The 57,671-nt window shown below is 51.1% G+C and carries 56 protein-coding genes (2 of these 56 cut by a window edge); 23 read left to right on the top strand and 33 right to left on the bottom strand.

Features of this window, described 5'->3' with window-relative positions; all coding sequences use genetic code 11:
- The 5 genes from nudB to ruvB all read left to right on the top strand — a co-directional run.
- Nucleotides 1-279, top strand: partial view of a dihydroneopterin triphosphate diphosphatase gene (gene nudB / locus Q3A88_RS00595; protein WP_039273284.1) — the 3' portion only. 165 nt of this gene lie to the left of the window's left edge; 279 of the gene's 444 nt are visible here — the last part of the coding sequence; its start codon lies off the left edge, out of view; the stop codon is at nt 277-279.
- A gap of 23 nt (nt 280-302) precedes the next feature.
- Entirely contained in the window at nt 303-1,046 is a 744-nt protein-coding gene (locus tag Q3A88_RS00590; protein ID WP_010275900.1) for a YebC/PmpR family DNA-binding transcriptional regulator, read from the top strand.
- 222 nt (nt 1,047-1,268) lie between these two features.
- Nucleotides 1,269-1,790 (top strand): crossover junction endodeoxyribonuclease RuvC, encoded by a 522-nt coding sequence (ruvC, locus tag Q3A88_RS00585; RefSeq protein WP_014915152.1) that lies wholly within the window; start codon nt 1,269-1,271, stop codon nt 1,788-1,790.
- Nucleotides 1,791-1,881: 91 nt separating this feature from the next.
- The gene (ruvA, locus tag Q3A88_RS00580; RefSeq protein WP_110162993.1) at nt 1,882-2,499 is read left to right on the top strand and encodes a Holliday junction branch migration protein RuvA; all 618 of its coding nucleotides are present in this window, start codon (nt 1,882-1,884) and stop codon (nt 2,497-2,499) included.
- 7 nt (nt 2,500-2,506) lie between these two features.
- Nucleotides 2,507-3,517 carry a Holliday junction branch migration DNA helicase RuvB gene (gene ruvB / locus Q3A88_RS00575; protein WP_039315500.1) on the top strand — a complete coding sequence of 337 codons (1,011 nt, stop codon included), beginning with the start codon at nt 2,507-2,509 and terminating at the stop codon, nt 3,515-3,517.
- 76 nt (nt 3,518-3,593) lie between these two features.
- On the opposite strand, the gene Q3A88_RS00570 is transcribed toward ruvB, so the two are convergent.
- From Q3A88_RS00570 to Q3A88_RS00560, 3 genes are all read right to left on the bottom strand, one after another.
- Nucleotides 3,594-4,973, bottom strand: coding sequence for a carbohydrate porin (locus Q3A88_RS00570; protein ID WP_039273298.1), 1,380 nt, complete (start codon nt 4,971-4,973; stop codon nt 3,594-3,596).
- Nucleotides 4,974-5,138: 165 nt separating this feature from the next.
- The gene (locus Q3A88_RS00565) at nt 5,139-5,444 is read right to left on the bottom strand and encodes a PTS lactose/cellobiose transporter subunit IIA (protein WP_005967750.1); all 306 of its coding nucleotides are present in this window, start codon (nt 5,442-5,444) and stop codon (nt 5,139-5,141) included.
- 165 nt (nt 5,445-5,609) lie between these two features.
- Nucleotides 5,610-6,938: a PTS sugar transporter subunit IIC gene (locus Q3A88_RS00560; RefSeq protein ID WP_110163064.1), complete on the bottom strand. Its 1,329-nt coding sequence runs from the start codon at nt 6,936-6,938 to the stop codon at nt 5,610-5,612.
- 464 nt (nt 6,939-7,402) lie between these two features.
- Here Q3A88_RS00560 and Q3A88_RS00555 point away from each other — a divergent pair, with 464 nt between their 5' ends.
- Entirely contained in the window at nt 7,403-8,362 is a 960-nt protein-coding gene (locus Q3A88_RS00555; protein ID WP_317177278.1) for a LacI family DNA-binding transcriptional regulator, read from the top strand.
- 70 nt (nt 8,363-8,432) lie between these two features.
- Here Q3A88_RS00555 and znuB read toward each other — a convergent pair whose 3' ends face one another.
- Together znuB and znuC are read right to left on the bottom strand one after the other, a co-directional pair.
- Entirely contained in the window at nt 8,433-9,218 is a 786-nt protein-coding gene (gene znuB, locus Q3A88_RS00550) for a zinc ABC transporter permease subunit ZnuB (protein WP_233958094.1), read from the bottom strand.
- Entirely contained in the window at nt 9,215-9,973 is a 759-nt protein-coding gene (gene znuC, locus Q3A88_RS00545; RefSeq protein ID WP_039273309.1) for a zinc ABC transporter ATP-binding protein ZnuC, read from the bottom strand. Before znuC ends, znuB begins: the two co-directional genes overlap by 4 nt.
- A 75-nt stretch (nt 9,974-10,048) precedes the next feature.
- Between znuC and znuA the strand changes: the two genes are divergently transcribed.
- The 3 genes from znuA (at nt 10,049) to lpxM (ending at nt 13,544) form a co-directional block, all read left to right on the top strand.
- Nucleotides 10,049-11,050, top strand: a complete 1,002-nt coding sequence (gene znuA / locus Q3A88_RS00540) for a zinc ABC transporter substrate-binding protein ZnuA (protein WP_317177213.1) — start codon at nt 10,049-10,051, stop codon at nt 11,048-11,050.
- A 12-nt stretch (nt 11,051-11,062) separates the two neighbouring features.
- Nucleotides 11,063-12,385 (top strand): murein DD-endopeptidase MepM, encoded by a 1,323-nt coding sequence (mepM, locus tag Q3A88_RS00535; protein ID WP_014915162.1) that lies wholly within the window; start codon nt 11,063-11,065, stop codon nt 12,383-12,385.
- Between the two features lie 187 nt (nt 12,386-12,572).
- Complete coding sequence (lpxM, locus tag Q3A88_RS00530) at nt 12,573-13,544, top strand: lauroyl-Kdo(2)-lipid IV(A) myristoyltransferase (RefSeq protein ID WP_119870521.1); 972 nt, start codon at nt 12,573-12,575, stop codon at nt 13,542-13,544.
- A 139-nt stretch (nt 13,545-13,683) separates the two neighbouring features.
- Here the strand turns inward: lpxM and pyk are convergent, their stop codons facing one another.
- Both pyk and Q3A88_RS00520 read right to left on the bottom strand, forming a co-directional pair.
- Entirely contained in the window at nt 13,684-15,126 is a 1,443-nt protein-coding gene (pyk, locus tag Q3A88_RS00525; RefSeq protein WP_014915164.1) for a pyruvate kinase, read from the bottom strand.
- Between the two features lie 257 nt (nt 15,127-15,383).
- Nucleotides 15,384-16,253, bottom strand: a complete 870-nt coding sequence (locus tag Q3A88_RS00520) for a MurR/RpiR family transcriptional regulator (RefSeq protein WP_010275858.1) — start codon at nt 16,251-16,253, stop codon at nt 15,384-15,386.
- Between the two features lie 383 nt (nt 16,254-16,636).
- Between Q3A88_RS00520 and zwf the strand changes: the two genes are divergently transcribed.
- Together zwf and Q3A88_RS00510 are read left to right on the top strand one after the other, a co-directional pair.
- Nucleotides 16,637-18,112 (top strand): glucose-6-phosphate dehydrogenase, encoded by a 1,476-nt coding sequence (gene zwf / locus Q3A88_RS00515; RefSeq protein ID WP_014915165.1) that lies wholly within the window; start codon nt 16,637-16,639, stop codon nt 18,110-18,112.
- 170 nt (nt 18,113-18,282) lie between these two features.
- On the top strand, nt 18,283-18,924 hold the full coding sequence (locus Q3A88_RS00510; protein WP_010275853.1) for a bifunctional 4-hydroxy-2-oxoglutarate aldolase/2-dehydro-3-deoxy-phosphogluconate aldolase: 642 nt from the start codon (nt 18,283-18,285) through the stop codon (nt 18,922-18,924).
- 94 nt (nt 18,925-19,018) lie between these two features.
- On the opposite strand, the gene purT is transcribed toward Q3A88_RS00510, so the two are convergent.
- Nucleotides 19,019-20,197, bottom strand: a complete 1,179-nt coding sequence (gene purT / locus Q3A88_RS00505; protein ID WP_317177212.1) for a formate-dependent phosphoribosylglycinamide formyltransferase — start codon at nt 20,195-20,197, stop codon at nt 19,019-19,021.
- A gap of 200 nt (nt 20,198-20,397) precedes the next feature.
- On the opposite strand from purT, the gene Q3A88_RS00500 reads away from it, so the two are divergent.
- Nucleotides 20,398-22,449, top strand: a complete 2,052-nt coding sequence (locus Q3A88_RS00500; RefSeq protein WP_317177211.1) for a S9 family peptidase — start codon at nt 20,398-20,400, stop codon at nt 22,447-22,449.
- 347 nt (nt 22,450-22,796) lie between these two features.
- On the opposite strand, the gene Q3A88_RS00495 is transcribed toward Q3A88_RS00500, so the two are convergent.
- Nucleotides 22,797-23,027, bottom strand: coding sequence for a DNA polymerase III subunit theta (locus Q3A88_RS00495; protein ID WP_110162988.1), 231 nt, complete (start codon nt 23,025-23,027; stop codon nt 22,797-22,799).
- A 372-nt stretch (nt 23,028-23,399) separates the two neighbouring features.
- Between Q3A88_RS00495 and ftnA the strand changes: the two genes are divergently transcribed.
- The 4 genes from ftnA (at nt 23,400) to Q3A88_RS00475 (ending at nt 25,791) form a co-directional block, all read left to right on the top strand.
- Nucleotides 23,400-23,906 (top strand): non-heme ferritin, encoded by a 507-nt coding sequence (gene ftnA / locus Q3A88_RS00490; RefSeq protein ID WP_010275837.1) that lies wholly within the window; start codon nt 23,400-23,402, stop codon nt 23,904-23,906.
- Between the two features lie 284 nt (nt 23,907-24,190).
- Nucleotides 24,191-24,547 carry a YebY family protein gene (locus Q3A88_RS00485; protein WP_181393566.1) on the top strand — a complete coding sequence of 119 codons (357 nt, stop codon included), beginning with the start codon at nt 24,191-24,193 and terminating at the stop codon, nt 24,545-24,547.
- Between the two features lie 529 nt (nt 24,548-25,076).
- The gene (gene cspG / locus Q3A88_RS00480) at nt 25,077-25,289 is read left to right on the top strand and encodes a cold shock protein CspG (RefSeq protein WP_010275831.1); all 213 of its coding nucleotides are present in this window, start codon (nt 25,077-25,079) and stop codon (nt 25,287-25,289) included.
- A 355-nt stretch (nt 25,290-25,644) separates the two neighbouring features.
- Nucleotides 25,645-25,791 carry a hypothetical protein gene (locus tag Q3A88_RS00475; protein WP_181393565.1) on the top strand — a complete coding sequence of 49 codons (147 nt, stop codon included), beginning with the start codon at nt 25,645-25,647 and terminating at the stop codon, nt 25,789-25,791.
- A 42-nt stretch (nt 25,792-25,833) separates the two neighbouring features.
- On the opposite strand, the gene Q3A88_RS00470 is transcribed toward Q3A88_RS00475, so the two are convergent.
- Nucleotides 25,834-26,316, bottom strand: coding sequence for a hypothetical protein (locus Q3A88_RS00470; protein ID WP_110162986.1), 483 nt, complete (start codon nt 26,314-26,316; stop codon nt 25,834-25,836).
- A gap of 117 nt (nt 26,317-26,433) precedes the next feature.
- Between Q3A88_RS00470 and Q3A88_RS00465 the strand changes: the two genes are divergently transcribed.
- Nucleotides 26,434-26,700 (top strand): hypothetical protein, encoded by a 267-nt coding sequence (locus tag Q3A88_RS00465; protein WP_146207451.1) that lies wholly within the window; start codon nt 26,434-26,436, stop codon nt 26,698-26,700.
- Nucleotides 26,701-27,170: 470 nt separating this feature from the next.
- Entirely contained in the window at nt 27,171-28,049 is an 879-nt protein-coding gene (locus Q3A88_RS00460; RefSeq protein WP_110162984.1) for a cell envelope biogenesis protein OmpA, read from the top strand.
- A 255-nt stretch (nt 28,050-28,304) separates the two neighbouring features.
- Here the strand turns inward: Q3A88_RS00460 and Q3A88_RS00455 are convergent, their stop codons facing one another.
- The 4 genes from Q3A88_RS00455 to yebS all read right to left on the bottom strand — a co-directional run bounded on the left by Q3A88_RS00455 (nt 28,305) and on the right by yebS (nt 34,147).
- Entirely contained in the window at nt 28,305-28,496 is a 192-nt protein-coding gene (locus Q3A88_RS00455; protein ID WP_014915228.1) for a YebW family protein, read from the bottom strand.
- Nucleotides 28,497-28,623: 127 nt separating this feature from the next.
- The gene (gene rsmF, locus Q3A88_RS00450) at nt 28,624-30,078 is read right to left on the bottom strand and encodes a 16S rRNA (cytosine(1407)-C(5))-methyltransferase RsmF (protein WP_317177210.1); all 1,455 of its coding nucleotides are present in this window, start codon (nt 30,076-30,078) and stop codon (nt 28,624-28,626) included.
- A gap of 146 nt (nt 30,079-30,224) precedes the next feature.
- Nucleotides 30,225-32,864, bottom strand: coding sequence for a PqiB family protein (locus tag Q3A88_RS00445; protein ID WP_317177209.1), 2,640 nt, complete (start codon nt 32,862-32,864; stop codon nt 30,225-30,227).
- Between the two features lie 2 nt (nt 32,865-32,866).
- The gene (yebS, locus tag Q3A88_RS00440; RefSeq protein ID WP_317177208.1) at nt 32,867-34,147 is read right to left on the bottom strand and encodes a membrane integrity lipid transport subunit YebS; all 1,281 of its coding nucleotides are present in this window, start codon (nt 34,145-34,147) and stop codon (nt 32,867-32,869) included.
- A gap of 307 nt (nt 34,148-34,454) precedes the next feature.
- Here yebS and Q3A88_RS00435 point away from each other — a divergent pair, with 307 nt between their 5' ends.
- The 3 genes from Q3A88_RS00435 to prc all read left to right on the top strand — a co-directional run bounded on the left by Q3A88_RS00435 (nt 34,455) and on the right by prc (nt 37,839).
- Nucleotides 34,455-34,961, top strand: coding sequence for a GAF domain-containing protein (locus Q3A88_RS00435; RefSeq protein WP_010275800.1), 507 nt, complete (start codon nt 34,455-34,457; stop codon nt 34,959-34,961).
- Between the two features lie 84 nt (nt 34,962-35,045).
- Nucleotides 35,046-35,804, top strand: coding sequence for an RNA chaperone ProQ (proQ, locus tag Q3A88_RS00430; protein ID WP_039554916.1), 759 nt, complete (start codon nt 35,046-35,048; stop codon nt 35,802-35,804).
- Nucleotides 35,805-35,823: 19 nt separating this feature from the next.
- Entirely contained in the window at nt 35,824-37,839 is a 2,016-nt protein-coding gene (gene prc, locus Q3A88_RS00425) for a carboxy terminal-processing peptidase (RefSeq protein WP_010275794.1), read from the top strand.
- Between the two features lie 125 nt (nt 37,840-37,964).
- Here prc and Q3A88_RS00420 read toward each other — a convergent pair whose 3' ends face one another.
- From Q3A88_RS00420 to potA, 6 genes are all read right to left on the bottom strand, one after another.
- Entirely contained in the window at nt 37,965-38,831 is an 867-nt protein-coding gene (locus Q3A88_RS00420; protein WP_040031986.1) for a helix-turn-helix transcriptional regulator, read from the bottom strand.
- 60 nt (nt 38,832-38,891) lie between these two features.
- Entirely contained in the window at nt 38,892-39,524 is a 633-nt protein-coding gene (locus Q3A88_RS00415) for a YbhB/YbcL family Raf kinase inhibitor-like protein (protein ID WP_080752694.1), read from the bottom strand.
- Between the two features lie 313 nt (nt 39,525-39,837).
- Complete coding sequence (gene potD, locus Q3A88_RS00410) at nt 39,838-40,881, bottom strand: spermidine/putrescine ABC transporter substrate-binding protein PotD (RefSeq protein WP_110162980.1); 1,044 nt, start codon at nt 40,879-40,881, stop codon at nt 39,838-39,840.
- Between the two features lie 88 nt (nt 40,882-40,969).
- On the bottom strand, nt 40,970-41,746 hold the full coding sequence (potC, locus tag Q3A88_RS00405) for a spermidine/putrescine ABC transporter permease PotC (protein ID WP_039277487.1): 777 nt from the start codon (nt 41,744-41,746) through the stop codon (nt 40,970-40,972).
- Entirely contained in the window at nt 41,743-42,603 is an 861-nt protein-coding gene (gene potB / locus Q3A88_RS00400; RefSeq protein WP_317177207.1) for a spermidine/putrescine ABC transporter permease PotB, read from the bottom strand. Before potB ends, potC begins: the two co-directional genes overlap by 4 nt.
- Complete coding sequence (potA, locus tag Q3A88_RS00395; protein WP_233991070.1) at nt 42,587-43,702, bottom strand: spermidine/putrescine ABC transporter ATP-binding protein PotA; 1,116 nt, start codon at nt 43,700-43,702, stop codon at nt 42,587-42,589. The genes potB and potA overlap by 17 nt, the downstream gene beginning before the upstream one ends.
- A gap of 359 nt (nt 43,703-44,061) precedes the next feature.
- On the opposite strand from potA, the gene pepT reads away from it, so the two are divergent.
- Nucleotides 44,062-45,294, top strand: coding sequence for a peptidase T (gene pepT / locus Q3A88_RS00390; protein WP_040031989.1), 1,233 nt, complete (start codon nt 44,062-44,064; stop codon nt 45,292-45,294).
- A gap of 78 nt (nt 45,295-45,372) precedes the next feature.
- Here pepT and Q3A88_RS00385 read toward each other — a convergent pair whose 3' ends face one another.
- The 8 genes from Q3A88_RS00385 to rluE all read right to left on the bottom strand — a co-directional run bounded on the left by Q3A88_RS00385 (nt 45,373) and on the right by rluE (nt 53,617).
- A complete protein-coding gene (locus tag Q3A88_RS00385; protein WP_039549375.1) occupies nt 45,373-46,494 on the bottom strand; it encodes a cupin domain-containing protein in 1,122 nt (373 codons plus the stop codon).
- Between the two features lie 137 nt (nt 46,495-46,631).
- A complete protein-coding gene (gene phoQ / locus Q3A88_RS00380; RefSeq protein WP_010275763.1) occupies nt 46,632-48,086 on the bottom strand; it encodes a two-component system sensor histidine kinase PhoQ in 1,455 nt (484 codons plus the stop codon).
- The gene (gene phoP / locus Q3A88_RS00375; RefSeq protein WP_039469188.1) at nt 48,083-48,775 is read right to left on the bottom strand and encodes a two-component system response regulator PhoP; all 693 of its coding nucleotides are present in this window, start codon (nt 48,773-48,775) and stop codon (nt 48,083-48,085) included. The genes phoQ and phoP overlap by 4 nt, the downstream gene beginning before the upstream one ends.
- Before the next feature lie 366 nt (nt 48,776-49,141).
- Entirely contained in the window at nt 49,142-50,512 is a 1,371-nt protein-coding gene (gene purB, locus Q3A88_RS00370; protein WP_233991071.1) for an adenylosuccinate lyase, read from the bottom strand.
- Nucleotides 50,513-50,659: 147 nt separating this feature from the next.
- Nucleotides 50,660-51,298 (bottom strand): high frequency lysogenization protein HflD, encoded by a 639-nt coding sequence (gene hflD / locus Q3A88_RS00365; protein WP_233991072.1) that lies wholly within the window; start codon nt 51,296-51,298, stop codon nt 50,660-50,662.
- A 2-nt stretch (nt 51,299-51,300) separates the two neighbouring features.
- Complete coding sequence (gene mnmA, locus Q3A88_RS00360) at nt 51,301-52,407, bottom strand: tRNA 2-thiouridine(34) synthase MnmA (RefSeq protein WP_014915248.1); 1,107 nt, start codon at nt 52,405-52,407, stop codon at nt 51,301-51,303.
- A gap of 144 nt (nt 52,408-52,551) precedes the next feature.
- Nucleotides 52,552-52,998 (bottom strand): NUDIX hydrolase, encoded by a 447-nt coding sequence (locus tag Q3A88_RS00355; RefSeq protein ID WP_039496063.1) that lies wholly within the window; start codon nt 52,996-52,998, stop codon nt 52,552-52,554.
- Nucleotides 52,991-53,617 (bottom strand): 23S rRNA pseudouridine(2457) synthase RluE, encoded by a 627-nt coding sequence (gene rluE / locus Q3A88_RS00350; protein ID WP_233991073.1) that lies wholly within the window; start codon nt 53,615-53,617, stop codon nt 52,991-52,993. Before rluE ends, Q3A88_RS00355 begins: the two co-directional genes overlap by 8 nt.
- Nucleotides 53,618-53,747: 130 nt before the next feature.
- On the opposite strand from rluE, the gene icd reads away from it, so the two are divergent.
- Nucleotides 53,748-55,001 carry an NADP-dependent isocitrate dehydrogenase gene (icd, locus tag Q3A88_RS00345; protein ID WP_116155795.1) on the top strand — a complete coding sequence of 418 codons (1,254 nt, stop codon included), beginning with the start codon at nt 53,748-53,750 and terminating at the stop codon, nt 54,999-55,001.
- 136 nt (nt 55,002-55,137) lie between these two features.
- On the opposite strand, the gene Q3A88_RS00340 is transcribed toward icd, so the two are convergent.
- The 5 genes from Q3A88_RS00340 to Q3A88_RS00320 all read right to left on the bottom strand — a co-directional run.
- The gene (locus tag Q3A88_RS00340) at nt 55,138-56,277 is read right to left on the bottom strand and encodes a site-specific integrase (protein ID WP_116238207.1); all 1,140 of its coding nucleotides are present in this window, start codon (nt 56,275-56,277) and stop codon (nt 55,138-55,140) included.
- Entirely contained in the window at nt 56,267-56,503 is a 237-nt protein-coding gene (locus Q3A88_RS00335) for an excisionase (protein WP_116166573.1), read from the bottom strand. Before Q3A88_RS00335 ends, Q3A88_RS00340 begins: the two co-directional genes overlap by 11 nt.
- Nucleotides 56,504-56,581: 78 nt before the next feature.
- Nucleotides 56,582-57,058 (bottom strand): hypothetical protein, encoded by a 477-nt coding sequence (locus tag Q3A88_RS00330; protein WP_317177206.1) that lies wholly within the window; start codon nt 57,056-57,058, stop codon nt 56,582-56,584.
- Between the two features lie 39 nt (nt 57,059-57,097).
- Nucleotides 57,098-57,415, bottom strand: a complete 318-nt coding sequence (locus Q3A88_RS00325) for a Lar family restriction alleviation protein (protein ID WP_317177205.1) — start codon at nt 57,413-57,415, stop codon at nt 57,098-57,100.
- Nucleotides 57,415-57,671 carry the 3' portion of a hypothetical protein gene (locus tag Q3A88_RS00320; protein ID WP_317177204.1) on the bottom strand. Its footprint extends 202 nt past the window's final position, so 257 of the gene's 459 nt are visible here — the last part of the coding sequence; the start codon falls outside the window, past its right edge — the gene reads right to left on this strand; its stop codon occupies nt 57,415-57,417. Before Q3A88_RS00320 ends, Q3A88_RS00325 begins: the two co-directional genes overlap by 1 nt.

The following is a 57,671-nucleotide window of genomic DNA, read 5'->3' as shown; positions in this document are numbered from 1 at the left end:
GAAGAAGTTAACATCGATATATCCGCGGAAGCGTTATCACTCTTTGACTGTCAGCGCTGTATTGAGTTTGAGCTATTTGCTCATTTGAGACGTCGCTATGCGCCGGGGGTTACGCACAATACCGAACATTGGTTTTGTCTGGCGTTACCTGCTGAGCGCGAGGTGCAATTATCCGAGCATCTTGCTTACCAGTGGCTGGATGTGCCCCATGCGGCACAGTTGACCAAGTCCTGGAGCAACCGGCAGGCGATTGAGGAATTTGTTATTTATCCGGCCTGAACAGGCTTTTTTCGGAGATTTTTATGGCAGGTCATAGTAAGTGGGCTAACACAAAGCATCGTAAAGCAGCACAGGACGCCAAACGCGGTAAAATCTTTACCAAGATTATCCGCGAACTGGTTACCGCAGCCCGTCTGGGCGGTGGCGATCCGGGTTCTAACCCACGTCTGCGCGCCGCGATCGATAAAGCTCTGTCCAACAACATGACGCGCGATACGCTGAACCGCGCGATTGCCCGTGGCGTCGGCGGTGACGATGATGCCAACATGGAAACCATCATTTATGAAGGCTACGGCCCGGGCGGCACGGCCGTCATGGTGGAATGCCTGAGTGACAACCGTAACCGTACCGTTTCCGAAGTGCGTCACGCGTTTACGAAAACCGGCGGCAATCTGGGTACCGATGGCTCCGTTTCGTACCTCTTCACCAAAAAGGGCGTTATTTCTTACGCGCCGGGTCTGGATGAAGATGCGGTGATGGACGCGGCGCTGGAAGCCGGTGCCGATGATGTCGTGACGTATGACGACGGTGCGATTGACGTCTTCACGCCGTGGGAAACGTTCGGTGATGTGAAGGACGCGTTAGACGCAGCTGGCCTGAAAGCGGAGTCGGCTGAAGTGTCGATGATTCCGTCTACCAAGGCGGATATGGATGCAGAAACGGCACCGAAGCTGATGCGTCTGATCGACATGCTGGAAGACTGCGACGATGTGCAGGAGGTTTACCACAACGGTGAGATCTCCGATGAGGTGGCTGAACTGCTGTAATGGCAGGTCGGTAATGCAAAGTAAAAATATACTCTAAATAATTCGAGTTTCAGGCAGGCGGCAAGAGAGGGAGTCCCGATGAGCTTACTCAAGTAAGTGATTCGGGCGACTAAACGCAGCCAACGTACATGCAACTTGAAGTATGACGAGTACAGCTATCTACACGGGCGAATCGGCGGAGCGGCACGATGACAGTCGTAGCACCATGGCAATCATAGCACTATGACAATAATAGTCGGCATTGACCCCGGTTCGCGCGTGACGGGTTATGGCATTATCCGCCAGCAGGGTCGTCATCTGACGTATCTCGGTAGCGGCTGTATTCGTACCGTGGTGGATGACATGCCCACGCGATTGAAGCTGATTTACGCAGGTGTCAGTGAAATCATTACGCAATTTCGTCCAGACTGTATGGCGATTGAGCAGGTTTTCATGGCGAAAAACCCGGATTCAGCCTTGAAGCTGGGGCAGGCGCGCGGTGTGGCTATCGTCGCGGGCGTGAATCAGGATCTGCCCGTGTTTGAATACGCGGCGCGGTTGGTGAAACAAACCGTGGTCGGAACGGGTGCGGCGGATAAAAAGCAGGTGCAGCATATGGTTCGCTCGCTGCTGAAACTGTCTGCCAGTCCGCAGGCGGATGCCGCCGACGCGCTGGCGATTGCCATTACTCACTGCCACTTTAGCCAGAGCCTGCTGCGAACCGCGGCGGTGAAAGTGAACCCGCTGGCAGGAAGACTGCGCTGAAACAGGAGGCTGGATATTCATCCAGCCTTTTTTATGTTATATACTCGTCATACTTCAAGCCATTCTTTCCCTACGTAAAAGGAAGCGCAACGTGATAGGTCGTCTCAGAGGCATTATTCTGGAAAAACAGCCGCCGCAGGTGCTGATAGAAGCTAACGGCGTGGGTTACGAAGTCCATATGCCGATGACGTGCTTTTACGAACTCCCTGAACTCAATCAGGAAGCGATCATCTTTACCCATTTTGTTGTCCGCGAAGATGCACAGCTGCTGTTCGGTTTTAATGATAAGCAGGAGAGGGCGCTGTTCCGTGAACTGATCAAAGTGAATGGCGTCGGGCCGAAGCTGGCTCTGGCGATCCTCTCCGGGATGTCCGCGACGCAGTTTGTCAGCGCGGTTGAGCGCGAAGAAATCGGCGCGTTGATTAAACTGCCGGGTGTCGGTAAGAAAACGGCGGAAAGGCTGGTCGTTGAAATGAAAGATCGCTTCAAAGGCTTGAGCGGCGATCTGTTCAATCCTGTCAGCGATATTCCGCTGGCCTCACCCGTTGCCGCAGACAGCCGTGTGAGCGATCCAGAAACAGAAGCTGCAGCGGCACTGGTTGCGCTGGGCTATAAACCACAGGAAGCCAGCCGCATGATTTCCAAGATTGCGCGTCCCGATGCTGACTGTGAAACCCTGATCAGGGACGCACTGCGCGCGGCGCTGTGAGGTATTCATGATAGAAGCCGATCGTTTAATTTCCGCTGACGCCGTTCCCGAAGAAGAATTTATCGACCGTGCGATCCGCCCTAAATTGCTCAACGAGTATGTGGGGCAGCCGCAGGTACGTGAGCAGATGGAAATTTTCATTCAGGCGGCCCGCAAACGTGGGGATGCGCTGGATCATCTGCTCATTTTTGGTCCTCCCGGTCTGGGTAAAACGACGCTGGCGAATATTGTCGCTAATGAAATGGGCGTGAATATGCGCACGACGTCGGGCCCTGTGCTGGAAAAAGCCGGCGATCTCGCCGCACTGCTGACCAATCTCGAACCGCATGATGTGCTGTTCATCGATGAAATCCATCGCCTGTCGCCCGTTGTGGAAGAAGTGCTGTATCCGGCGATGGAAGACTATCAGTTGGATATCATGATCGGCGAAGGGCCGGCCGCCCGTTCGATCAAACTCGATTTGCCGCCTTTCACGCTGGTTGGCGCAACGACGCGTGCTGGCTCGTTAACCTCGCCGTTGCGCGATCGTTTCGGCATTGTGCAGCGCCTGGAGTTTTATAAAGTTGAGGACTTGCAGTATATCGTCAGCCGCAGCGCACAGTGTTTAGGGCTGGATCTGACATCCGAGGGCGCGCTTGAAGTGGCGCGGCGCGCGCGGGGGACGCCGCGTATTGCCAACCGACTATTAAGACGGGTGCGCGATTTCTCCGAAGTTAAATCGGAAGGGGCGATTACCGGTGACGTAGCGACGCAGGCGCTGGATATGCTGGCGGTGGATACCGAAGGTTTTGACTACATGGACCGTAAGCTGCTGTTGGCGATCATCGATAAATTCATGGGCGGCCCCGTTGGGCTGGACAATTTAGCGGCAGCGATTGGTGAAGAGCGCGAAACCATTGAAGACGTGCTGGAACCGTTTCTGATTCAGCAAGGGTTCATTCAGCGTACGCCGCGCGGTCGAATGGCGACACAGCATGCCTATCGTCATTTTGGCTTAACGCGTGAAGATTTAAGTTAACGTGTGAAAGAACGTATCACTTAAGAAATACTTTCCATACTCAGGGAGACCACGTGGTCTCCCTGAATTTATGTGATTAGAACCAGGCTTCCCACATTGCCCCAACGTTGAACGAATCCAACTGCGTGTTGACGCCGGTCGTTGTCCGCGCGGTGTGTTTGTTATCCACTTCCCCGCCGGTGACGTAGAAGCGCAGCATCGGTCTGAATTCCGGCCCCATGGCGATCGAGACATTCTGGGAAAGCGTCAGTTTCCATCCTTTGTTATCACCTCCCTGACCGTAATCTACATGCTGATAGCCCGCTTCAAGCCAGGTGGAATGCACATCATTCCAGAAATACATCGGGCGAACGATGGCATTGTAGTTACGACGATCGTCCTGACTGGCTGAGTCATTCGAGTAGTCGTGGTAGGCCAGCAGGTATTCGACCTGCGTTTGCGGCGTGAATTTGTATTTGCCTTCAAAGCTGGCATAGAAGGTTTTCAGGTTGTCCGTTTTGTTGTAAACGCTGTTATCCGCATTGTTCGAATAGCGGGTGATAAACTGATTGAGGCTATTTTTCCCCGTGTGGCTCAGGACCGCGCCGCCTTGCCAGGCTTTCAGACGCGCATCGTTATCTACCGCTTTCGAGTCAAAACCGTAGTTTGCGTACAGCGCGAGATCCAACGGCCCCAGCTTGATGCCATGCACTTTGGACGTCAGCGCGTAATTGCCTTTATCACCCGTACCAGAACTGCCAGTACAGCTGATGCGTGAAGGGTTCGCATTATTCGTGATTATTTCAGGGTTACAGGATTCCACGGCCGCGACGGCCGCGACATCAAATTGAATACCGCCGAGATCAAAGTTCTTTATCCCCGCGCCCTGACCGTCATGGTTCATCCAGAAGTAGTCGTTAATACCTTGCTGTGGGCGCTGGTGGAAATCGCGTCCGGCCCAGAGATAGGCGTTAGGCTGAGAAGCAAAAAGGTTGGTGACGCCCGCATAGGCTTTTTTCAGGTTAACTTCGTCGCCCCAATGGTCGATCATCACGACGACATCCCAGATTGCGCCGTTGTCACTCTTGAAGGCTTTGGAAAGCTGGAATTCACCGCCATTGCCTTCGTTGCCCAGACGACCCAGCGCAGAGGCGCCGTTATAGGAACCGTCAACCGCAACATATTTCTGGTCACCGCTCTGGAATTGCGCCCCATAACGCGCATAGCCTGTGAAGTTGATGCCATAAGGTATCGCCATGTCGGGTGTCTTGGGAGCGTCCGGCGTGGTCAGCGGGTCGACCTGTTTACTGGCAATCGCGTCTAATTTGGCCTGACGCTCAGCCAGCGCTTTTTCTACGGCCTGAGCAACGATACGATCTAATTGCTCTTGAGTAATAACGTCTTGTGCGAATGCGGAACCGGAGCAAAGGGCAGCCAGCACCGCCAGCGTAACGGGCAGTTTTTTGGAATTTGTCATAGTCATCTCAATTCGGTAAGTTATTTTCAGACAATAACCATCCCGCTCTGATTGACGTGAATAATGGCACGGCGCTCAGAACAAGGTGATTGTTATTTTTTTAAAGGTACAGTTTAATTAAATAACTGACGTAATCGACCCTCCCTATAAGGGTATTAAAATGAACTATTGTCTCTGGTAAAGATGAATAATTTCTTCTGATAATTCGCGAGCGAGTAATGATGTCATTAAATGGTCTTGAGCATGCACCATAATTAACGTCATCGGCTGTCTGGCTTCTCCTGCATCCTGCTCAATCAGCTGGGTCTGCATATGGTGGGCCTTGCGCGCATAACCATCGGCTTCCTTCAACAGATTTTTGGCTTCATCAATGTTGCCTTTACGCGCGGCGTGTAGCGCCTCAAAACACAGGCTGCGCGATTGTCCAGCATTGACGATAATTTCCATTACTGCATCTTCTAATGTAATCATCATATGACCTATTTTTATGTGAACGAATATTCGCAGCATGTATTTTCTATGCCGCGTTCTTGAATGTCGTTTAGGTCGGTGAATGTGAATAATAAAAACACCCGACACTGAACGCTTTATTTTCTTTCTTCTATTTAATAGCTATTACTGTTTTTATTAATCCCATTAATTACTGCTCACTGTTTTTGTCAGTGACAGGTCGCCCTGTATTTTTTGCTCCTCGCTTTTCATTAATGTGCGTTCATAAGCTCGCAGGAACGGCAAATACATCAGCGCGGAAAATACCATGCACAGCAGGCACATGATTAGCGGGCTGAAACTCCAGTTTGCAGCCCAGGATGCGCCAATGGGAGCCGGTGTGGTCCACGGCGTCAACGACACTACCTGCGCCAACCATCCCATCTTGGTTGCGGTGTAAGCCAGCACGGCGTTAACCATCGGTACGAAGACAAAGGGGAGGAACAGCATTGGATTCATGATGATGGGCGCGCCGAACATGATCGGCTCGTTGATGTTAAAGAAGCTGGGTACGACGCCCATTCTACCGATGGTGCGCAAGTGAGTGACCTTGCTGCGTAACAGCAGAAATGCCAGTGGTAGCGTCGAACCGACGCCGCCAATCAACAAGTAGTGATCCCAAAAACCCTGTAAATAGATATGTGGTAAGACTTCACCGGCTGCCAGCGCGGCCTGATTCACGGCCAGATTGGTCATCCAGAATGGATTCATGATGCCCGTGACAATCAGCGAACCGTGGATCCCCGAAAACCAGAAAAGCTGGCACAGCAGCACGGACAGGAGAATGGCTGGCAGCGAGTCTGAGGCGGACACCAGCGGTGCCAGCAGGTGCATAATCGCTTCGGGAATGATCATGCCTGTTTGCGCTTCAATAAAGAGATTGAGCGGATGCAGCGTTGCGACAATCACCAACACGGGAATGAGGATTTCAAACGAGCGGGCGACCCCCGTCGGGACTTCTTTCGGTAAGCGAATAGTAATGTTGTGCTTTTTCAGCGCCGCATAAACTTGTGTGGCATAGATAGACGTCAGTAAGGCGGTGAAGATCCCTTGTCCTGACAGATACTCGGTGGAAAGTTTGTCATCGGCGTAAGGCGCGGCGACAAGCAGGAAAGCCATAAACGCCAGCAGGCCGGACATCACGGAATCGAGATTAAGCTGTCGTCCCAGGCTGGCACCCACACCCACGGAGATGAAAAAGGTCATGAGCCCCATACTCAGCTCGAAAGGCAGCATCAACTGTGCGCGATAGGTGATAGAAAAATCGAGCCAGGTACGAGCGAATCCGACAGTGGTATCGGCGGAAAAGGGAGGGAAAATAAACACCAGCATAAATGAGCCGATGATCATAAAAGGTAGCGCGGCGGTAAAGCCATCGCGGATAGCGATCACATACTTTTGTTGCCCTAAACGCCCAGCCAGCGGGGTAATCGATTGTTCGATAGCGGCAATGATTGATTGATATACGGAACTCATGTGAACACCTTTTTTCGTGTGTCGCTGTAGCAGCGACAGCTCGTCACCAAGTATGTTATCGCCACGTTGTACGCCGTAACCCATTGTATCTAAAACTCTTACGGAAATGTCACGTGTGGCAGTCTTTTATAAACGTGAGCCTATACCTGTTATCTTTCTTCCGCTGCGGACCGCATTTTCCGCCACGCACAATGTAAAAAGTTATTGCTAATATGATTGGATATCATATGGAAACCGTTTTCCATGCAAAGAAAAGAGAAGTGTGATGACCGTCAAGGTGTGATGGTTTCTGGCGGTATTAATTAGATTTACATCACATCTTATTGGCAGAAATTCGCATTGGATGTTAAACGGATAATCGGTTTCCATGCTGGATAGAAACGGTTATACTGCGAAGCAACGCAATGCGCGGTTGGTATTCAGGGTTTTGAGTCAGATTTAGCGTTTTCCAGGGGCAAATAATGATGTCTACAATCAACGATGTATCGCGTTTAGCTGGGGTGTCTAAAGCCACAGTCTCCCGTGTGTTGAGTGGTTCACGCGGCGTAAAGGAAGCAAGCCGCCTTGCGGTGTTAAAAGCGGTTGATGAGCTTAAATATCGGCCGAATGTCATCGCCCAATCGCTGTTAAGTCAATCAACCGGATGTATTGGCGTCATTTGCGCTCAGGACAACATCAACCAGACGACCGGCTACCTTTATGCGCTGGAAAAACACTTTAGCCGACATCAAAAGCATCTCTTGTTGCGCTTTGCCAGCAGCAGGGCTGAAGTGATGAACGTACTTGATGAGCTGACCAGCGGCCTGTGTGATGACATTTTAATCATCGGCGCGCGTTTTCCGCTGAATCTGGCCGATAAGAACATTATTCTGATCGATTGCATGGAAACGGATACCACGAATAGCCTGCAATTCGATCACGCTTTCGCCACAGAAACCGCGTGTAATTACCTGATTCGACAAGGAAGACGGCAAATTGCGCTGATCAATCCCGCCGCCAGCAGTTCAGCGGATCAGGTGCTTTTGGGGTATAAACGGGCGCTGGAAAATAACTTCTTACCGTTCAACCGCAACCTGATCTTTATGGATGCATCTTCATCGTCGTCGGTGGCGCTGCAAGTGTTGCTCAATAACAGCACGACGCTGAATTTTAATGCGCTTCTGGTGGCGGATGAGCTGGAAGCCAAACGGGTTATCACACAGCTTCAAGCGTTTAACAAATCCGTGCCCAAAGACATCATGGTATTCAGCCTAGCGGGATCTCTCGATATCCCTGGCATTCCGGCGATACCAGCCATTGAATATTCGATGGATGCGATAGCGGCCAGAATCGTGTCCTGGCTCAATGAGAAAACACAGGATGTGCTGGGATCGTATGTCTTGCGGGGTGATTTAATCATTCCAGATATGGTTAACCGGAAATAAACGCTGTTCGTGCGGTCTTCAAAAGCCCTTCTGAATCACGTCTTCGGAAGGGCTTTTTGTCATTGATTCTCTAGGCGGGTTGTCGCTTAATCAGGCTGACAATAAACAGCAGCGATGCGCACAGCACCACAGACGGCCCAGCGGGCGTATTGTAGCCAGCTGAAAATGCCAAACCGCCCGTTACGGCAATCATTCCCACAATAATCGCGATGCTTGCCATTTGTTCCGGCGTCCGTGCGAAGCGTCTGGCGCTTGCCGCAGGAATAATCAGCAGTGACGTAATGATCAGCGCACCAACAAATTTCATGGCGATACCAATCGTTAACGCGGTGGTCAGCATCAAGAGCAGCTTGGTGCGCTGTAGCTTCACGCCATCCACGTGCGCCAACTCTGGACTGATCGTCATAGAAAGTAGTGCACGCCATTGCCAGCACATAATGGCCACCACAACGATGACACCCGCGGCGATCACCCACAGATCCTCTGTTGTGACGGAGAGCAAATCGCCAAACAGATAAGCCATCAAGTCCACGCGCACGTTATTCATCAGGCTGACGACCACCAATCCAAGTGACAGCGCGCTGTGTGCCATGATGCCGAGTAACGTATCGATAGCCAGGTAGGGGCGTCGCTCCAGCCAGACAAGCCCCAACGCCAGAATGAGCGTCACGGCAATAACGGCAGCAAACAGGTTGATGTTCAGCAGCAGGCCGAAGGCGACGCCGAGTAAAGACGCGTGCGCCAGCGTGTCGCCGAAGTAAGACATCCGTCGCCAGACGACGAATGAGCCGAGCGGGCCTGCCGCAATCGCCAGCAAAACCCCCGCCAGCCAACCGGGAAACAGCAGTTCTATCATGCGTCGTTTCCACCTTGTCTCTTCAAAATGATACGTCCTTGCAGATCGTGACGATGATTATGATGGTGGCGGTAAACCGCCAATTGCTCCGCGCCGCGGTGGCCGAACATCGCTAAAAATTCGGGGTGAAGGGAAACGACTTCAGGCGTGCCGGAGCAGCAAACATGTTGATTAAGGCACAGGACTTCATCGGTTTTCGCCATCACCAAATGTAGATCGTGTGACACCATCAGCACGCCGCAGTGAAATTCCTGCCGCAATTGGTTAATGAGATCGTACAGCGCCAGTTGCCCATTGACGTCGACCCCCTGCGTCGGCTCATCCAGTACCAGTAGTTGGGGCTGATTGAGCAGCGCGCGCGCCAATAGCACACGTTGGGTTTCGCCACCGGAAAGTTTCTGCATCGGCTGTTCCAGCAGATGTGCAGCCTGAACCCGCTTAAGCGCCGGTAAAATATCCTGCTTTTTCACGCCGGGCCGCAGTTGCATAAAACGGCTGACGGTCAAGGGCAGGGTAGTATCCAGATGCAGCTTCTGCGGAACGTAGCCGATACGCAGCGCGGGATCCCGTACCAGCGAGCCGGAGGTGGGGGACAGTAGACCTAATACCACGCGCACCAGCGTCGATTTCCCTGCACCATTCGGCCCGAGCAGCGTCAGAATTCGACCTGCCTGCAAGGTAAGAGAGATATCTGACAGAACCTTTCGGCTGCCAAATGTAACTGAAATATTATTAAGTGATACCAATGTGGACATAGAATTTGGTTTGCATAACTCATGTAACGTTATAATATAACAAGCAACACCATAAAATCGATGGGATCGACTTTCATGCAGCAATCTATTCAGCAAAAAAAATGGTTAAAAAGCGTGTTTGTTGCCAGCGCGCTACTCGCAAGCGGGATGTCAATCAGCGCGGCATCCGCTGCGGTCATTACGTCAATTCGTCCTTTGGGATTCATTGCGTCGGCTATTGCCGATGGCGTGACGCCAACGGAGGTTTTGTTACCTGATGGTGCGTCACCCCACGATTATGCCTTGCGCCCGTCTGATGTCCAGCGTTTACAGTCCGCAGAACTGGTGATTTGGGTTGGGCCGGAAATGGAAGCCTTTCTCGGAAAGCCGTTAGCGAAATTTTCACCTGAAAAGCAGATTACGCTTTCCGCGCTGCCAGCGATTAAATCTGGGCTGGAAAAAGAAGCTGGACACGATCATGAGGATGACCATGAACAGGCGCATGATGACCATGGAAAAGGGCACGATCATAGCCATGCTGCCCATGATGACGGCGACGATGGCCACCATCATGGTGAGTACAATATGCACATTTGGCTGTCGCCGGAGATGACAAAACAGGCGGCAATTGCCATTCATGCAAAATTATTGGAACTTATGCCTCAGAATAAGGACAAACTAGACGCGAATCTGCTTTATTTCACGGATAAAATCGGGCAAGCAGATGAAAAAATTGTTAAGATGCTAGCGCCTGTGCAGGGTAAAGGGTATTTCGTGTTCCATGATGCCTATGGCTATTTTGAGAAACACTACGGGTTAAGCCCCTTGGGTCACTTCACGGTTAACCCCGAAATCCAACCCGGAGCACAGCGTTTACATCAAATACGAACACAGTTGGTTGAGCATAAAGCCGTATGCGTTTTTGCTGAACCACAATTCAGGCCAGCCGTTATTAATGCTGTTGCCAAGGGAACTGACGTGCGCTCGGGTGTGCTCGATCCATTGGGAAACAATATTGCACTGGGTAGAGATAGCTATGTCGATTTCTTGTTGCAGCTATCGAACCAGTATGTGAGCTGTCTGGAGGAAAAATCATGAGGATACGAATAAGTGCAGCAGATAGTCCGAACTATCGCTCTGGCGTATAACAGCTTACCTCGGCCCCATCGCGTCATGCTGGGGTCGCTTACCGTTGTGACATTGGCCGTTGCCGTTTGGCGGCCTTTTGTTTATCCCCACGTCGATGATGCCCCCGTCATCGTGAAAGATATCGATCTGGAAACCAGCCAACTGCGTACGTTGACGCCTGAAGCCAGTGAACCGATAGACCAACCCTCGCCGGATGACGAGATTCCACAAGATGAGCTGGATGATAAGGTTGCCGATGAAGGCGGCGTACATGAGTACGTGGTCTCTACGGGCGATACCTTAAGCAGCATTTTGACGCAGTACGGCATTGATATCGCGGATGTCACCCAGCTTGCCGAGCAGAATAAAGATTTGCGGAACCTGAAGATCGGTCAGCAAATTTCATGGGCTTTGGCAGAGAACGGCGACCTGCAAAGTTTGACCTGGCAGATGTCCCGCCGTGAAACACGCATTTATGAGCGCGTGGGTAACGATTTTAAAGAGCGTATTGAGACGCTGAAAGGCGAGTGGCGCAATAGCGTTCTGAATGGCCGAGTCAGTGGTAGCTTCGTTAGCAGTGCAAAAAACGCCGGTTTGACCAGCACCGAAGTGCGTGAAGTTATCAAAGCACTGCAATGGCAGCTGGATTTCCGTAAATTACGCAAAGACGATACCTTCTCTGTGCTGATGTCCCGCGAAATGCTCGATGGTAAAAGTGAGCAGAGCGAACTGGTCGGCGTCCGTCTGAATACCGGTGGCAAAGACTATTACGCGATTCGTGCAGAAGACGGTAAATTCTACGATCGTGAAGGTTCCGGTTTGACGCGTGGCTTTATGCGTTTCCCAACCATGAAACAATTCCGTATTTCCTCCAACTTTAATCCACGTCGTCTGAACCCGGTAACAGGGCGCGTCGCACCGCATAAAGGTGTCGATTTTGCCATGCCGGTCGGTTCGCCGGTTCTGGCCGTGGGGGATGGAGAAGTCGTGATTGCGAAACGCAGCGGTGCAGCAGGAAACTATGTTGCCATCCGTCATGGTCGTCAGTACACCACGCGCTACATGCATATGCATCGCATCCTGGTTAAACCGGGGCAGAAAGTGAAACGTGGCGATCGCATCGGGTTATCCGGTAACACCGGTCGTTCTACCGGCCCGCACCTGCACTACGAATTCTGGATCAACCAGCAGGCAGTAAACCCGTTAACGGCTAAACTGCCACGTTCTGAAGGGCTGGCGGGTAAAGAGCGTCGTGATTATCTGGCGCAGGTGAAAGAGGTTGTACCGCAGCTTAAGTTTGATTAATTCTACTGACTGCATGTTATGCCGGTGGCTTGCTGCCGGCATTTTCATTTATAGAACATTTGATAGAACACTGGTTCCTGATTTTTTATTATCGAGCAAACGTGTTTTTGCGTAACTGTCGTCGTCGTTGCTAAACGCCGAGCGGCAATTATGATTATGTTTATTGATTGATCTGAAGAGTTTAGGCATGGAAAAAGAAAAAAAATCGAACGCTGAATTTGTTCCCCAGTTTCAACGCGCCTTTTTTCATCCGCGCTATTGGGGCGTTTGGTTAGGCGTTGGTGTGATGGCGCTCGCTGCCTATGTTCCCGCGCGATTAAGAAACCCGGTGCTGGGTGGGTTAGGGCGTTTTGTTGGGAGAATATCAAAAGGCGCACGCCGCCGTGCCCGCATTAATCTGCTGTATTGCATGCCGGAATTAACGGAAGCACAGCGCGAAACTATCATCGATGACATGTTTGCGACGGCTCCTCAGTCGATGATCATGATGGTGGAAGTGGGAATTCGTAACCCGAAGAAAATCGAAAAATACGTTCGCTGGCATGGCGAAGACATTCTGGATCGCATTAAGGAACAAGAGAAGAACGTGATTTTTCTGGTTCCGCACGGGTGGGGTGTTGATATCCCTGCGATGCTGCTGACCTCACGCGGCCAGCGTATGGCGGCCATGTTCCACAACCAGAAGAATGCGCTGGTGGACTACTGGTGGAATCGGTTACGTCGTCGTTTTGGTGGCCGCATCCATGCCCGTAATGATGGTATTAAACCGTTTATCAGCTCTGTGCGCTCTGGGTGCTGGGGCTATTATCTGCCCGATCAGGATCACGGCGCGGAGCACAGTGAATTCGTTGATTTCTTTGCGACCTATAAGGCAACGCTGCCTGCCGTCGGGCGACTGATGAAAGTGTGTCGCGCTGACATCGTGCCGCTGTTCCCGGTGTATAACGCTAAAGACGGCTGCCTCGATGTATTTATTCGCCCGCCGATGGACGACTTGGCGGACGCGGATGACGCATACATTGCACGGCGTATGAATGAAGAAGTGGAAATTCTGGTCAAACCGAATCCTGAGCAGTACACCTGGATTCTGAAACTGCTGAAAACCCGCAAGTCGGGTGAAATTGAACCGTACTGTCGGGATGATTTATACCGCGACTAGTTTGTACGGTAGATAACAGTGGGCTGATAGGCCACAGAGATAAAAAAGCCGGACGAGAAATCGTCCGGCTTTTTGCTCTCACACTTCGCGCTATCACAATACCGTCCGCTAATTCAGTCGCGGACGGTTATGACAATGATTATTCCACGCGCAGGATGCGGATCGTGTTGGTGGTGCCCACGGTACCCATGATGTCACCCTGTGTGACGATGACCAGATCCCCAGACATCAGGAACCCTTTATCGCGCAGCAGGATCACTGCATCATTGGCGGCAGCGACGCCGTCCGTGTAGCTGTCGAAATGCACGGGAGTAACGCCACGATACAGTGCGGTCAGGTTCAGCGTGTGCTCATGACGAGACATAGCGAAAATCGGCAGACCGGAACTGATACGGGACATCATCAGGGCGGTCCGACCCGATTCCGTCATGGCGATCAGCGCCGTCACCCCTTTCAGATGGTTAGCGGCGTACATGGAAGACATCGCGATGGATTCTTCGGTGTTATCAAACTGTACGTCAAGGCGGTGCTTGGAGACATTGATGCTTGGGATCTTCTCCGCGCCTAAACACACTTTCGCCATAGCGGCGACGGTTTCCGCCGGATATTGGCCCGCAGCGGTTTCCGCCGACAGCATCACGGCATCGGTGCCATCCAACACGGCGTTAGCGACGTCCATCACCTCTGCACGCGTTGGCATCGGGTTGGTGATCATCGACTCCATCATCTGCGTGGCGGTAATGACCGCACGGTTCAACTGACGGGCGCGACGGATCAACTTCTTCTGAATCCCCACCAGCTCTGGGTCGCCGATTTCAACGCCCAGATCGCCCCTCGCCACCATCACCACGTCGGAAGCCAGAATAATGTCATCCATTGCGGCATCTGAGCAGACGGCTTCAGCGCGTTCAACTTTTGATACGATCTTGGCGTGACAACCCGCATCACGCGCGAGGCGACGTGCGTAGTTGAGATCTTCACCGGTACGAGGGAAAGAGACGGCCAGATAGTCGACGCCAATTTTTGCGGCAGTAATAATGTCGGCTTTATCTTTTTCCGTCAGGGCTTCGGCAGACAGACCACCGCCGAGTTTGTTGATGCCTTTATTGTTGGACAGCGGACCGCCAACGGTGACTTCGGTATACACTTTCAGGCCTTCAACCTGAAGGACTTTCAACTGCACTCGGCCATCATCCAGTAACAGGATATCGCCAGGTACCACGTCGCTCGGCAAACCTTTGTAATCGATTCCGACTTTTTCTTTATCGCCTTCGCCTTTCGCTAAGTTGGCATCCAGCAAGAATTTGTCGCCGATATTCAGGAAAATTTTACCTTCTTTGAAGGTAGAAACACGAATTTTTGGACCCTGTAGATCGCCAAGAATGGCAACATGGCGGCCTAATTTAGCCGCAATTTCACGAACTTTGTTGGCACGTAATAGATGATCTTCTGGCGTGCCGTGAGAAAAATTCATGCGTACTACGTTCGCGCCCGCACTGATAATCTTTTCGAGATTATTATCACGGTCGGTAGCGGGCCCCAGGGTGGTGACAATTTTGGTTCTTCTGAGCCGTCTGGACATGTATAACTCCGTTCACTTGTGAAGCTGTAGTGTTGCGATTAAGCGTCGAATAACGGTGCAAAATGTCACTTTACAACAAAACTATTTCACCTGCGTTATCCGAACATCGTGTTGAGTCTGATTATCATACTGTACAGGTAATCCCTGCCATCTTTCCATGCCTGTAGTCTGTGACCATATCAAGATGAAGGGGTAGATGATACCGCTCATTTTTCATAGGTATAACTCAAAAACAAAGCACAACATAAACTTATCTATCACCTGAAGGGATTAATCAATCGCTCGTCTTTATCAAAGCGAGATTCACGCAGGGCCTCTTTGACCCGTTTCAGGTTATCACGAAATTTTTCCCCGCGGCGCAGCGTGAACCCGGTCGCCAGAACGTCGATCAACGTCAACTGAGCGATGCGGGACACCATCGGCATGTAGACATCGGTATCTTCAGGCACATCAAGTCGCAAGGCCAACGACGCCTCACGCGCCAACGGCGTGCCGTCCGAGGTGATGGCGATAACAGTAGCGTCGTTCTCGCGTGCCAGCTGTGCCATTTCGACCAGACTTTTGGTTCTGCCCGTGTGGGAGATCAATACCACGACGTCGCCGTCGCTGGAATTCATACAGCTCATACGCTGCATAACGATGTCATCGAAATAGACGACGGGGATATTGAAGCGGAAAAATTTGTTCATCGCATCATGTGCGACAGCGGCGGAAGCGCCCAGGCCAAAGAAAGAGATTTTCTTCGCCTGTGTCAGCAAGTCCACGGCGCGGTTGACGGCGGTGACATCCAGACTGGATTTCACCTGCTCCAGGCCAGCCATGGCGGATTCAAAAATTTTACTGGTATAGGCATCAACGCTGTCATCTTCTTCAACGTTCCGGTTCACATACGGTGTACCGTTTGCCAGACTTTGCGCCAGATGTAGTTTAAAATCGGGAAAACCTTTAGTTTCAAGGCGGCGACAGAAACGATTAACCGTTGGTTCGCTGACATCGGCCATTTTGGCCAAGGTCGCGATGCTGGAGTGAATGGCTGTTTGTGGCGTGCTCAGGATCACTTCAGCAACTTTTCTTTCTGATTTGCTCAAGAGTTCCAGGTGGCTCTGGATTTTTTCCAGCATATTCATACGACAAGGGCCATGTAAGTTTTTTCCAATTTCAACTAAAGGTACACTGGCATGCATTACGTGAAAAAATGTAAGTCGTGAAAATATACTACGACCCTGTAGTGGTTGGCATAGGGCAACAGGCTAAGTTAGGTCCTTTTTTTGCCAGAACATGACATGTGTCTAACTTTCAGAAAAGTAATCAACTGTCAGAAACGACGAAAAATTTCGTTTTAGGGCGAATGCATAAGTGACTTCAGCCACTGCACAGACCGATTTATGCATGGTTTTCAGTCAATCCCGACCATTATTTGGCATTTTTAAGATGGGTTTACTGGCTGTAGTCAAAAAGAGTACATTATCGCTGTAATAAAATTACAGCATCCTGCAACGAGGAGATGAACATGGCGGTAACTTCAACAGCCCAAGCGTGCGATCTGGTTATTTTCGGAGCTAAGGGCGATCTGGCACGCCGTAAATTGCTGCCTTCCCTTTACCAGTTGGAAAAAGCAGGTCACATCCATGCGGACACCCGAATTATCGGGGTGGGCCGTGCGGATTGGGATAAAGCGGAGTATACCCGCGTCGTGCGCGAAGCGCTTGACACCTTTATGAAAGAAGCCATCGACGATAAGTTGTGGGAAACGCTAAGCAGTCGGCTGGATTTCTGCAATCTTGATGTGGAAGACACCAAAGCCTTCAACAAGCTGGGCAAGATGCTTGACCAGAAAAACCGTACCACCATCAACTATTTTGCCATGCCGCCGAGTACATTCGGTGCGATCTGCAAAGGGTTGGGAACCGCAGGGCTGAATAAAGAGCCCGCGCGCGTGGTAATGGAAAAACCGCTGGGTACCGATCTGGCGTCTTCTCGCGTCATTAACGATCAGGTCGCGGAATTCTTTAACGAGTGTCAGGTTTACCGCATCGACCACTATCTGGGTAAAGAGACCGTTCTGAACCTGCTGGCGCTGCGTTTTGCCAACTCGCTGTTCTCCTCAAACTGGGACAACCGGACGATCGACCATGTGCAGATCACGGTAGCCGAGGAAGTCGGGATTGAAGGGCGCTGGGGCTATTTCGATAAAGCCGGCCAGATGCGCGATATGATCCAGAACCACCTGTTACAGATTCTGACGATGATTGCGATGTCGCCGCCGTCTGATTTGACGACCGACCGCATCCGTGATGAAAAAGTGAAAGTGCTGCGTTCACTGCGTCGTATCGATCGCTCCAACGTGCATGAAACCACCGTTCGCGGCCAATACACATCTGGTTTTGTTCAGGGACATAAAGTGCCGGGCTATCTGGAGGAAGAGGGCGCGAACAAAAGCAGCAGCACGGAAACCTTCGTCTCGATTCGCGTTGATATTGATGACTGGCGCTGGTCTGGTGTGCCGTTCTACCTGCGTACCGGTAAACGCCTGCCGACCAAATGTTCAGAAGTGGTGGTGTACTTTAAAAACCCTGCGCTGAACCTGTTCCATGATTCCTACCAACAACTGCCGCAGAACAAGCTGATCATTCGCTTGCAGCCGGATGAAGGTGTGGAAATCCAGATTCTGAACAAAATTCCGGGGTTAGAGCATAAGCACCGCCTGCAAACGGTGAAACTGGATCTTAGCTTCTCGGAAACCTTTAATCAGCAGCATTTGGCCGATGCTTACGAGCGTCTGCTGCTGGAAACCATGCGTGGGATTCAGGCGCTGTTTGTCCGTCGTGATGAAGTTGAAGAAGCCTGGAAATGGGTGGACTCCATCATGGATGCGTGGGCAATGGACAACGATGCACCGAAGCCGTATCAGGCAGGAAGCTGGGGGCCGGTGGCATCTGTGGCGATGATTACCCGCGATGGCCGTTCCTGGAATGAGTTTGAGTAATTTTTTGGTAATACGTCAGTAATGGGGGCTGGCCGACAACGGTCGGCCTCCCACAGTTTTTATTGTATGGCTCACGGTGCGGTCGGACATCTGCGGCGACGCAGATCCCTGTGGCAGGGGCGCGCTATATAATTAATGATGCCTTCGGGCATGACTGGAGATAACTTTTGATGAAAAACTGGAAAACGAGCGCGGAACAGATTTTGACAACGGGTCCCGTTGTTCCTGTGATTGTGGTCAACAAACTGGAACACGCGGTGCCGATGGCAAAAGCGTTAGTCGCGGGCGGCGTTCGCGTTCTGGAACTGACATTGCGTACCGACTGTGCCATCGAAGCGATTCGCGCGATTGCGAAAGAAGTACCGGAAGCTATCGTGGGTGCGGGTACGGTAACAAACCCTGAGCAACTGGCTGCGGTGGTTGAGGCGGGTGCGCAGTTTGCCATCAGCCCAGGCCTGACCGAGCCGCTGCTGAAAGCCGCAACGGAAGGCAACATCCCGTTGATCCCAGGTATCAGCACCGTATCTGAACTGATGCTGGGTATGGATTACGGCCTGCGTGAGTTCAAATTCTTCCCCGCGGAAGCTAACGGCGGCGTGAAAGCGCTCCAGGCGATCGCAGGTCCGTTTGCTCAGATTCGTTTCTGCCCAACGGGTGGCATTACGCCGAATAACTACCGCGACTATCTGGCGCTGAAAAGCGTGCTGTGCGTGGGTGGTTCATGGCTGGTGCCGAACGACGCGCTGGAAAGCGGTGATTACGCACGTATTACTGAACTGGCGCGTGAAGCCGTTGCGGGTGCAAAAGCTTAAGTTTGCTCGTGACTGAATGACGGAGGCCACTCACTGCGAGTGGCCTTTTTTATGGCGGACATCCTTGTCCGTCATCCCGCGATCAATGAATGTATCAGCCGCTGACTTTTACGTCCGCTGCAACGCGCTTGGCGATGGCGACAGCATCATCCGTTGTTTCCGCACTGGCTAACGCGACACCCATACGGCGCTTGCCGCTGATATCCGGTTTACCAAACAGGCGAATTTGCGTATGAGGCAGCAGTGCGCCTTCTAGCCCCTGATAACGCACGTTGTTGCTATCCAGTTCCGGTAAAATCACGGCGGAAGCTGAAGCGCCATACTGACGCACTGCGCCAATGGGCAGCCCCAGGAAAGCACGCACGTGCAGCGCAAACTCGGACAGATCCTGAGAAATCATCGTCACCATGCCGGTATCGTGCGGGCGAGGGGAGACTTCACTGAAAATAACCTCATCGCCGCAGACGAACAGCTCCACGCCGAACAGGCCATAGCCGCCGAGCGCTTTCACGACATCGCTGGCCATCTTCTGTGCGCGTTCCTGCGCCAGCGCGCTCATCTGCTGTGGTTGCCAGGATTCACGGTAGTCGCCGTCTTCCTGTCGATGACCGATTGGCGCACAGAAATGAATGCCGTCAACCGCATGGATCGTCAGTAAGGTGATCTCAAAATCAAAATTAACCAGCCCTTCCACGATGACGCGTCCGCCGCCTGCTCGTCCACCCTGCTGGGCATAGTGCCACGCCTGATCTAACTGCTCAGCAGAGCGAATCAGGCTTTGCCCTTTACCAGAGGAACTCATGACCGGCTTAACAATACAAGGGTAGCCAATCGCCTCTACCGCCTGACGAAAGTTCTCTTCGCTGTCGGCAAAACGGTAGGTGGAAGTGGGAACGCCGAGTGTTTCAGCAGCCAGACGACGGATACCTTCGCGATTCATCGTCAGGCGCGTCGCTTCGGCACAAGGAACAACATGGTGACCCTGTTTTTCCAGCGTCACCAGCATGTCAGTTGCGATGGCTTCGATTTCTGGCACGATGTAATCAGGACGTTCGGCTTCAACCAACGCTTTTAATGCATCGCCATCCAACATATTGATGACGTGGCTGCGATGCGCAACCTGCATGGCGGGGGCATCGGCATAGCGATCGACCGCAATCACTTCGATTCCCAGGCGCTGACACTCAATCGCCACTTCTTTGCCTAATTCACCGGAGCCAAGCAGCATCACTCGTGTGGCATCCGCACGCAGGGCGGTTCCAATTGTTAACATAACCTTATACCTGATCGGGTTGTGAAAAATGGCCGCAGTATAAACGAAAACGTTTGCGTGCGCATTAATGAGGGCGGGCGGTGGAATGCGATGCGCAAAAGCGCACCAAGAGATAAGGACGTGGCTTGGCATTGCCGGGCAATCGTGCCACTCTTCTTACAAAGCGAAAATTTTATGTCAAGACAACGAGATCCGACGCCATGAAGACACCGCAAGCTGAAAAAAGACCCCATGCACTAAGTACACATGGCGATACGCGTATCGACAATTATTACTGGCTGCGTGATGACCAGCGTACCGATCCGCAGGTGTTGGATTATCTAAAGCAGGAAAACGCCTACAGCGAAGCTGTCATGGCACCTCATGACGCACGCAAGCGGGCACTGTATGACGAAATGGTCAAACGCATTCCGTCGACGGATATGTCTGTGCCGTATGTCAGAAAAGGCTATCGCTACCAAAGCCGCTATGAGCAGGGGAAAGAGTACGCCATCTATCTGCGTCAGCCTGAGCAGGCAACAGACGCGTGGGAAACGCTGCTGGATGGGAATCAACGTGCGGAAGGGCATGAGTTTTACAGTCTCGGCACGCTTGAGGTTAGCCCTGACAACACGCTGCTGGCGCTCTCGGAAGACTTTTTATCCCGTCGGCAGTACACGCTTCGTTTTCGCGATCTAAACAGCGGCGAGTGGTTACCTGATGTGATCGAAAATGTGACCGCAGGGGCGGAATGGTCGGCGGATTCGACGGTTCTGTATTACGTGCGTAAACATGAGCAAACGCTGTTGCCATATCAGGTCTATCGCCACCGTCTGGGGAGCGATCCGGCGTTAGATGAACTGGTCTATGAAGAGAAAGACGACACCTATTACGTTAGCCTGAGTAAAACGACATCAGAGCACTACATCACTATTTATCTCAGTAGCACGACGACGAGTGAAGTGTTGTTGCTTGACGCGACGCGCCCGGATGCGTTGCCGCAGGTAGGCATTCCACGTCGAAAAGATCATGAATATGTCATCGATCACTATCAGGATAAGTTTTATCTGCGATCCAATCGGGAAGGGAAAAATTTTGGCCTCTACCGTTCGGATAGGCCCGATGAGCAAACGCTGGAAACACTGATTGCACCACATGAACACCGCGTACTGGAAGGTTTTGAGCTGTTTCGTGACTGGCTGGTGGTTGAAGAACGGGAGCGCGGTTTGACCCGCTTGCGCCAGATTCACTGGCAGACGCAGGAAGAAAAAGCGATCACCTTTAATGATGCGAGCTATGTGACGTGGCTGTCGTACAACCCTACGCCAGAAACGGCATTGATGCGGTATGGCTATTCATCAATGACAACGCCCAGCACGCTGTATGAATTGAATCTGGACACAGGCGAGCCGCAGTTACTTAAACAAGCCGAAGTGAAAGATTTCTCACCGGACAATTACCGGAGTGAGCGCTTGTGGATCACGGTTCGGGATGGCGTCGATGTTCCCGTTTCCCTCGTTTATCATCGCGATCATTTCAGCCCAGGTAAGAACCCGGTACTGGTCTACGGCTATGGCGCTTATAGCCATAGCATGGATCCTGATTTTAGCGTTAGCCGTCTGAGTTTGCTGGACAGAGGGTTCGTCTTTGCCTTAACGCACATTCGCGGTGGCGGTGAGCTGGGTCAGCAGTGGTACGACGATGGTCGCCTGCTCAATAAAATGCATTCCTTCACCGATTTCATCGATGTGTCTCAGGCATTGATAGAAAAAGGTTATGGCGACAGGAACAACATGTTTGCTATGGGGGGCAGTGCGGGCGGGCTATTGATGGGCGCGGTAGTGAATATGGCACCCGATCTATTTAAGGGCGTTGTTGCCCAGGTTCCCTTCGTTGATGTGTTGACGACAATGCTGGATGAGTCTATCCCGTTGACGACTGGCGAGTATGACGAGTGGGGCGATCCGAATGAACAAATCTATTATGACTATATCAAGCAATATAGCCCCTATGACGGTATTACCGCGCAACGCTATCCGCATTTGCTGGTAACTACCGGGTTACACGACTCTCAGGTTCAGTATTGGGAGCCTGCAAAGTGGGTGGCGAAATTACGTGAAGTTAAAACGGACGATCGTCTGGTGCTGCTGTACACCGATATGGATGCCGGGCACGGCGGAAAATCCGGTCGTTTTAAACGTTATGATGATATTGCGTTGGAATATGCTTTCCTGCTGATGGTGCTCGAAATGGTTGAGGAAGTGCACGAATAAAGTGTTGGTTATGAGGGTAAACCCGTTTTCGGGTTTACCCGATCGACATGGCACATTACTTAGGTCATATCACCACTCAGGTAATATCAGCCTGCGGTTTCTTTGCCCTTTTATCGGCCCGTTTTTCGGCGGCCGTTTTCAGGGGCTTCTTCTTACTGTTCTTTTTGCTATCCAGACCTTTACTCATATCTTGCCTCGCGTGATAAAAGAGTAGGTTGCCACTCCATTAACCGCTTGTGTGGGCCGATATGCAAGCAGAAAATCGTTTTTGCTGTGTAAGAATGTAACCCGTGGAAAGGGATGTTTTCCACGGCAAGGTCGTCGTAGGTTGGAATGAAAGGATAAGCCTACTTAGACTTCGGTTCGTAGGGTAAACGAGAGAACTGTAGTGAACGCTGGCGATAAAACATCACGCGTTCGCGAAAATAGTCACGCAAGTACTCGGGTTGCTCTCTCTCAACGACCTCGGGAATGATCGGCATATTGTAACGTTCTTTGAAGGCCACGCCTGACGCCGCCAAGTCTACGTTAACTTTATCCATCTCTTCTTTGGACAATTCTGCCAGATTGTATCCCATACCGTATTCTCCTGCCTATTGGCCACAGACTGATGCGTGTCACGGTAAAGTAGTGACAGGAAAATGGCAAGCGTTCACCTTATCGTGTGGATGTTTATTATTCTCATTACGAAATGGGAATCATTTTTAATAAAAACGTGCCATAAATGATATCGACCTTGGTTGTTATTTTTGATAATAACAATGATTCGCAATAATATATTTACCCTGTGACTTAAGTGATAATAAATATCAATAACATAATTCATAACCTATTGTTTATAAGTAATTTTTTGTTGGTTGAATATCAATGTTAATAAAGTGTTTTTTATTTTATTTTTTCAGGCATAATGCCCTAAATAATTTCACCTGCCGGGAAAATAGGGAGTTAACATGTTAAAAAAAGAAATGATTCAGAAGCTGAATGAGCAACTTAATCTGGAGTTTTATTCCGCGAATTTGTATCTGCAAATGAGCGCATGGTGCGGTGACAAAGGTTTTGAAGGCGCATCCAGTTTCCTGAAGACGCATTCTCAGGAAGAAATGCAGCACATGCAGCGCCTGTTTGACTATCTGGACGACACAGGAAGCCTGCCTGTATTAGGCGCGATTGCTGCACCGCCGATTGATTTTGATTCACTGGCTGATGTCTTCAAGCTGACCTATGAACACGAACAGCTGATCACTGCAAAAATTAATGAGCTGGCGCATGAGGCGATGGCGCTGCAGGATTACTCTACATTCAACTTCCTGCAATGGTACGTTGCTGAGCAGCACGAAGAAGAGAAATTGTTCCGTTCTATTCTGGACAAATTGGCGTTAGTTAAAGCCAGCGAAGGCGGCCTGTTCTTCATCGATCAGGACCTGAAAAAAATGTCTGCGGCGGCCCCGTCAACCTAATGACAAGCGACGCTTCTGTCGGCCAATGAGTCGTTGAATGATGCGGGATAATGTTCTCCTTATCCCGCCATTTACCCCTCTCGAATGACCTTTCTACCAGTACCAAACTACCGATATTATTCCTGAACGCCACACTCGACTTCACCTTCTTCTGCCGCTATGATCGCATCAGTCGTGATATACAACATTCTGTTTTATAAGGGTTGAGGCTGTCTTTCTCTGATTCGGATAAGGCTGCAAAACTCACACACATCATTGTCTGAATACGCCATGTCGGGAATACCATGATGAAGAAATTTTTGCTATCTATCGTGCTTACTTCACTTTCTGTGAATGCTTTTGCTGCCGCTCAACTGGCAAATATCAGCCGGTTTGAATATGGCGATCGCTGGGCTTTCACGCGTGAAGAAGTTCAACTGATTTGTCGTCCTGGCAATGCGCTGTACGCCTTACATACCGGGACGCTGATGCAATATCCGCTAAACGATGTTGCCATTGCGCAAATGAAAGCCGGGCAGGTGAGTGCGCAGCCGATAGACGCGATCTGGCTGGATGACCCTAAGCATCCCGGACAGAAAAAAAGCCTTCAGCCATTTATCGAACGTGCAGAGCAGTTGTGTAAGCCAGACGCTAAACCATGAAGTGATTGATTTACCTATTAATGTTAAACAATTACTTCTTTATGGTTAAGATAAAGTGTGAAATCTGTTCCATTTGTGATGATTGCGAATAGGTTAAAGCTGGAAAACGTGAGGGAGTTGGCTAAGCTTAAGTCTACAGGGCTAGTACAGCTTGTATAAATGCCAACTTTTAGCGCACGGCTCTCCCAAGAGCCATTTCCCTAGACTGAATACAGGAATCGTATTCAGTCTTTTTTTTATGTATCGGTTGGCGATTTTTGCCAATTAGATGTTGGCACGAGGCGAGTTTCGTCTTTGTGGGGCTTTTAAAGGTTTTTAAAAATAAACGCTTGCTAAAGATATTTATACATGCGTTAATAGCTCGTCGGTTTGATTCGCAGACCTAAAAAGCAGTTTAGTAAAGCAGTTCTCATTTCCAAGAGTGTTATCCATAGATATCCCTTCTTTTGAGCCTCCTTATCGTTGCTAATTAAATTCTGTGCACAGGCCCTATTTGCCGGAAGGCACTATACAAATTAAGGTAATATCTATGTCTAATAAAATGACTGGTTTAGTAAAATGGTTTGACGCTGGTAAAGGTTTTGGTTTCATTACTCCTGACAACGGCAGCAAAGATGTATTCGTACATTTCTCTGCTATTCAGAGCAACGATTTCAAAACGCTGGACGAAGGCCAAAAGGTTGAGTTCACCATCGAAAACGGCCAGAAAGGCCCAGCAGCTGGCAACGTTGTCGCACTGTAAAAAGTTGCGCACTAATAAGCCAAGTTGAATTAATGTTTCTCTTGCGATAGCGATGATGGTTTAATCCGGAGCAGTCAAGAAAACATTTAGAACCCCTAGCATAAAGCTGGGGGTTTTTGTTTTTATATCTCATAGCCACTTACTGAATTTTATCTTCAGCACTCAGCAGCCTATATTGTTTTATTCCTCATCATCCGTAAGTGTTCAGTTTCATTAACTGCGGCATAGCGAACGGACATAATTTCTCTACCTTCATTATAAAATGCCTTTTATCACAATCTAATCGACAGGTTCATATCCCGTTTATAGCCGTTATCGACTAAGTTTATAGAACACGACGTAATGGGAGGAAACGATGACTGAGAAAAATACGGGCACCAAACACAAGGATGAAAATGACCATCCGGCAAAAGATGCGCCAAAAGATCAGGGGGATATTCCGCGCAAACGTGATGACAGCAAGGATGATGTCGATGATCCGTTTGATGCGAATAAGGCTTAATAGGTTGGCGACGGGCTTCCGTCGCCAATATGCAGCGAAAAGTTAGTGCGCTTTAGGCGCGGCGGTGACCGATGCATTGGGGGTGAAATAATCGCTCTCATCCACAATTGGAATATAAATCCGAACCCATTCAGCCCCTTCAACCATCTCCCAGCTATGTCCTTCCCCCTGAGTGTCGGCGGCAATCAATACGGTTCCAGGAGAAAGCAGAAAAGTGGAACCATCGCTAACTCGAAATTTCAACGTGCCTTTCAGCGTGATGACATATTGTTTACGCGGTGCCGGGTGAACGTTCATCTCCCACGCTTCCGTGGAATTGCTGAGCCAGAATTTTTGTGCCGTGATTTTTTCCAGCGCTGGCACGCTGCCTGTCACGAAGGCCGAGTGATTATCTGGCGTATTGATGAGTTTGATGGCCGGTATCCGTGTTTCCTCTGCGTGAGGTGAGGGAGGCGCTGCGGAATAAGCAGTAACGGAAAACCATAATCCAGCAAGCGCCAGAAGAAAACGCGATGTCTTTTTCATTTAAATAAAATCCATATTATCTATGCCCGATAAGCAGGCAACCCTATATATGTCAGCCGTCTCTGCGTACGTCTTACAACGTCGGGGATGGTACTGCTGGAGGAGATCCTTCACCAGATGGTTAAAGCAATCGCACTGATTGGTATCTCGCTTGATTTGTTTATATTTTATTCACTCCAGTTCCGCAGTAGGATGAAATCGGTGAAGCATAAATCAGTCGATGAAGGGAAGGGATATGCAGATTTCAGCCAGCCGTCTGATGGCGATGACGCAAAGCGGGACGCTCTGGCACCTATGGATAAATGGCGGCGGATGCTGGGTTTGTGTCGAATCACTATGTCTAGGGCTACAGTAATCATTACTACATCTGCGCTGGAATGTTGATGTAGTAGAACACGGAAAGAAAGTATCTGACGATATCAACACATCACAACAGACGATCATTGCGCGTCAATCGTTTGAGTTCCATCGCTACAACGAGATAGCACGCAATGCGAATCAACACGGCGCAATTGCTAAAGTGAATTTTAATGAAAAGCAGGCTGTTTACAGGAAAATGATTAAACGCAGTCCGGCTAGCCGTGAGTGCGCTTCTGATGATGTTGCTGCTTGGTTGTTCGACTATGCACACAGTCTATGTGCCGGCGTAACGCACACCTCTGTCAGCAGAGTTGACTCAACCAGTACTGGTGCCGATGCCTCGAGTGCAGACTGACGTACGGGTAGGTTGTTTATTGGATTGATCCTTTGCTAATTGCACTTGCTCAAGATAATAACCAACTTTTTGGCATCCGTAGAGCGGAATCTATTTATTCCTCGCGATAGTGAGGAGCTATATATTAAAAGGAAGTAAAATGAAAAAATATGTTATTGCGTTAATATGCCTGTTTTCAGTTTCAGCATTTGCAGAAACTTATAAAGGCTATCCTGATATTCTGGGTACCGCAGTTGGTTTTGCCACGGAGGTCGTCAGTTATACCCCAGGGCCGAAGGTGTCATCGAGTTTTAAAGAGCCTAAGCGCGCCCTTGGTGCTCCTAATCGGTACAGTTCGGGAGAAGCGACGTTCTCTCTTGGTGCTGAAGGTAGTGTTGTTTTGCGTTTTAGTCCATATGCTATTAAAAAAAGCGGTACCGCTGATGCTGATTTTTATGTTTATGAAGTAGGAACATATGAATCGTGGGATGCATATGTATCCAATGATGGTAGTGAATGGATAAAAGCAACGCCTGTATTTCAGGATATCAATCCCGCTCCCGGAAATGTGACGACCAATAGAGGCTCAGTAGTTGGGTATGACGTTGACGTTATTGATTCCACGTTTGATTCATATTCATATCTAAAAATTGTAGACACCAGCCTGTCAACATATACAAACTCGCCAGGTGCTGATATTGATGCAGTCGTTGTAACGAGTGCTAAGGCGCTAGGAAGTGAAGTGTTTGTTGATACGGATTCTCGTAATGGAACGGTCTACAACCTGTATCAGAACGACGCTACTGGTGCAGTAGGCGTCAAGATCATCAACAAAGATAACTCTGTTTCGTATGTCTCTTTCTCAACCGATGATTCTCTGAAGGCCATAGCTTTATCGTTACAGGGGGATTTTAATTGTGATGATGAAAAAGACATTAATGTCTTAGCAGAACGTAAAGCTGACAGCACTCAGGTAAACATCATCAAACAGCAAAATGGCACAGCCATTAAGGTTATCGATAACTCAGTTATCAAGTAAGACATTACAACAGGCATTCACTGAGTGCCTGTGATAATGCTTAAAAAATATTCAACCACCCTCATTGCCATTTTTCCGCCATCTACGGGAATTGCTTAGAAAAAGAGAACTAAGATGCTAGATGGTACCACATCAAGGTTCTGAATCACCTAGCGTGACTGCATGTGTATCAATATAACGCCGCACACGCTAATCATTTTCACTTTGGCATGCGCGGTTTTGGCGTGTGTCGATGAAAATACTCAGGTGAGAAAACTAGAAATCAGCGTATTCCTGAGCGGGGATCCAGAAGCCGTCAATATAGTCTTCGATGGGGAAGCAGCCCGCGCGGCGCAGGCGCTGTTCGTCCATCGCTTGCAGACACTGCGCTTCGGTGTTGTAGGCACCGACGACCAAATCGTCACAGCCATGCCCGAGATAACAAACAAATATCACTAATGCAAACATGCCGTTCTCCAGACATTACCGCGATTTTCTCTATCTGTCAGGATAATTGTAGATGAAAATCAGTGAGGAAAGGCAGAACGGGCGGTTCATCAGGTGGTTTTATCGCCACCTGATGCAGAAACCGCATTTATTCTTTAGAAAGAGGCTGAGCGGAGGTCGCGCCATCCCGCACCAGATCGCGCGGCAGATTGTTTTTTATCCGACTGCTGATACGTTTGGCCAGGCCGACAGGCGTGTTCTGGTAGGTTAAAATGAGCTCATCCGCAGCAGGAATCGGTTCTGGATAGCTGTCTTTCCCCTGAAACCACTCACATGCGATGCGATCGGTAAGCGCGTAGGCATTCTTCGCGTTCGGATCGGCCAGCGCAACAATGGCTTCATGTTGCCAACGGAAACCTTTAGGGAAGCGTTCAGCGAGTTTAATGCCAATTCGTGAGAATTTGATATTGCCAAAAGCAGACGTCAGCGCCGCAGGGAAGAGCCAGATCTCGCTATCACGCTGCCACAACTGAAGTAACGTCTCATCCCAGTGAAGACCTTGTTTGCCTGCTGCCTGTTTGAGTAATGCAGAATCTTTGGGCGGCATCGGAGAGAACGGGAATTTACCCACTTTATAGCCAGGTCGTGGCAGTGGTGGCACACTGGCGGTTTTTCGCAAACGGGCAACAAAGAAGCCTTCGCTGTCATAAATTTGTGGGAAGACGTGCAGGAAGCCTTCTTCGGTTGTCGCGCGTTCGGCGTCGGTGAAGAGATCGTGTAACGATTCAAATTCGCACGCATCAGGAAACTGTGCCTGTAACCAATGGCAAACCTGCTGATTTTCCTGCTTATTTAGCGTACAGGTGGAGTAAATCATCACGCCGCCAGGTTTCAGTGCATGGAACGCGCTCAGAATCAGGTCACGCTGTGTGGCCGCAATATCGGTAATGCTCTCCTGCGACCAGTGGCTCATCGCCGCGGGATCCTTACGCACCACGCCTTCACCTGAGCACGGGGCATCCAGCAGAATTGCATCAAAATACTCCGGCAGCGCCGCGCCGAAAACCCGCCCGTCGAAGTGTGTCATCGCGGTATTGCTTACGCCGCAGCGGCTGATGTTGGCATGCAACACTTTTACCCGGCTGGCTGAATACTCATTGGCGATGATAGCCCCTTCATTATTCAATCTGGCCGCGATCTGCGTTGTTTTAGAACCCGGAGCGGCCGCGACGTCCAAAACCGTTTCCAGCGCATCGTTGCGATGGAACAGGGCGCTGACGGGCAGCATCGAACTGGCTTCCTGAATATAAAACAGCCCGCTCAGGTGCTCCAGCGTATTGCCTAGCCGCGTGTTCTCTTCTTCCGCATTCAGCAGCCAGAAACCCTCCTGACACCAGGGAATCGGCTCAAGCTGCCAGCCATAAGGCTGTACAAGCTCAAGAAAGGCATCGACGCTGATTTTTAACGTATTCACGCGGATGCTCCGACGCAGCGGACGCTGGCAGGCGGCAATAAAATCCTCCATCGAAAGGGATGAAGGCATGATGTCCCGCATAGTGTCGAGAAATTCAGCAGGCAGGCTGGCTGGAGTAAATTTTGCCACGGCGTGGTTCCGTACAGGTTATTCAGTAAAACGAGGGGAAGAAGCGGCGAAGTGTAGCACGGATCCTTCATACATCATGTGAAAACGACGAGACGGCGCGTGAAAACGACAGGGCGACGATAGGGTCGCCCTGTCTGGTGGTGAGTTTAATTATTGGGCGTTGGAATCGCTGTGCCCCATTGCCGCCACTCTTTGGGCTCTTCGTTCCTCAGCAGGAAATGCTTTCCTTCCTGTGCTTTGGGGGCGAGTGGCGTACTGGGTGGCGTGGCAAACGCGATACCGCCGCGAATGAACTGCTGGAAGGTTCCACTCTTGATGACGCCGCCCGTCAGGCCGAATTCCAGGTTGTAACCCGAAGCCAGCCAGAAGACGGAATTGTCGCGCACCAGATGCTGATAGCGTTTGCTGATGCGTAACGACACGGCGATACGGTCGGAAAGCGTACCCAGCGACAGCCCCGTTACCGTACCGACTTCAATGCCGCGGAACAGCACCGGCGTACCAACCTGCAACGCGCCAGCTTCCGGTGCATCAACGCTGATATTCAAGCCGTCCTGATAGCGAGAATCAGAGATTGTGGCCTGTTGCAGTTCAAAATTTCGCGTTACGCTGCCGTTACCCGGTTCGACGTTAATATAAGGCTGGAATAGCGTCTCCAGATGATTTACACCGGCGGCGGAAATTTCTGGCGTGACGACGGAAAAACGCGTCCCGGAACGGGCGAAATTACGCACGTATTCAGGATAGAGGACAGCCTGCACCAGCACTTCATTACGCTGCTCGGACAGCTTCAGTGAATCCAACTGACCGATATCGATTCCCAGATAGCGGATCGGCATGCCCGGTGCGAGTTTGCTGGCATCGTAGGTGCGCAGAATGATGCGGCTCCCCACGGCGCGTGCCGACGTTTCGTTGTTATACAGGACGCGTTTGCCACCTTTAATTTCCGGTGCGCCCTCCAGATTATCAAAACTGATCGCCCCTTTAAGCGCCCGGTTCAGCGGAGAAGCCTGCACGGTCAGGCCTGACGTATTCAACTGCACACGGGCACCGCCTTCTGCCCAGAACACGCTGTTTTCCGTCAGTAGCTTGCGGTGTTCGGGACGAATATAAACGTCAACCTCAAAGGTATCCGCTTTCGGTCGCACCCGCATGATTTCGCCTACCTGAAATTTACGGTACAGCACGATGGAGCCGTCCTGAATATCCGGCAGGCTGTCGGTCACTAAGGTGAGAGTCGGGGACGGCGTGGCACCGCGAATGCCTTCTTCGGCTTTTTCGAGATCGCTGAACAGCGGGTAACGCGTCTGAACATCGCCTTTGCTGCCCGGTAAAACCTGAATACCACCGCTGACCCACTCTTGCACGCTGGCACCCAGCACCTGAATCCCATCCAGCCCCATCTTCACATTCACGCGGCTGTTTACGATGAATTTGCTGTCGCGGTGCAATAGCTGGCGATATCGTGGCTCGATCACCAAAAGAAAGCTGACACCTTGTTCGTCCAGCGTACGCTTGACGACCTGACCAACCTGCACGCCGTGCAGCAGCACGGGTTGGCCGCTATCAATGCCATAGCTTTGTGCTGCCGTGAGCTGAATAGAAAGCGCGCCGGGCTGGGTGAGCTGCTGCTGTCCGCTATCCAGTACCTCAAAATGCTGGCGCGGTTCGCCTTCACCGGGGATGAGCGTCAGCGTTGGTCCGCTCAGCAGACGTGAAACATTCAGGTCACTGAGTGAAAGCTGGGGCTTGCTGAGTTCGATACGCGTGCCTTCCCGCATCAGAGAAACGACGGAAGGATCGATGATGAGCTCTCCGCTGACCTTGCCGTTGTCTGGGTTCAACGTGATTTTATTGAGCGTGCCGACTTCCAATCCCTGATACATCAGCGGGGTGCGCCCTTCGGATAGGCTGTCGCCGGAAGGCAAATCCAGCGTGATTTTCACACCGCGCTGGCTTTGTGCCAGATCGGGATAGAGGCGATAGGATTGTTCGGCACCCGCATTCTCGCTCTCTTCCGGCGAATCGAACGCGATTGCGCCATTAACCAGCGCCGCCAGATTCTCCATCTCAATTTTTGCACCGCTGACGCTAATGTCCGCATTAAAGCCAGACACATTCCAGAAGCGGCTATTTTTCTTCACCAGATGGGTAAAGCGACGTTCGACCAGCACGTCAATCATCACACCGTGGCTATCCTGGGAAACGGTGTAATCGTAGACTTTCCCCACCGGGATTTTACGGTAGTAAACCAGCGAACCGGTATTCAGTGAGCCGAGATCGTCGGCATGGAGATGAATCAGCAGTTCCCCGGTATTCACGCGGTACTTGGGCTGCGTATCCAGCGCGGAAAAGTGCTCTTGCGGATCGCCGGAGCCGGGCATCATGCCGATGTAGTTACCGCCCACCAGCGCATCCAGCCCTGACACCCCAGCGAGAGACGCTTTCGGGGTAACCAGCCAGAACTGCGTGCCGCTGCGCAACGCTTCCTTCATATCGCTTTTGATACTGGCTTCGACCTGAATAGTACGCAGGTCTTCACTCAGCTTGATATTTTGCACGGTGCCGACTTCGACCCCCTGATAGCGCACGGGGGTACGCCCAGCGACAATACCGTCAGCAGAGACAAAATCGATGGTTACCGTTGCGCCGCGCTCCTGCTGATTGGTGTAAATCAGCCAGCCGGCAATCATTAACGCAATCAGCGGCAGCAGCCAAAACGGCGACAGGCGACGCTTGTTCTTCACGGTAGCTTCAGTTGGTGTCCCAGGCGTATTATCTTGCATTGTTATTCCACATCAGTGTTATCCCACATCAGTCGGCTATCCAGCCATTCAACGGCAAGGATAGTGAGAATCACCGCTGCGCCAAAGTAAAAAGCAGCAGGCCCCATGGTGAAAGCGAGTAATTGATCGCGGTTGACGAGCGACATCGTCAGTGCAATCACAAATAAATCGAGCATGGACCAGCGACCGATCCAGCGGATAACGCGCAGCATCTTCATGCGCATCATTATGTTGCCTTCTGAGCGAAGATGGATACTCACCAGCAGCCCGAACAGCACAATAACCTTAGTAAACGGCACCAGAATACTGGCGATAAAGACCACCAGCGCGATCGGAACATTGCCTGACGCAAGCGAAAGAATACCGGAAAAAATCGTGTCCTCCGTACGCGCACCGTTCACATAAATAATTGATATGGGCAACAGGTTAGCGGGGAGCAGTAAAATTATAGAAGCAATGAGCGCAGCCCAGGATTTTTGCAGGCTTTGCCGCTGGCGCAAGCGAAGCGGAATATGGCACCGGGGGCAACGACCCCGATTGTCGGGCGAACTGGTGAAGTGGCAGGAAAGACAGATTCGATAGCGATCGGGCGCAATCAACGGCCTCATGCGCGGATAAAACCGCTGCCAAAGCTGGTCGGTATTTAAGTGAATCAGCGTCAACAGGCTTAAGGTCATCAGTGCCAGAAAGGCGACCAGTCCGATTCCCGCCTGAACATCCGCAAATTCACGGACTTTGATTGCGGCAACGGCCATGCCGACCAGATAGATATCCAGCATCATCCATTCTTTTAGCCGTTGCAACATGAGGAGGATGGGCCGCAGATTCATCCCGATCCGGGGAGCAAAGAACAGATATAACAGAGAAAAAACCAGCGTGAGCGGGGCACCAACGGTACAGAAGGCGACCATACTTGCCGTGAGCGGGTGCCCTTGACGGGTGATTTGCCAAATGCCTTCAAACAGGCTGGCATTGATGGTGACGCCCAGCAGCCGAATACTGATCAACGGCTCAGTGAAGGCGAACGGCATCAGTACCAGCATGGCGACGGCCATCGCAGCAAGACGAGAAATATTCCAATCCCGGCCTGAGCTGACTTGGGCATCGCAGCGTGGACAATTCGCCGTCTGAGTTCGTTTCAATTGCGGCAGCGCAAAAAAGGCATCGCATTCAGGGCAGCGGTGATAGCGATCGATCGCAGGTACGGCACTTTTCGCCCCCTCGGTTAACGGCGGCCGGGGAGATGGAAACGGCGCAGGGCTGGTTATACTCTGTATTTTCATCTTTCCTGCGATCCGATAGAAGGTGTTAAGTCCCGTTATATTCACGATAGATAACGTATTCACAGCTATTTAGTGTAACTGAAGGCTCACTGAATGATAAATTCATAATAAGGCTCTGATCTCTGCCCGATATTATTTTACAGGTGGAAATAGCATGATATGCACGACAGCGGTACAGTAAAGTGGATGATTCTTCGCGCGAAGGCGCTAATCTTATGGCATTCTGTAACCGATGCTAATGCAGTCTGTGTGGAAACGGTTCGCACTGTTTTGAAAAGACAACGATATACTTTATGAATAAGCCAGTATGAACAAACAAGAATTTTATCAGGATCTCATTCGCGACATGTCATCGCTTATCGCGGATGAAAACCGTTTTATTACGATTTTATCAAACAGTAGTGCGCTGCTGTTTGAGCGTTTGGATGGTGTTAACTGGGCAGGGTTTTACCTGTTGGATAACGACACGCTTTTCCTGGGACCGTTTCAGGGCAAGGTTGCTTGTGTGCGTATTCCGGTTGGCAAAGGTGTATGCGGTGCGGCGATAGCTGAAAATCGCATTCAGCGCGTGGATGATGTCCATGCGTTCCCTGGTCATATCGCCTGTGATGCCGCGAGTAATGCTGAAATTGTGCTACCGCTTGTCGTTAACGGGCAACCGATTGGCGTTCTGGATATTGACAGCACCCTTTATCAGCGTTTTGACGCAGATGATGAAGAAGGGCTGAAGGCCGTGGTGAGCGTACTTTGTGCTCAACTGGAAGCGAGTGATGTGATGACATTCATCAATTCTCTCACGTTGAGACAAGGTTAACGTGGCAATTGCCGATGGCGTCATTATAATGACGCCTGTTCATGCCTGCGCCGGTTGGCAAACCCGTTGTAATCAGGAAATTTCATGGAAAATCAACCTAAGTTGAACAGTAGTAAAGAAGTCATTGCCTTTTTGGCAGAGCGGTTCCCGCTTTGTTTCACCACTGAAGGTGAAACTCGTCCGTTAAAGATCGGGATTTTTCAGGATCTTGTTGAGCGTGTTCCGGAGTCCGATAACGTCAGTAAGACGCAATTACGCTCTGCGCTGCGTCTTTACACCTCAAGCTGGCGGTATCTGTACGGTGTAAAATTGGGTGCCCAACGTGTGGATCTGGATGGTAACCCATGCGGTGAGTTGGAACAGCAGCATGTCGATCATGCTCGTAAGCAATTGGAAGAAGCGAAAGCGCGAGTTCAGGCTCAGCGTGCTGAGCAACAGGCGAAAAAACGTGAAGCAGCCGGAGAATCGGCAGAAGCAGCGCGTACTCCTCGTCCTGCTCAGAAACGTGCGCCGCGCCGTGATGCTTCAAACAATGCATCTCAGAACCGTGCATCTCAAAACCGTGCACCGCGTAATCCACGTCAGCCTTCTTCCGGCCAATCGCAGCCCTCTTCTCAGCAATCCGCGAATGCTCAATCTCGTCAGGCAAAACCTGCCAGCAATGAGCGTCAACGGGTCGCGGTTACGGATGTTTCCAAACTGCAAATCGGTCAGGAAATCAAAGTCAGAGCCGGCAAAGACGCCATGGATGCCACCGTGCTTGAAATTGCCAAAGGCGAAGTCAGAGTACAATTGGCTTCTGGACTGGCAATGATTGTACGCGCAGAACACTTGCAGTTCTGATACGGAGGCCAACCTGGGCATGAACAACTTAGTCAAAATAACCGCCATCGCAGGTTTACTGCTGGCGGGCTCTAGTTTTGCAAATGAAAACATTACGCGTGTTGAACAGATTCCTCAGCTACATCAGGAGCCTCAGCACGCTACCGTTAGCGACAGGGTGGCCTCACGTTTCCTGCGTTCGCACTATCGCCAGTTTATGCTGGATGCGCAGTTCTCTGAGAAAATTTTTAACCGCTACCTCAATATGCTGGACTACAGCCACAACGTGCTGTTGGCCTCTGATGTGGCACAATTTTCCGGGCAAAAAGCCCAGTTGGGCGACGCGCTGAAATCCGGTCAACTGGATGTTCCGTACGCGTTGTACAATTTGGCGCAGAAGCGTCGGTTTGAGCGTTTTCAATATGCACTGTCGCTGCTGGATAAACCAGTCGATCTGACGGGCAATGAGACGTTTGAACTCGATCGCAGCAAAGCCCCTTGGCCGCAGAACGTGGGTGAACTTAACCGCCTGTGGGATGCCAAGGTAAAATATGACTGGCTCAGCCTGAAGCTGACCGGTAAAGATGATAAAGACATCAAAGAGACGCTGACCAAGCGTTACCAGTTTGCGATTCGCCGTCTGGCGCAAAGCAACAGCGAAGATGTTTTCCAACTCGTCATGAACGCCTTTGCGCGTGAAATTGACCCGCATACCAGCTACCTGTCACCGCGTAACACCGAACAATTCAATACCGAAATGAGCCTGTCGCTCGAAGGGATTGGTGCGGTGTTACAGATGGATGACGACTACACCATGATTAATTCTATGGTGCCCGGTGGTCCGGCAGCGAAAAGCAAAAACATTACCGTCGGTGACCGCGTGGTTGGCGTAGGCCAAAGCGGTAAGCCAATGGTCGATGTTATCGGCTGGCGTCTGGATGATGTCGTTGCGCTGATTAAAGGGCCGAAAGGCAGTAAGGTGCGTCTGGAGATTCTGCCTGCTGGCAAGGGGACGAAAACTCGCATTGTCACGCTGACGCGTGAACGTATTCGCCTTGAAGACCGCGCGGTTAAAATGTCCGTCAAGACGGTCGGCAAGGATAAAGTCGGCGTGCTGGACATCCCCGGTTTCTATGTCGGCCTGACGGATGACGTGAAAGTTCAGCTCCAGAAGCTGGAAAAACAGAACGTCAGCAGCATTGTGATTGACTTACGTACTAACGGCGGCGGTGCGCTGACGGAAGCGGTAGGGCTTTCCGGTCTGTTTATCCCAGGCGGCCCTGTGGTTCAGGTGCGCGATAATAACGGCAAAGTGCGTGAAGACAGCGACACCGACGGCATTGTGTATTACAAAGGCCCGCTGGTGGTGCTGGTAGACCGCTTCAGTGCTTCCGCTTCCGAGATCTTCGCAGCGGCAATGCAGGATTATGGTCGTGCCTTGATCGTCGGTGAACCGACGTTTGGTAAAGGCACCGTACAGCAGTATCGCTCTCTGAATCGGATTTACGATCAGATGCTGCGTCCTGACTGGCCAGCGCTGGGTTCTGTGCAATATACGATTCAGAAGTTCTATCGTATTGACGGTGGCAGTACTCAGATGAAAGGCGTGACGCCTGACGTGATGATGCCAACCGGCACGGAAACGGTAGATACCGGTGAGAAGTTTGAAGATAACGCGCTACCGTGGGACAGCATCAAAGCGGCTAACTACACGAAGAGCGGCGATCTGAAGGCACTAATCAGCAAACTGAATGAACATCATCAGGAGCGTATCGCCAAAGATCCTGAGTTCCAGTATGTCGCGCAAGATATTGCTCGCTACAACGCGCTGAAGGATAAGCGCAACATCGTGTCGCTCAATCTTGCCCAGCGCGAGAAAGAGAATGACGATGATGAAGCGATGCGTCTGAAGCGGATTAACGATCGACTGGCGAGAGAAGGTAAAAAACCGCTCAAGTCGCTGGAAGATCTGCCGAAGGACTATCAGGCACCCGATCCTTATCTGGATGAAACGGTGAAAATTGCTAACGATTTGGCACAGGAACAGAAAGAGTAAAGAACAAATAGTAAGTCGCTAAAATCGTGCCGATAATTAAATGCCCTGTCTGGTTTATCCAACAGGGCGTTTTTTTAACTTACGTTGAGCGCTTTGGAATGAAAGCGCGGAGCTGTAGATGACGATTAACGAATCTTGGTTGGCGAGCAGCCAAAACGGGTTTTAAACCGTTCGGAAAAACGCGCCGAGGATTTATACCCGCAGGCTTCGGCCAGACGCTGCATACTCCATGATGTCGTCTGTACCAGCATCATCGCGTGTTGCATTCGCGTCTCCAGCAACAGCACTTCAAAGCGTGTCTGCTCGGCGGATAGCCTTCGACGCAGCGTAGCCTCACTCATCGCCAGCAGGCGACCCGCAAACTGTGCGGTCCAGTGTCGTTCTGGCTCTTCACTGATAAGCGCACGCAACTGTGCCGTAACGCCGGGCTGTGGCGGTGCGCCAAAACGATATCCCCGTTCCGACAGCGCCAGCAGCATATCCATTAGCCGCAGTTCGAGACGCGATTCATTCAGTGCGTTGCCCGTAATCCCCTCAACCAGATACTGCAATGTGTGGGTGAGATCGTCATCCAGCGTGAGGGTAGTGAAGGGACGCGGATGATGCGCAGGGGCTAATATTTCGGGGTAGCGTTGATAAAACCGCGCCAGAAGCGTGGATGAAAACGTCAGAAAGATCGACCGGAAAGCGGAGTCATGACCGCCGGGCGTTTTCGCCAGATCGGCGCTTGCGTCAGGCGTAATCAGACAAAGCTGAGATGGCGTGTCGACAACCGTCGTTTCGTTCTGTTCAAGAAGGGTTAACCGGCCAGAGAGAACCAGCAGAAGCGTGGCCTCATAAAAATGAAAACGCGTTGTCTGCTGTGGTGTGCGTAAGTGAGGCTGAGCTAGCGCACACAGGCCATACCGCTGTAGCGGCTGGCCTGATGGCAATCGCCAGTCCGCCTCTGCACTAAGAGGCGGGGCCGCGGGGCGTAAAGCGGTTACGCTCATGGCTGGCCATTCTTATAACGAGGCATGATCATAACGTATTACTATCACAATAATTTATTATCACAACAATGCGGGATTCAGCGTATACAGCCCAGTGAGTGTCGCTTCAGCCAGTACTGGCGCGTTAGCTAGCGCAGCGCGGACATTCGCTCCGTTAAGTTCACCTTCTATCGTTAAAGTCGGCGTCGCGAGAGCGTAAAGTGTGAAGATGTAATGATGGACGATCGCATCGTTCCACGGTGGGCAAGGACCATCATAACCATAGTAGGTGCCTTTCATCTGTTCGTCCGTGGCGAACCAGCCCGTGTAATCATTGATGCCGTGTCGGAGTCCGGTCGGTGCATTCGGGCCTGCTTTCCCACGCGGTGTGATGCCAGTGGAATGCGAGGCGGCAGGAATTTCATTGATGCTGGCTGGAATGTCCAGCAATAGCCAATGGTAGAAATCGACACGCGGCAGAGAAGCGCTAACCTCGCGGCCTTCCTGATTCACATCGTCACCGCGGCTGGGTACATCTGGGTCGTGGCAGATCAATACGAAAGACTGTGTTCCTTCGGGCGCGCCGTGCCAGGCAAGGTGGGGGTTGTGGTTAGAAGATAGCGCAATGTGGCTAGTTGCATCGGGTACGGCAAACGCAAATTCGCCTGGGATAGTGTCGCCGTCCTGAAAACTGTGGCTGGAGAGTTGCAGCATGGTGGTGCTCCTTATCGTGATTCCAGTGGGTGTGGAATCATTATAGAAGAAGCGGAGCGTAATTATTTTCCTAATACCGTCAGGATAATGCTTTTGGCTGTCAATTTGAGGGCTTGAGAGGCAGTAAGGCAGCCAGCGCTGCCGATAAATTTATCTGTGAAATTGAAACGGTGGTAATGGAATAGAAGAGTAAAGCGTTTGCGCCATGGATGGCGCAATCCGAGCGTACAGGGAGGTATTCACAGCGTCTTTACGATCTATCCATTACCACCGCTCGACAGGTGATAATGGACGCTGTTGTGATTAATCGCGATTAACGACCCGCTTTTAGCTGCTGGAAGTAGGTTTCATACAGCGTGCTGGCGCTGCCAACGTCGTTCTGCCATTCGCCTTTCGCGATGGTTTCATCATCCGGGTACAGCGTTTTGTCCCCTGACACTTCCGGCGGCAGTAACTTTTTCGCCGCCAGGTTCGGCGTTGGATAACCGATCGTTTCCGCAACCTGTGCCGCGACTTCCGGGCGTAGCAGGAAGTCGATCAGCTTCATCGCACCGTCAACGTTTTTGGCATTAGCCGGAATCGCCAGACTGTCCATCCAGAAGATGCCGCCTTCTTTGGGCCAGATGACATCCAGCGGAGTTCCTGCCTGACGCGCCACGTAGGCAGAACCATTCCACACCATACCCAGATTGACTTCACCTTCGATGAACGGGTTGCCGGGGTTGTCTGAGTTGAACGTCAGCACGTTCGGCATCAGAGCTTGCAGTTCTTTATAGGCCGCTTCAATCTCTTTGGGATCGGTGGTATTTGCGGAATAACCCAGTTTACGCAAGGCGATTTGGAACACCTCACGTGCGTCATCGGTCAGCAGCAGGCTGTTTTTGTACTTTGTATCCCACAGGTCAGCCCAACTGGTGACGCTGGCAGGGTCAATCATTTCATGATTAATACCAATCGCCGTGGCACCCCAGATATAAGGAATGGAGTAATCGTTGTTTGGATCGAAAGATTTGTGCAGCAGATTCGGATCGAGATTATGGAAGTTGCTGAGCTTGCTGGTATCAATCTTTTGCAGCATACCTTCTTTGCTCATCTTAGAGATGAAATACGTTGAAGGCACGACCAAATCGTAAGCGCCATCCTTATAGGTCTTCAGCTTGGCATACATACTCTCATTGGATTCATAGGTGGAGTAAATCACCTTGATGCCCGTTTCTTTCGTGAATTGTTCCAACAGTCCCGGCGGCACGTATTCGGTCCAGTTATAGAAATAGAGTGTTTTGCTGTCGCTGGCATTGGCGGTGCTAATGCCGAACGCCATCGCGCAGGCTGCCAGTAGGTGTGGCCACTTTTTCATTATGTTTACCTCCTTACAGGTCCCAAAGGAAATATCTGCTGATATCAGCAGATATGAAAAAACGATATTTATCGTGCTTGCTGCTACCTTACTTTCCGGTGCGGTCGCGTAAAATCAGCTGGCTACTGAGCACCAGCACCAGCGACAGAATGAGCAAAATCGTTGCCAGCGCGTTGACTTCCGGGGAAACGCCGACCTTCACCATCGAGTAAATCTTCAACGGCAGAATCTCATACGCAGGCCCGGTGACAAACGAGGACACCACCACGTCATCCATCGACAGCGTAAAGCTGAGCAGCCAACTGGCGGCTACTGCCGGCATGGCCAGCGGCAGAATGATTTTGCGTAGAATAATCACTTCGCTGGCACCTAAATCGCGTGCGGCTTCCAACATTCGCACGTCAAAGCCTTTCAGGCGCGAATAGACTGTCACTACCACAAACGGCAGGCAGAACGTGATATGGGAAAACAGCAGTGACCAGAACCCGAGCGAGATGCCCAGCAGCATAAAGAGCACCAGCAGCGAAATCGCCATCACGATATCCGGCGACATCATCACCACGAACAGCATGCCGCCGACAAAAGGTTTACCGCGAAAGCGGTAGCGATACAGTGCCACCGCCGTCAGGGAGCCAATCAACGTGGCGAACGTCGCCGAGAAAACGGCCATCGTCAGTGAGTGCTGCGCGGCCTGGAGCAGGCTGTCGTTGTTGATCAGCAGCCGATACCAGTCCAGCGTAAATCCCTGCCAGTTGATGCCGAAACGCGCCTGATTAAACGAATTCACGATCAGAATGATGATCGGGATGTACAGGTAAGCGTAAATGATGGACATAAATCCACCGCGGATTAAGCGTCCGGTCATTCCAGCTCTCCCTTTTTATTCAGCAGGCGGGCCGTGCGGTAGTAAATAAACAGCAGCACGCCCATGACCAGTGTCAGGCAGATGCTGGTGGCCGCACCAAACGGCCAGTCGCGGATATTAAGGAACTGGCTTTTAATGACGTTACCGATCAGCAAATTCTTGGCGCCGCCCATCAGATCGGCAACGAAGAACAATCCCATGGCTGGCAGCAGCACCAGCAGGCAGCCGGCAATAATCCCCGGCATGGTCAGCGGGATCACCACGCGAATGAAGGTTTGCCATTTATTGGCCCCCAGATCGCGGGCGGCCTCAAGGTAGGATTTATCGAGCTTCTCAATGCTGGAGTAGAGCGGTAGCACCATGAACGGCAGCAGGATATAAATCAGGCCGAGAATCACTGCTTCGGAGGTGTACATAATCCGCAGCGGCGTATCGATAAGACCCGTCCAGAGCAGAAATTCATTCAGATGACCGCGTGTACTCAGAAAGATTTTCAGCCCGTAAATGCGGATCAGCGAGTTGGTCCAAAACGGCACAATCAGCAGAAACAGCATCAGTGGCTGAATTTTTTTCGGTAAGCGCGCCAGAATAAAAGCAAACGGATAGCCCAGCAGCAGACAGCAAAGCGTGGCGATAACCGCCATGTTCAGCGAATGCAGCAGCACAGAGGCATAAAGCGGATCGGCCAGTCGCGTATAGTTTTCCAGCGTAAAGACCAGGCTGACGAAATGGGTGTCATCGCGCGTCAGAAAACTGGTTCCGATAATCATCAGGTTGGGCAGGAAAACAAACAGCACCAGCCAGGCAACGATGAGTGTGATAATGATATTTTGAAAGCGTTTACGCGACGTCTTCATCGTGCAGGACTACCTCCCAACTTTCCACCCAGGTGACGTCTACTTTCTGGTTGAGTGAATGGTCGAAGTCGGGATCGTCTTCGTTAAAGAACTCGCTGACCATGACCATCTTGCCGTTTTCCAGCTCAATGTTGGATTCCAGCGTCATGCCTTTATAGTTGCGCTCGCGCACATAGCCCACCATGCCTTCCGCCTGCATGCCGTCGCCCAGCTCTTCGACGCGTAAATCTTCCGGCCGCAGCAGTACGTTAAGATGTTGGCCGACGGTGACCGGAAAGCTGACGGTGATAACGCATTCATGGCCTTCAACCTGAGCGCGTACCCGCTGTTCGTCCAACTGCTCCAGCACTACGGCATCAAAGATATTGATTTCACCGATAAAGCTGGCGACGAACAGATTTTTCGGCTCTTCGTAGATTTCACGCGGCGTGCCATCTTGCTCGATGCGTCCATCGCGCATCACGACGATGCGGTCAGACATGGTCAGTGCTTCTTCCTGATCGTGCGTGACGAAAATAAAGGTGATACCCAACTTACGTTGCAGTGCCTTCAGTTCATTCTGCATCTGCTTACGCAGCTTATAATCGAGCGCGGACAGGGATTCATCCAGCAACAGAACTTTCGGCTGATTGACGACGGCGCGGGCGATGGCAACGCGCTGCTGCTGGCCGCCGGACAGCTGGTGTGGGCGACGCTGTGCCAGCTCCTCTAACTGCACCATTTTTAGCGCGTCAATCACGCGTGGCGCAATCTCCGCGGCAGGCGTTTTCTGCATGCGCAGGCCGAATGCCACGTTTTCAAACACGCTGAGATGAGGAAACAGGGCGTAACTTTGAAATACGGTATTAACGTGTCGTTGCTCGGCGGGCTGGTGGGTGATGTCTTGCTTTTCCAGCATGACGTTGCCGCTATCGACCGTTTCCAGACCGGCAATCAGACGTAGTACGGTGGTTTTGCCGCAGCCGGATGGCCCGAGGATCGTCAGAAACTCACCGTTATTAATGGTGAGATTAAAATGTGAAATGATGTCTTTGCCATCAAAGCCTTTATGGACGTTGAGCAATTCAACGACCGGCACAGTCAGGGAGTTTTCTTTCATTAAGGTCTAGCTCTATGTCCTGATTTGGCCGATTAACGGTATGTCCGTTGCGATCGTACCAAGGGTTATCACCTTTCAGCCAGCGTGCGCAGTTAAGGGCGGCATTTTACGGGAAACGCTGCCTGACGCCAACTTGTGTGACCCACTTACTGCGGATTGATGGCGATTAAGCTAATGAATGAGGGAGTTTGTTTCCTGATTGTTACCTGATTTGGGCATTCTTCGTGACGTGGTCGCCGCTTTTTGGCCTGAATTCTGGTCTGCTGGTTTGTTAAATCGGAAAAAAACTGACCTGACGCAATATTTACCGTGGTAGCCCTATCCATAATGCCTTTCAGGGTTCAGGGGGCATAAATAAGATGGATAAATTACTCGACAGATTTTTGAATTACGTTTCGTTTGATACACAGTCTAAGTCCGGCGTTCGGCAGGTGCCGAGCACCGACGGTCAGTTGAAACTGGCGCGTGCGTTGCAGCAGGAACTGCTCGAACTGGGGTTTGAGCAAGTCGCGCTGAGCAAGCAGGGCTGCCTGATGGCGACGCTCCCTGCAAACGTTGCCTGGCCCGTTCCGGCCATCGGCTTTATTTCACATATGGATACGTCACCGGACTTTAGCGGCAAGAATGTTAATCCGCAGATTCTGGAAAACTACCGCGGCGGCGATATTGCCTTGGGCGTAGGGGATGAAGTGCTGTCACCCGTGATGTTCCCGGTGTTACACCAATTACTGGGGCACACGCTGATTACCACAGACGGCAAAACGCTGCTGGGGGCGGATGATAAAGCGGGGATCGCGGAAATTATTACCGCGCTGGTGCGTCTGAAGGCAAGCCAGTTACCGCACGGCGATATTCGTATTGCCTTTACGCCGGATGAAGAAATTGGCAAGGGCGCGCAATTTTTTGATGTCAAAGCGTTTAACGCACAGTGGGCCTATACCGTGGACGGCGGTGGTGTCGGCGAGTTGGAGTATGAGAATTTTAATGCCGCATCGGTTCAGGTGAAAATTGTAGGTAACAATGTGCATCCCGGCAGCGCCAAAGGCGTGATGGTGAATGCGCTGACGTTGGCTTCTCGCTATCACCAGCAGGTGCCAGAGAGTCAATCGCCGGAGCAGACGGACGGCTATCAGGGGTTCTATCATCTTCACACCATGAAAGGCTCTGTGGAGCGCGCAGACTTGCATTACATCGTCCGCGATTTTGACCGCAACGGCTTTGAACAGCGTAAACAGACGATGCTGGATATTGCGGAAAAGGTCGGCGCGGGGCTGCACCCGGATTGCTACATTGAAGTCACGATTACCGATACCTATTACAACATGCGTGAGCAGGTTGAGCAGCATCCGCACATTATTGCGTTGGCGCAGCAGGCGATGCGGGATTGTGACATTGAGCCGAATATGAAGCCGATTCGCGGCGGCACCGACGGCGCACACCTGTCATTTCAAGGGCTACCGTGCCCGAATCTGTTTACCGGCGGCTACAACTATCATGGCAAACATGAATTTGTCACGCTGGAAGGCATGGAAAAAGCGGTGTCTGTGATTATGCGCATTGCCGAACTGACGGCGCTGCGCGCGAAGCCGTAAGCGTTAGCATTTTGCAGAGATAAAGAAGGCGGGACATTCCCGCCTTCTCTTTGTACAACCCCGTATCCAAGATGGGTCTTAATCCGCGAAGTACCAGTAACCGCTGTTAATCAGAACGGTAAGCTGTGCGAGGAAAGAAGGATCTTCCAGCGCGTCGCCCAGCAGTTCTGCACCAATAGCAGGATGTTCAGCCAGCGCAAACAGCGCAGCTTTGTGCGTACTGTTCACTTTTTCCCCGTTAACGAAGCAGCTATCGCCAACGCAGATGACCCGCAGGCCGCCTAAACGACGCAGTGGTTCACCCTGTTGCAGATATTCATACACTTCGCCTGCCTGATAAGGTGGCTCCGGCGGTGAGAGATCGAGCTCGTGTCGGGACTGGGAAATAAATTCGCCAAACCAGTTCTGGAAATGCTCAGGCTGCTGCACCAGCTCCAGCATCATTTTTTGCAGCGCATCCAGCTCTTGCGGCAGTACGCTGGCGATATGATCGCGGGATGGAACATCAGGGTCGCTGTAGCGATAGCTGCCGAGTTCACGGGAAAGGACATAATCCGCAAAGCCGCTGACTAGCTCGCGAGCATTCGGCGCACGGAAACCCACCGAGTAGTTCAGCGAGTTTTCCAGCGAATAGCCTTCGTGCGGGAAACCCGGTGGAATATAGATGATATCGCCCGGTTCCAGCTCCTCATCAATAATGGCGTCAAACGGATCGACCTGAAGCAGGTCAGGATGCGGACAGTGCTGCTTCATCGGTATTTTTTCACCGATGCGCCAGCGGCGGCGTCCCGTTCCCTGAATAATGAAAACATCATACTGATCCAGATGTGGCCCTACGCCGCCGCCGGGAACGGAAAATGAAATCATCAAATCATCGGTGCGCCAGTCCGGCAGTTGTCGAAAGGGCTGCATCAAGGCAGAAGAGGGCTCATGCCAGTGATCGACAGCCTGCACCAACAGCGACCAGTTACTTTCCCCCAGATGATCGTAGCTCTCGAAGGGACCGTGGCTTACCTGCCAGCGTCCGTTCTGATGGCTGACCAGACGGCTATCTACCTCGCTTTCTAACGCCAGACCGGCGAGTTCGTCGGGTGAAATCGGGTCGATAAAATGCGTGAAGCCGCCTTTAATCAGGAGTGGACGTTTTTGCCAGTAGTTCGCTAAAAAATCCTGCCAGTCGAGATTGAGCTGATAGTCCATACTGTTTTCCAGAAACTTGTTTTTTTGAGGAAATGACTGTTCTTGAAGATATGATTTTCCGTGAAATAATCAGTATTTTAAAACAATCAGTATTTTGGCGATAAGTATAGCGGAAGCATCGCGCGCTGTACTGTCTTTCACCCCTCATTCTGGCTCAGGTTCTGGCGGGAGAAAATAGCTTCGACTCGGGCACCGCCCAGTGCGCTGTCGCTGATGAGGATCTCCCCCTGATACTGTTCGATAATTTCGACCGCAACGGCAAGGCCGATACCTTGTCCGGGACGCATACGGTCGGCACGTTGACCACGCAGGAAAATCATTTCGCGCTTGCTTTCGTGGATGCCGGGGCCATCGTCATCAACAATCAGATGTAACTTGTGATCGGAGTATTGCACGCTAATTTCGACAAATTCCAGACAGTACTTACAGGCGTTATCAAGAATATTGCCCAGTACTTCCATGAAATCATTTTTCTCACCGACGAAGGTCAGCTCGGGTGGAATATCGAGCGTCAACACCACGCCCTTGCGCTGATATACCTTATTTAACGCGGAACACAGGCCATCCAGCAGTGCCGGAACCGAATGTACTTCACGTATCAGCAGATTATGTTCAGAGCGCACGCTGGCCCGATGCAGGTAATAGCCAATCTGCTGCGAGATGCGGCTGATCTGCGACAGCATAATAGGTTCAGCCTGATCGATAGTGATTTCTTTGCCGGTTCGCAACGCACGTAACGTGGTCTGTAAAACCGCCAGCGGTGTTTTCAAACTGTGGGTAAGGTCAGTCAGCGTTGTACGGTACTTGTGGTAGCGCTGACGTTCGTTATTCAGCAGGATATTCAGGTTTTTCACCAGACTGAACAACTCGCGCGGCGGATTTTCGTCCAACTGATCGCGTGTGCCTTTTTCCAGCTCGGCGATCTGTTTTACCAGATGCTGAATAGGGCGCAGACTCCAGTGAGCGCCTAGCCAAAGCAGGGGAAGCACCAGCAGAAGGTTGGCGATCAACACATAGCTGAACCATTCCCACACCACGTCTTCCTGCTGGAGTTCCTGCGGGATGCGGTCAACCACGACAATGGTGATGGAAGGGAGATGTTCGGTCTTGGGGTAAACGTTCACGGCGATGGAGTGCGTTAACGCATTGCTGTGCGCCCCGTTCAGCGCTCGCAGGCTGCTCAGCAGTAAGGTATTGCCCGTTAATACCGCGCTGCTGGTATCGGTGTCGGTATCCAGCTCGTGATAGGCCGTCTTGCTTAACCATTCTGGATTGATTAGCGCTTCCAGCTCGGGAACGTGTTTTTCGCGCCAGAGCATGTTGCCATGTTCGTCGTATATCAACACCAGCGTGGGGAAATTGATATCAACGTCGGGGGGCGTGACGATATTCAGCTGGTTATCGCGCCACTGCGCAAGGCTGTAGTAGAGGTTACTTTCGCCGCGCAGCAAACGGAATGAGGTTTTATCAAAGTTGACGCTGTAACCGATAATGGCGACGACGCCATAGGCGAGCGACAGCGCTAGTACGATGGCTGCTGTCGCGAGTAAAAAACGAATACGAAGCGAGAAGGGCAGCTTCTTATCGCTCATGCTGAGCCTGAAGGGGTATCATCAATATCAAAGCGATATCCTTGTCCGCGCACGGTAGTGATCACATCCGGCGCTTCTGCCTGCTGAATTTTCTTACGCAGCCGTCCCATCAATACGTCGATGGTATGGCTTTCCCGCAGTTCTGCATCGGGGTACAGCTGCAACATCAGCGACTCTTTGCTGACGACTTTGCCTTTATTGCGAATCAACGTCTCGATAATCGTGTATTCAAACGCGGTGAGCTTGATCGGGCTGCTGTGGATCATCAGCTCGCGGCGCGATAAGTCGATCTCAAAAGGCGGCAGGCTGATGATTTGCGATGCCAGCCCGCTGTTGCGCCGCATCAGCGCCTGCAAGCGCGCCACAACTTCTTCCATATGGAACGGCTTGGTTACGTAGTCGTCCGCACCTGCCCCCAGCACCGCAACTTTGTCCTGCCAGCCTTCACGGGCGGTCAGCACCAAAATCGGGAGTTTCACCTGATGGGCACGCCAGCGACGGATCATGCTCATGCCGTCTTCATCGGGTAGCCCGAGGTCGACAATGGCGATATCCGGCATATTTTCATGCAGAAAATAATCTGCTTCTTTGGCGTCAGACGCTGCGTCAACCTGATGCCCCATTTCGTTCATCTGAACGGTTAAATGGTGGCGCAATAATACATTATCTTCAACGACCAGAATTCGCATCGCTATATCCTCTGTCGAATAGATAGGGGGCATATTTATTAACATACCTTGATGTGCCCTATCTTTCATGTATGTCGCTTCCGCGTATCAACATTATACGCAGAGAACGTTATTTATTTTATTTGTTAAATTATCCACAGGGAGAATAAACCGGGTATAAACAGGCTGGAAATGGTCATACTCGTCATACTTCGAGTTGCATGTGTGTTGGCTACGTTCAGTCACCCGAATCACTTACTTGAGTAAGCTCATCGGGATTCCTTCGCTTGCCGCCTACCTGAAACTCGAATTATTTAGAGTATGGTTAATTAGAGATCTGGCGGGCAGAGCGCCCGCCAGAAAGGTCACGTTCGGGTTTGAGAACGGTTATTTCAGATCATCGACCATTGCGATAGCGCGGCCGATATAGTTGGCTGGCGTCATCGCCTTCAGGCGCGTTTTTTCCGCTTCTGGCAACGGCAGGCCATCGATAAATTCCTGAATGCCGGCAGCATCAACGCGTTTGCCACGCGTCAGCTCTTTCAGCTTCTCGTACGGCTTTTCAATGCCGTAGCGACGCATCACGGTTTGGATTGGCTCAGCCAACACTTCCCAGTTGTGATCCAGTTCGTCAGCCAGACGATCGCGGTTCACTTCCAGTTTGCTGATGCCTTTCATCGTGGCCTGATACGCAATCAGCGCATAGCCCACGCCGACGCCCAGATTACGTAGTACGGTAGAGTCAGTGAGGTCACGCTGCCAACGGGAAACCGGCAGCTTGCTAGCCAGATGCCCCAGAACGGCATTCGCCAGACCCAGATTGCCTTCCGAGTTTTCGAAGTCAATTGGGTTAACTTTATGCGGCATGGTGGAGGAACCGATTTCGCCAGCAATAGTCTTCTGCTTGAAGTGATTCAGGGCAATGTAGCCCCAAATATCACGGTCAAAGTCGATCAAAATCGTGTTGAAACGCGCGATGCAGTCAAACAGCTCGGCGATGTAATCGTGCGGTTCGATCTGCGTGGTGTACGGGTTCCAGTTGATACCCAGTGAGGTAACAAAACTTTCGCTGAACTGGTGCCAATCCACTTCCGGGTAGGCTGCCAGATGGGCGTTATAGTTACCGACAGCACCATTAATCTTGCCCAGAATCTCAACCTGTTGCAGCTGGCGATACTGGCGGTCCATACGGTAAGCCACGTTAGCAAACTCTTTACCGATAGTGGACGGCGTAGCGGGCTGGCCGTGTGTACGGGAAAGCAGCGGGATATCGCGGTATTCCTGTGCCAGCGTTTTCAGCGCATCAATGATTTGACGCCAGTGCGGCAGGATGACATCGCGGCGAGCGGTATCCAGCATCAGTGCATGAGACAGGTTGTTGATGTCTTCTGAAGTACAGGCGAAGTGGATGAATTCGTTGACGGCGTGCAGCGCCGGAATCGCAGCAACTTTCTCTTTCAGAAAGTACTCAACGGCTTTCACGTCGTGGTTGGTCGTACGCTCGATGGTTTTAATGCGCGCTGCATCTTCTTCACTGAATTCGGCGACAATTTTATCAAGGAAAGCGTTTGCGTCAGCGTCAAATGCAGGAACTTCCTGGATCTCTGCACAGGCTGCCAGTTTTTGCAGCCAACGTACTTCAACCTGCACACGGAATTTCAGCAAACCGAATTCGCTGAAAATAGTGCGCAACGTGCTGACTTTATCGCCGTAGCGTCCATCAATAGGGGAAACGGCGGTCAGTGAGGATAATTCCATCGCAAGCAACTCCTGAGATTGGTTTCAATAACGATTAATTTCAATAAAAACGATTAATTTCAGTAAGGACAAATAGTTTTAACAATAATCCATTTCGCGACGCTGGCGTTAATCACACCAGCGTCGCGCATCGCGGCAAGAATACCATCAATCGGCTGGGCAACGCGCCAATATCTGTTTTGCTTCTTTAACCAACTTGCCGCGCGAGAGCATCAGCTGTAAGCGTCCGCCGCCAATTTGCTGCCAGAGTACCGCAGAGCGGATACCGGCCAGCAGCGCCGCGCGCACTTTAGCCTGCACTTGGCTGTTTTTCAGCACTTCCGGTGAACCGGTAACCTGAATACGCGGCCCCAACGTACTGATGACATCCACGTAAATCGCCGCCAGCGCGCTCACAATCGTTTCGGAGAGCAGGTCAAAATGCTCCAGTTGGCGCTCCAACTGCCCGATGCGTTTGCCTAATTCGTCAAGCGCGGCAGACTTCGCATTCAGTTTGCGCTCTAACGCAATCAGGCTGAAAGCGTAGCGTGAGAGTTCCGCGCCCGCGCCTTTGTTACTGCTGGTATTCAGAATCCCTAACAGCGTTTCCAGCCCAACTTTCAGGTTTTGCTCGTCATTGCCGTAAACGGCCAACGTGGACGCCGGATTGAGATTCAAAACGCTGTTCAGCGAGGTATGCAGCACATCGTTATTACAGCTACCGGCATGGGCCAGTTGCTGGACTACATACGCCGATTGGCAAATGCCCGCTAACGCCAGCGTAATTTCATAATAGTTCTTAGCCACGGTTACTCCTGTAAGCGTTCTTCAATGATACCGCCGCCAAGGCAAACGTCGTCCAGATAAAAGACGGCGGATTGGCCCGGAGTCACGGCTGCAACAGGCTCATCAAAACGCACGGTAATGCGATCGTCGCCCAGTGGCGTGACGGTGCAGGGGATATCCGCCTGACGATAACGGGTTTTCACCGTACAACGTAATTCAGCGGTGAGCGGCTCACGATCGACCCAGTGTAACTGCTGTGCGATTAAACCGTACGACATCAGACGAGGGTGTTCGTGACCCTGCGCGACATACAGAATATTGTTGGCGACATCTTTATCTACCACGTACCAAGGGTCTTCGCCGCCGTCTTTGACGCCGCCAATACCCAGACCTTTGCGTTGTCCCAGCGTGTGGTACATCAGCCCTTGATGCTGGCCCATCGGTTTGTTGTCGTCGACGGACAGAATCGGACCCGGCTGTGCGGGCAGGTAGCGCGCCAGAAAATCGGTGAATTTGCGCTCACCGATGAAACAAATACCGGTCGAGTCTTTTTTCTTCGCGGTTGCCAGTTCCAGCTCTTCGGCAATTTTACGTACCTGCGGTTTTTCCAGCTCGCCGACCGGGAACAGGCTCTGTGCGATCTGTTCATGGCTTAGCGTATACAGAAAATAGCTCTGGTCTTTGTTGCCGTCCATGCCGCGTAGCAAACGGCTCTTGCCGTCAACGTCGTGACGACGGACATAGTGGCCTGTCGCGATGTAGTCTGCCCCGAGATCCTCGGCGGCGAATTCCAGGAAGGCTTTGAATTTGATTTCTTTATTGCACAGGATATCAGGGTTGGGGGTACGGCCCGCTTTGTATTCTTCAAGGAAGAGTTCAAACACGTTGTCCCAATATTCAGCGGCAAAGTTGACGGTATGTAATTCGATACCCAGTTTGTCGCAAACGGCCTGCGCATCGGCAAGATCGGTGGCCGCTGAGCAATACTCTGTGTCGTCATCCTCTTCCCAGTTCTTCATGAACAGGCCTTCAACATGATAGCCCTGTTGCTGTAACAGGTAAGCGGAAACGGAGGAATCAACACCGCCGGACATACCGACAATCACTTTTTTCTGGCTGTTATCTGACATGGAAGTCTCACGAACTGAAATTTACTGACGCATTGATGCGAAAAACAAGCGGCATATTTTAGCATGTTGAGCCGAGGGCTGCATCGCTATTCCTGCCGTGTAGTGGTCAGGCCATTCACGGCAGGGTTATAAACAGAGCTCTGTCTAAAAAGGCCAGTTGAACGCGCCTAGTACGGATAACGGATAGCGTTCTTGCTGCTGATAGCAGCGAATACTTTCGGCCACCAGTGGTGAACGAAGTTGGCGCGAATGCAGAATTTCCTCGGCGGTCAGCCAGCGGCAGCATTCGATATCGCTGTCGTGCGGCTGGGTGTCGACCCGCGCAGGCAGATCGAGCGCGAAGCAAAAGCGTAAAAACGGCGTGTTGTCTGGGGCGATCCATTGGTGCAGACGCAAGAAACTCTGCGGTGTGGCCTGAATGCCCGTTTCTTCCCACAGCTCACGGCTTGCAGCCTGAATCAGCGTCTCGTTGGCTTCCAGATGGCCCGCGGGCTGGTTCCACAATAATTTATCGTTAATTAACTCTTCGACGACCAGAAAATGGTTTTCGGCCTGTACCACACAGGCGACTGTCACATGGGGTTTAAACATCCATTATCTCCTTCCATTCTCCGGGTAACAGGTTTTCTACGGTCTGATTGGCCATGCCGTATCGAATCAGACGCAAGGTAGGATACCCGATATTTGCCGTCATACGACGGACTTGCCGATTACGACCTTCATGCAGCGTGATTTTTAACCAGCAGTCGGGAATGCTTTTACGTTCGCGGATAGGGGGATTACGCGGCCACAACCAACTGGGTTCCGGTACGATCTCCGCACCGGCAGGCAGCGTTTTGCCGTCATTCAGATCTAAACCCGTACGAAAGCGCGTCAGTGCGGCGTCGTCAGGAATACCTTCGACCTGAACATAGTAAATTTTGGCCGTTTTTTGCGTCGGTTGGGTCAGTCGAGCCTGAAGTTTGCCGTCATTGGTGAGAATCATCAGGCCTTCGCTGTCGCGATCCAGACGCCCCGCGGCATAAATACCGCTAATCGGAATATAATCTTTCAGCGTGCGGCGCCCGGCTTCATCAGTGAATTGCGGCAAGACATCGAAGGGTTTATTGAATAAAACGATGCGGCGCGGCGCGTTGTCAGGCTGCCTTTTTCTTGCCGACTGTGAGCTGAATCGTTTAACTTTGTGATTTTTAACAGAGAATTTATTCATCATCTTTATAGTCGCGGATAACAAAAGCATTATACTCAAATGGTTTGCGATTGGCGCGGGCTAAATATTCAAGTAGTATTGACACGCATCTTACAAGTCATTAACAAAATTGCGCTCGAAGGAGAGGTTAATGGAAAGCAAAGTAGTTGTACCGACAGAAGGTCAGAAAATCACGGTTGACGCTCAAGGCAAACTGGTTGTTCCAAACAATCCGGTCATTCCGTTTATCGAAGGCGACGGCATCGGTATCGATGTCACGCCAGCCATGATCAACGTCGTTGACGCCGCCGTGAAGAAAGCCTATCAGGGCAAGCGCGCGATTTCCTGGATGGAAATCTATACGGGTGAAAAATCCACGCAAGTCTACGGTAAAGATGTCTGGCTGCCGGAAGAAACACTGGATTTGATCCGTGAATACCGTGTGGCAATTAAGGGCCCGCTGACAACGCCAGTCGGTGGTGGTATTCGTTCTCTGAACGTTGCACTGCGCCAGCAGTTGGATCTGTATGTTTGCCTGCGTCCGGTACGCTACTACGAAGGTACACCTAGCCCGGTTAAACAGCCTGAGCTGACCGACATGGTGATCTTCCGTGAAAACGCCGAAGACATCTATGCAGGTATCGAGTGGAAAGCGGGCTCTGCTGAAGCAGACAAAGTGATCAAATTCCTGCGTGAAGAAATGGGCGTTAACAAAATCCGTTTCCCTGAGCAGTGTGGTATCGGCGTGAAGCCGTGTTCCGAAGAAGGCACCAAACGTCTGGTTCGCGCTGCTATCGAATACGCGATCACCAACGACCGTGATTCCGTCACGCTGGTGCACAAAGGCAACATCATGAAATTCACCGAAGGCGCGTTTAAAGACTGGGGATACCAGTTGGCGCGTGAAGAATTCGGCGGTGAGCTGATCGATGGCGGCCCATGGGTGAAAATCAAGAACCCGAACACCGGCAAAGAGATCGTGGTAAAAGACGTGATCGCCGATGCGTTCCTGCAACAAATCCTGCTGCGTCCTGCTGAATATGATGTCATCGCCTGTATGAACCTGAACGGTGACTACATTTCTGATGCCCTGGCTGCACAGGTTGGTGGTATCGGTATTGCTCCTGGTGCGAACATCGGTGACGAATGTGCACTGTTTGAAGCCACGCACGGTACTGCACCGAAATATGCGGGTCAGGACAAAGTGAACCCAGGTTCCGTTATTCTGTCTGCTGAAATGATGCTGCGTCACCTGCAATGGTTCGAAGCGGCTGACCTGATTGTTAAAGGCGTTGAGGGTGCTATCAAGAACAAGACCGTGACTTACGATTTCGAACGTCTGATGGAAGGCGCTACGCTGCGTAAATGTAGCGAGTTCGCGCAGGACATTATCGATAACATGTAATCTTACTGTTATCACATTGATCGGCGGGGGCGCTTTGCTCTCGCTGATTTTTAACATCGAAAAATCCATTCAGTAAAATCTCAGTAAAATTCCTCAGTAAAATAGAGTGAAAAATCACCACATTGATGGTGGGATTTCATCCTGCTTTAATCTGAATTGTTAACCAATCTTTACCGCGATCATCATTGTAGCGATCAGTTTGCTGCTGTGATTTATGGCCCAGAAGCATTCGAGTATCTACGTCACCTTGCTCCCTATAAAGCCGCTCTGCTAATGACCGCTGTTCATGAAATGTCGGTGGTGTACCGTTTTCCCACGCCAGCCCCGTCTTGTCTCTGGCGGCACTGAATCGCATTGTAATGGTTCTGGATGCCACGGCAGCGCCACGCTCTGCTTGTGAGGTGGAACGAAAGAAGTGAACCAGATGAGGGCTGACAACGTAATCTCTGCACCGTGCAATGACATCACTCAGCGTCCATCCGGTGGCATTGGATTTTAGTGATAGTGGGATGGCAACCCGGGCACCTGTTTTCTCTTGAACAACATGTAGGTGGTCATCCCAGATATCTGAAAATTTCATATTGGCAATATCCCCTAAGCGTTGAGCCGTCACCAGAGCAAGTAGCATGGCGTTCCCCATGTATTGATGCTGAGCATCGGCCACATCAAAAATGGCCTGCCATTCATCCAAATCCAAACGCTGGCGCTGAATTCTTTTACGTGGCTGCTTAGTGGCAAGTGCAGGGTTATAACCAGGAGGGACTTCACCAGCATGCTGCGCTTCTTTGAAAACATCAATGAGGACGGAGCGAACTACCTGCGCCATGCGTGATTGCCCGTTAGCTTTATAGTCGTCCAAAATTTCTGCAATATCTTTAGCCCCCACCTCCGTGAGTAATTTCATACCTGCGTGCTGATTAAATAAGGATATGGGTTTATTACGTTGTTTGTGAGTATTGAACTTGATATCGCCTGATTTCAGCCTCTCATCTTGAATCGCTTTATATTTTTCTAGCCAACCGCTTACGGTTATACCTTTTCCTGAGATTGACAGAGTGCGTTCACGGATAGCAAATGCCTGTTTCACCTGCTGTTCGCTAATTCGGAGGTTGGCTTCTATTGCGATTGCGGTAGCGTCAGCTTCATTTGTTCCAAGTCCGTGTCTCTTACCCGTTAAAGGGTGTTTATATTGCCAATAAACCCGCTTGGTTCGCGGGTCGGTAAAACAAAATAGATTTTGTACTTTGATGTTATGTTTCCGAGGTCTACCGGCCATCCGAAAGAATCCTTTTCAGCAGTGGGTTATCTGATTTATTTATTGTGGGTTCGGAGATCATGCCTATAAAGCGGGCATCTTGTTCCACCATCCATTTACGTCCGACTTTTTTCGGTGGCGGGGAAATCATGTTGTGCTTGGCATAGTGATATAGCGTGTTATTCGATGGCTTTTCATCACCGAATTCATCTATTGCCCAGACTTTGAGTAAAAGCATTCGCGCCATTGGTCAGTCCTTATAAAGGGCATGCCAAAGACACGCCCTAGTTTTGGTCGTTTTGTCTGTAGAAGGAAGGGGCTTAGGTTAGAGGAAAGTCCAGCTTTCCGTTTCGGCGTTATGGCCGAAGTTGTATTCGATCTGCGGGGATGACAAATCCAGCTTTTTCATTTCTTCAACAACGGTGGTGATAATGGCGATATCCTGATTTAACCGGCTCAGATGATATTTCTTTCGACGTAGCAGGCTTTCTAATGCCAGTTGCTGCGATGGAAAGGCAAAAGAGCGTTCTGCTGATTTTGCGACTTTTTTGATCGCGTACCGCATATTTTTCTTTTTCCACCCGTCGAGCCATCGCGCCTTATCGCGATCAATATCATAATCCTTAGCCCAGCGAGCAGGGCATAAAAAGGCATAGCTATTGGTCTGGTGGAATGCGATATATTGCTCGGCGATAACTTCAATTCCCGCTTCCTGAACGGTTTCAAAATATCGCCAGTAAACGGGGTAACCATTATATTCAGTTTTCGATTCCGGGAATGGAACCGCCCATGATTGAGGCATGTGTTTCTCCTAAATTTATGAAATAAAAAAAGCCGCTGGTTAGGCGTAATCATGGTGACCCGCTTTGGTTTTAGCGATAGCAGCCCGAGCCATCTTGAATTCAGATGAGTCATCATCAAACGCACTCGTAAGATCTACCAGCGCTTCCAGTGCATCGAGCAATTCTTGCTGGTTAATCTGTAATTGATTCTTGTGTCGTGAGTTCCACGCTCTGATTACAGCAACACCCCGATCGTCACTCCCAACATAGTCAGTTTTAATTGTGATACCACAGCCGTTACAGGAAATCTCATGCATATCAAAATCAAACACAGCACTGCCTCCACAAAATGGACAGGGGTTTAAATTTTCGTGCATCACTCACCCTTACCCGATTCTGGATTACTGGACAACTGGAGCATGGCGGCGCGGCAAGCGTTCCACACCTCTTGTGTGATTTCTGCAGGATCTGCGGGATATCCCTGAAATAGTCTATTTAACAAATCTTTAGCTTGTTTGTTGGTGTCTATTTCATTCGGCACTGGTTGCGGAACGGGGCCACGATAAATCATTATTTGGCGGCGCGGGTCGTGGTATGGGTTATCAGTGTCAATCTTGTACAGATATGCACATT

Source organism: Pectobacterium sp. HCp5_1 (genome assembly GCF_032905925.1).
GTDB lineage: Bacteria > Pseudomonadota > Gammaproteobacteria > Enterobacterales > Enterobacteriaceae > Pectobacterium > Pectobacterium brasiliense_A.
The sequence above is the reverse complement of the archived record's forward strand: the minus strand, read 5'-3'. Positions and strand labels throughout refer to the sequence as shown.

Coding starts and splice junctions, on each gene's coding strand:
- yebS (WP_317177208.1), bottom strand. CDS start 34,147: ATGAAAATACAGAGTATAACCAGCCCTGCGCCGTTTCCATCTCCCCGG.
- Q3A88_RS00560 (WP_110163064.1), bottom strand. CDS start 6,938: ATGAGTTCCGTATATCAATCAATCATTGCCGCTATCGAACAATCGATT.
- Q3A88_RS00555 (WP_317177278.1), top strand. CDS start 7,403: ATGTCTACAATCAACGATGTATCGCGTTTAGCTGGGGTGTCTAAAGCC.
- potA (WP_233991070.1), bottom strand. CDS start 43,702: ATGAAAGAAAACTCCCTGACTGTGCCGGTCGTTGAATTGCTCAACGTC.
- Q3A88_RS00495 (WP_110162988.1), bottom strand. CDS start 23,027: ATGGGATACAATCTGGCAGAATTGTCCAAAGAAGAGATGGATAAAGTT.
- Q3A88_RS00475 (WP_181393565.1), top strand. CDS start 25,645: ATGACTGAGAAAAATACGGGCACCAAACACAAGGATGAAAATGACCAT.
- Q3A88_RS00325 (WP_317177205.1), bottom strand. CDS start 57,415: ATGCACGAAAATTTAAACCCCTGTCCATTTTGTGGAGGCAGTGCTGTG.
- cspG (WP_010275831.1), top strand. CDS start 25,077: ATGTCTAATAAAATGACTGGTTTAGTAAAATGGTTTGACGCTGGTAAA.
- Q3A88_RS00565 (WP_005967750.1), bottom strand. CDS start 5,444: ATGATTACATTAGAAGATGCAGTAATGGAAATTATCGTCAATGCTGGA.
- Q3A88_RS00485 (WP_181393566.1), top strand. CDS start 24,191: ATGATGAAGAAATTTTTGCTATCTATCGTGCTTACTTCACTTTCTGTG.
- Q3A88_RS00470 (WP_110162986.1), bottom strand. CDS start 26,316: ATGAAAAAGACATCGCGTTTTCTTCTGGCGCTTGCTGGATTATGGTTT.
- Q3A88_RS00520 (WP_010275858.1), bottom strand. CDS start 16,253: ATGAATATGCTGGAAAAAATCCAGAGCCACCTGGAACTCTTGAGCAAA.
- znuC (WP_039273309.1), bottom strand. CDS start 9,973: ATGTCCACATTGGTATCACTTAATAATATTTCAGTTACATTTGGCAGC.
- znuB (WP_233958094.1), bottom strand. CDS start 9,218: ATGATAGAACTGCTGTTTCCCGGTTGGCTGGCGGGGGTTTTGCTGGCG.
- ruvB (WP_039315500.1), top strand. CDS start 2,507: ATGATAGAAGCCGATCGTTTAATTTCCGCTGACGCCGTTCCCGAAGAA.
- Q3A88_RS00500 (WP_317177211.1), top strand. CDS start 20,398: ATGAAGACACCGCAAGCTGAAAAAAGACCCCATGCACTAAGTACACAT.
- znuA (WP_317177213.1), top strand. CDS start 10,049: ATGCAGCAATCTATTCAGCAAAAAAAATGGTTAAAAAGCGTGTTTGTT.
- Q3A88_RS00335 (WP_116166573.1), bottom strand. CDS start 56,503: ATGGCGCGAATGCTTTTACTCAAAGTCTGGGCAATAGATGAATTCGGT.
- zwf (WP_014915165.1), top strand. CDS start 16,637: ATGGCGGTAACTTCAACAGCCCAAGCGTGCGATCTGGTTATTTTCGGA.
- Q3A88_RS00465 (WP_146207451.1), top strand. CDS start 26,434: ATGGTTAAAGCAATCGCACTGATTGGTATCTCGCTTGATTTGTTTATA.
- mnmA (WP_014915248.1), bottom strand. CDS start 52,407: ATGTCAGATAACAGCCAGAAAAAAGTGATTGTCGGTATGTCCGGCGGT.
- phoP (WP_039469188.1), bottom strand. CDS start 48,775: ATGCGAATTCTGGTCGTTGAAGATAATGTATTATTGCGCCACCATTTA.
- potB (WP_317177207.1), bottom strand. CDS start 42,603: ATGAAGACGTCGCGTAAACGCTTTCAAAATATCATTATCACACTCATC.
- Q3A88_RS00510 (WP_010275853.1), top strand. CDS start 18,283: ATGAAAAACTGGAAAACGAGCGCGGAACAGATTTTGACAACGGGTCCC.
- ftnA (WP_010275837.1), top strand. CDS start 23,400: ATGTTAAAAAAAGAAATGATTCAGAAGCTGAATGAGCAACTTAATCTG.
- Q3A88_RS00590 (WP_010275900.1), top strand. CDS start 303: ATGGCAGGTCATAGTAAGTGGGCTAACACAAAGCATCGTAAAGCAGCA.
- potD (WP_110162980.1), bottom strand. CDS start 40,881: ATGAAAAAGTGGCCACACCTACTGGCAGCCTGCGCGATGGCGTTCGGC.
- proQ (WP_039554916.1), top strand. CDS start 35,046: ATGGAAAATCAACCTAAGTTGAACAGTAGTAAAGAAGTCATTGCCTTT.
- Q3A88_RS00385 (WP_039549375.1), bottom strand. CDS start 46,494: ATGGACTATCAGCTCAATCTCGACTGGCAGGATTTTTTAGCGAACTAC.
- Q3A88_RS00435 (WP_010275800.1), top strand. CDS start 34,455: ATGAACAAACAAGAATTTTATCAGGATCTCATTCGCGACATGTCATCG.
- Q3A88_RS00455 (WP_014915228.1), bottom strand. CDS start 28,496: ATGTTTGCATTAGTGATATTTGTTTGTTATCTCGGGCATGGCTGTGAC.
- Q3A88_RS00415 (WP_080752694.1), bottom strand. CDS start 39,524: ATGCTGCAACTCTCCAGCCACAGTTTTCAGGACGGCGACACTATCCCA.
- Q3A88_RS00330 (WP_317177206.1), bottom strand. CDS start 57,058: ATGCCTCAATCATGGGCGGTTCCATTCCCGGAATCGAAAACTGAATAT.
- Q3A88_RS00460 (WP_110162984.1), top strand. CDS start 27,171: ATGAAAAAATATGTTATTGCGTTAATATGCCTGTTTTCAGTTTCAGCA.
- icd (WP_116155795.1), top strand. CDS start 53,748: ATGGAAAGCAAAGTAGTTGTACCGACAGAAGGTCAGAAAATCACGGTT.
- Q3A88_RS00570 (WP_039273298.1), bottom strand. CDS start 4,973: ATGACAAATTCCAAAAAACTGCCCGTTACGCTGGCGGTGCTGGCTGCC.
- Q3A88_RS00340 (WP_116238207.1), bottom strand. CDS start 56,277: ATGGCCGGTAGACCTCGGAAACATAACATCAAAGTACAAAATCTATTT.
- potC (WP_039277487.1), bottom strand. CDS start 41,746: ATGACCGGACGCTTAATCCGCGGTGGATTTATGTCCATCATTTACGCT.
- rluE (WP_233991073.1), bottom strand. CDS start 53,617: ATGAATAAATTCTCTGTTAAAAATCACAAAGTTAAACGATTCAGCTCA.
- Q3A88_RS00420 (WP_040031986.1), bottom strand. CDS start 38,831: ATGAGCGTAACCGCTTTACGCCCCGCGGCCCCGCCTCTTAGTGCAGAG.
- lpxM (WP_119870521.1), top strand. CDS start 12,573: ATGGAAAAAGAAAAAAAATCGAACGCTGAATTTGTTCCCCAGTTTCAA.
- prc (WP_010275794.1), top strand. CDS start 35,824: ATGAACAACTTAGTCAAAATAACCGCCATCGCAGGTTTACTGCTGGCG.
- ruvC (WP_014915152.1), top strand. CDS start 1,269: ATGACAATAATAGTCGGCATTGACCCCGGTTCGCGCGTGACGGGTTAT.
- phoQ (WP_010275763.1), bottom strand. CDS start 48,086: ATGAGCGATAAGAAGCTGCCCTTCTCGCTTCGTATTCGTTTTTTACTC.
- purB (WP_233991071.1), bottom strand. CDS start 50,512: ATGGAATTATCCTCACTGACCGCCGTTTCCCCTATTGATGGACGCTAC.
- purT (WP_317177212.1), bottom strand. CDS start 20,197: ATGTTAACAATTGGAACCGCCCTGCGTGCGGATGCCACACGAGTGATG.
- pepT (WP_040031989.1), top strand. CDS start 44,062: ATGGATAAATTACTCGACAGATTTTTGAATTACGTTTCGTTTGATACA.
- Q3A88_RS00355 (WP_039496063.1), bottom strand. CDS start 52,998: ATGTTTAAACCCCATGTGACAGTCGCCTGTGTGGTACAGGCCGAAAAC.
- Q3A88_RS00445 (WP_317177209.1), bottom strand. CDS start 32,864: ATGCAAGATAATACGCCTGGGACACCAACTGAAGCTACCGTGAAGAAC.
- pyk (WP_014915164.1), bottom strand. CDS start 15,126: ATGTCCAGACGGCTCAGAAGAACCAAAATTGTCACCACCCTGGGGCCC.